At 67.4% G+C, this 57302-nt stretch carries 51 protein-coding genes (1 of these 51 cut by a window edge); 25 read left to right on the forward strand and 26 right to left on the reverse strand.

Annotated elements, in window-relative coordinates:
- Positions 1-156: 156 nt before the first annotated feature.
- Entirely contained in the window at positions 157-1815 is a 1659-nt protein-coding gene (locus VARPA_RS03510) for a pectate lyase (RefSeq protein ID WP_268741632.1), read from the reverse strand.
- A 488-nt stretch (positions 1816-2303) separates the two neighbouring features.
- A complete protein-coding gene (locus VARPA_RS03515) occupies positions 2304-3086 on the reverse strand; it encodes an IclR family transcriptional regulator (RefSeq protein ID WP_013539167.1) in 783 nt (260 codons plus the stop codon).
- A 142-nt stretch (positions 3087-3228) separates the two neighbouring features.
- On the opposite strand from VARPA_RS03515, the gene VARPA_RS03520 reads away from it, so the two are divergent.
- The 9 genes from VARPA_RS03520 to VARPA_RS03555 all read left to right on the forward strand — a co-directional run bounded on the left by VARPA_RS03520 (position 3229) and on the right by VARPA_RS03555 (position 11939).
- Entirely contained in the window at positions 3229-4239 is a 1011-nt protein-coding gene (locus VARPA_RS03520) for a TRAP transporter substrate-binding protein (protein WP_013539168.1), read from the forward strand.
- 168 nt (positions 4240-4407) lie between these two features.
- The gene (locus tag VARPA_RS03525) at positions 4408-5469 is read left to right on the forward strand and encodes a ThuA domain-containing protein (protein WP_013539169.1); all 1062 of its coding nucleotides are present in this window, start codon (positions 4408-4410) and stop codon (positions 5467-5469) included.
- A gap of 33 nt (positions 5470-5502) precedes the next feature.
- The gene (locus VARPA_RS03530) at positions 5503-7728 is read left to right on the forward strand and encodes a PQQ-binding-like beta-propeller repeat protein (protein ID WP_013539170.1); all 2226 of its coding nucleotides are present in this window, start codon (positions 5503-5505) and stop codon (positions 7726-7728) included.
- Positions 7729-7767: 39 nt separating this feature from the next.
- On the forward strand, positions 7768-7842 hold the full coding sequence (gene pqqA, locus VARPA_RS31930; protein WP_013539171.1) for a pyrroloquinoline quinone precursor peptide PqqA: 75 nt from the start codon (positions 7768-7770) through the stop codon (positions 7840-7842).
- 52 nt (positions 7843-7894) lie between these two features.
- On the forward strand, positions 7895-8821 hold the full coding sequence (pqqB, locus tag VARPA_RS03535) for a pyrroloquinoline quinone biosynthesis protein PqqB (RefSeq protein ID WP_013539172.1): 927 nt from the start codon (positions 7895-7897) through the stop codon (positions 8819-8821).
- A 4-nt stretch (positions 8822-8825) separates the two neighbouring features.
- The gene (pqqC, locus tag VARPA_RS03540; RefSeq protein WP_013539173.1) at positions 8826-9569 is read left to right on the forward strand and encodes a pyrroloquinoline-quinone synthase PqqC; all 744 of its coding nucleotides are present in this window, start codon (positions 8826-8828) and stop codon (positions 9567-9569) included.
- Complete coding sequence (gene pqqD / locus VARPA_RS03545; protein ID WP_013539174.1) at positions 9566-9838, forward strand: pyrroloquinoline quinone biosynthesis peptide chaperone PqqD; 273 nt, start codon at positions 9566-9568, stop codon at positions 9836-9838. Before pqqC ends, pqqD begins: the two co-directional genes overlap by 4 nt.
- Positions 9816-10997, forward strand: a complete 1182-nt coding sequence (pqqE, locus tag VARPA_RS03550; RefSeq protein ID WP_013539175.1) for a pyrroloquinoline quinone biosynthesis protein PqqE — start codon at positions 9816-9818, stop codon at positions 10995-10997. The genes pqqD and pqqE overlap by 23 nt, the downstream gene beginning before the upstream one ends.
- A gap of 12 nt (positions 10998-11009) precedes the next feature.
- Entirely contained in the window at positions 11010-11939 is a 930-nt protein-coding gene (locus tag VARPA_RS03555; protein ID WP_013539176.1) for an alpha/beta fold hydrolase, read from the forward strand.
- Here the strand turns inward: VARPA_RS03555 and VARPA_RS03560 are convergent.
- Genes VARPA_RS03560 through VARPA_RS03580 form a run of 5 tightly spaced genes read right to left on the reverse strand, consistent with a single transcriptional unit; the run spans position 11920 to position 16670 of the window.
- On the reverse strand, positions 11920-13347 hold the full coding sequence (locus VARPA_RS03560) for an ELWxxDGT repeat protein (protein ID WP_013539177.1): 1428 nt from the start codon (positions 13345-13347) through the stop codon (positions 11920-11922). The two genes, VARPA_RS03555 and VARPA_RS03560, sit on opposite strands and share 20 nt — an antisense overlap.
- Before the next feature lies 1 nt (position 13348).
- Positions 13349-14629, reverse strand: coding sequence for a TRAP transporter large permease (locus VARPA_RS03565; RefSeq protein WP_013539178.1), 1281 nt, complete (start codon positions 14627-14629; stop codon positions 13349-13351).
- Positions 14626-15189 carry a TRAP transporter small permease gene (locus VARPA_RS03570; protein ID WP_013539179.1) on the reverse strand — a complete coding sequence of 188 codons (564 nt, stop codon included), beginning with the start codon at positions 15187-15189 and terminating at the stop codon, positions 14626-14628. Before VARPA_RS03570 ends, VARPA_RS03565 begins: the two co-directional genes overlap by 4 nt.
- A complete protein-coding gene (locus tag VARPA_RS03575; RefSeq protein ID WP_013539180.1) occupies positions 15186-15641 on the reverse strand; it encodes a type II 3-dehydroquinate dehydratase in 456 nt (151 codons plus the stop codon). Before VARPA_RS03575 ends, VARPA_RS03570 begins: the two co-directional genes overlap by 4 nt.
- A 30-nt stretch (positions 15642-15671) precedes the next feature.
- Positions 15672-16670 carry a TRAP transporter substrate-binding protein gene (locus tag VARPA_RS03580; RefSeq protein ID WP_013539181.1) on the reverse strand — a complete coding sequence of 333 codons (999 nt, stop codon included), beginning with the start codon at positions 16668-16670 and terminating at the stop codon, positions 15672-15674.
- Positions 16671-16820: 150 nt separating this feature from the next.
- On the opposite strand from VARPA_RS03580, the gene VARPA_RS03585 reads away from it, so the two are divergent.
- Positions 16821-17603, forward strand: coding sequence for an IclR family transcriptional regulator (locus VARPA_RS03585; RefSeq protein ID WP_013539182.1), 783 nt, complete (start codon positions 16821-16823; stop codon positions 17601-17603).
- A 27-nt stretch (positions 17604-17630) separates the two neighbouring features.
- A complete protein-coding gene (locus VARPA_RS03590; RefSeq protein WP_013539183.1) occupies positions 17631-18650 on the forward strand; it encodes a TRAP transporter substrate-binding protein in 1020 nt (339 codons plus the stop codon).
- Between the two features lie 6 nt (positions 18651-18656).
- Here VARPA_RS03590 and VARPA_RS03595 read toward each other — a convergent pair whose 3' ends face one another.
- The gene (locus tag VARPA_RS03595) at positions 18657-19454 is read right to left on the reverse strand and encodes a fumarylacetoacetate hydrolase family protein (RefSeq protein WP_013539184.1); all 798 of its coding nucleotides are present in this window, start codon (positions 19452-19454) and stop codon (positions 18657-18659) included.
- 150 nt (positions 19455-19604) lie between these two features.
- On the opposite strand from VARPA_RS03595, the gene VARPA_RS03600 reads away from it, so the two are divergent.
- Positions 19605-20561, forward strand: coding sequence for a helix-turn-helix transcriptional regulator (locus VARPA_RS03600; RefSeq protein ID WP_013539185.1), 957 nt, complete (start codon positions 19605-19607; stop codon positions 20559-20561).
- Here the strand turns inward: VARPA_RS03600 and VARPA_RS03605 are convergent.
- On the reverse strand, positions 20542-20973 hold the full coding sequence (locus VARPA_RS03605) for a hypothetical protein (RefSeq protein ID WP_013539186.1): 432 nt from the start codon (positions 20971-20973) through the stop codon (positions 20542-20544). The genes VARPA_RS03600 and VARPA_RS03605 overlap by 20 nt on opposite strands.
- Before the next feature lie 203 nt (positions 20974-21176).
- Complete coding sequence (locus tag VARPA_RS03610) at positions 21177-21380, reverse strand: hypothetical protein (protein ID WP_013539187.1); 204 nt, start codon at positions 21378-21380, stop codon at positions 21177-21179.
- A gap of 224 nt (positions 21381-21604) precedes the next feature.
- Here VARPA_RS03610 and VARPA_RS03615 point away from each other — a divergent pair, with 224 nt between their 5' ends.
- Positions 21605-22189 carry a thioredoxin family protein gene (locus VARPA_RS03615; RefSeq protein ID WP_013539188.1) on the forward strand — a complete coding sequence of 195 codons (585 nt, stop codon included), beginning with the start codon at positions 21605-21607 and terminating at the stop codon, positions 22187-22189.
- A gap of 155 nt (positions 22190-22344) precedes the next feature.
- Here VARPA_RS03615 and VARPA_RS03620 read toward each other — a convergent pair whose 3' ends face one another.
- On the reverse strand, positions 22345-23088 hold the full coding sequence (locus VARPA_RS03620; protein ID WP_013539189.1) for a response regulator: 744 nt from the start codon (positions 23086-23088) through the stop codon (positions 22345-22347).
- A gap of 271 nt (positions 23089-23359) precedes the next feature.
- Here VARPA_RS03620 and VARPA_RS03625 point away from each other — a divergent pair, with 271 nt between their 5' ends.
- The 3 genes from VARPA_RS03625 to VARPA_RS03635 all read left to right on the forward strand — a co-directional run bounded on the left by VARPA_RS03625 (position 23360) and on the right by VARPA_RS03635 (position 27206).
- The gene (locus tag VARPA_RS03625; protein WP_013539190.1) at positions 23360-23776 is read left to right on the forward strand and encodes an organic hydroperoxide resistance protein; all 417 of its coding nucleotides are present in this window, start codon (positions 23360-23362) and stop codon (positions 23774-23776) included.
- 121 nt (positions 23777-23897) lie between these two features.
- Complete coding sequence (locus tag VARPA_RS03630) at positions 23898-25262, forward strand: ATP-binding protein (RefSeq protein WP_041942761.1); 1365 nt, start codon at positions 23898-23900, stop codon at positions 25260-25262.
- A 138-nt stretch (positions 25263-25400) separates the two neighbouring features.
- The gene (locus VARPA_RS03635; RefSeq protein WP_041943251.1) at positions 25401-27206 is read left to right on the forward strand and encodes a cytochrome c biogenesis protein DipZ; all 1806 of its coding nucleotides are present in this window, start codon (positions 25401-25403) and stop codon (positions 27204-27206) included.
- Positions 27207-27486: 280 nt separating this feature from the next.
- Here VARPA_RS03635 and VARPA_RS03640 read toward each other — a convergent pair whose 3' ends face one another.
- Positions 27487-28935 (reverse strand): HD domain-containing phosphohydrolase, encoded by a 1449-nt coding sequence (locus tag VARPA_RS03640; protein WP_013539193.1) that lies wholly within the window; start codon positions 28933-28935, stop codon positions 27487-27489.
- Between the two features lie 60 nt (positions 28936-28995).
- Positions 28996-29760, reverse strand: a complete 765-nt coding sequence (locus VARPA_RS03645) for an alpha/beta fold hydrolase (protein WP_013539194.1) — start codon at positions 29758-29760, stop codon at positions 28996-28998.
- Between the two features lie 501 nt (positions 29761-30261).
- Between VARPA_RS03645 and VARPA_RS03650 the strand changes: the two genes are divergently transcribed.
- The 5 genes from VARPA_RS03650 (at position 30262) to VARPA_RS03670 (ending at position 37023) form a co-directional block, all read left to right on the forward strand.
- The gene (locus tag VARPA_RS03650) at positions 30262-31605 is read left to right on the forward strand and encodes a dicarboxylate/amino acid:cation symporter (protein ID WP_013539195.1); all 1344 of its coding nucleotides are present in this window, start codon (positions 30262-30264) and stop codon (positions 31603-31605) included.
- A 62-nt stretch (positions 31606-31667) separates the two neighbouring features.
- A complete protein-coding gene (locus VARPA_RS03655; protein WP_013539196.1) occupies positions 31668-32852 on the forward strand; it encodes an acetyl-CoA C-acetyltransferase in 1185 nt (394 codons plus the stop codon).
- A 37-nt stretch (positions 32853-32889) separates the two neighbouring features.
- On the forward strand, positions 32890-33639 hold the full coding sequence (phbB, locus tag VARPA_RS03660) for an acetoacetyl-CoA reductase (protein WP_013539197.1): 750 nt from the start codon (positions 32890-32892) through the stop codon (positions 33637-33639).
- A gap of 190 nt (positions 33640-33829) precedes the next feature.
- Positions 33830-35665 carry an ATP-binding protein gene (locus tag VARPA_RS03665; protein ID WP_041942763.1) on the forward strand — a complete coding sequence of 612 codons (1836 nt, stop codon included), beginning with the start codon at positions 33830-33832 and terminating at the stop codon, positions 35663-35665.
- The gene (locus VARPA_RS03670; RefSeq protein ID WP_013539199.1) at positions 35662-37023 is read left to right on the forward strand and encodes a sigma-54-dependent transcriptional regulator; all 1362 of its coding nucleotides are present in this window, start codon (positions 35662-35664) and stop codon (positions 37021-37023) included. Before VARPA_RS03665 ends, VARPA_RS03670 begins: the two co-directional genes overlap by 4 nt.
- A gap of 24 nt (positions 37024-37047) precedes the next feature.
- On the opposite strand, the gene nadE is transcribed toward VARPA_RS03670, so the two are convergent.
- The 4 genes from nadE to VARPA_RS03690 are packed head-to-tail and all read right to left on the reverse strand — an operon-like array spanning position 37048 to position 41678.
- Positions 37048-37893 carry an ammonia-dependent NAD(+) synthetase gene (nadE, locus tag VARPA_RS03675; protein ID WP_013539200.1) on the reverse strand — a complete coding sequence of 282 codons (846 nt, stop codon included), beginning with the start codon at positions 37891-37893 and terminating at the stop codon, positions 37048-37050.
- A gap of 37 nt (positions 37894-37930) precedes the next feature.
- Positions 37931-39100 carry a phospholipase A gene (locus VARPA_RS03680; protein WP_013539201.1) on the reverse strand — a complete coding sequence of 390 codons (1170 nt, stop codon included), beginning with the start codon at positions 39098-39100 and terminating at the stop codon, positions 37931-37933.
- A complete protein-coding gene (locus tag VARPA_RS03685) occupies positions 39097-39567 on the reverse strand; it encodes a hypothetical protein (RefSeq protein WP_013539202.1) in 471 nt (156 codons plus the stop codon). Before VARPA_RS03685 ends, VARPA_RS03680 begins: the two co-directional genes overlap by 4 nt.
- Positions 39564-41678 (reverse strand): ATP-dependent helicase, encoded by a 2115-nt coding sequence (locus tag VARPA_RS03690; RefSeq protein ID WP_013539203.1) that lies wholly within the window; start codon positions 41676-41678, stop codon positions 39564-39566. The genes VARPA_RS03685 and VARPA_RS03690 overlap by 4 nt, the downstream gene beginning before the upstream one ends.
- A 180-nt stretch (positions 41679-41858) precedes the next feature.
- On the opposite strand from VARPA_RS03690, the gene VARPA_RS03695 reads away from it, so the two are divergent.
- Positions 41859-42887, forward strand: coding sequence for an AEC family transporter (locus VARPA_RS03695; protein ID WP_041942764.1), 1029 nt, complete (start codon positions 41859-41861; stop codon positions 42885-42887).
- 9 nt (positions 42888-42896) lie between these two features.
- Here VARPA_RS03695 and VARPA_RS03700 read toward each other — a convergent pair whose 3' ends face one another.
- Positions 42897-43541 carry a hypothetical protein gene (locus tag VARPA_RS03700; protein ID WP_013539205.1) on the reverse strand — a complete coding sequence of 215 codons (645 nt, stop codon included), beginning with the start codon at positions 43539-43541 and terminating at the stop codon, positions 42897-42899.
- 319 nt (positions 43542-43860) lie between these two features.
- Between VARPA_RS03700 and VARPA_RS03705 the strand changes: the two genes are divergently transcribed.
- Positions 43861-44073: a hypothetical protein gene (locus tag VARPA_RS03705; protein ID WP_013539206.1), complete on the forward strand. Its 213-nt coding sequence runs from the start codon at positions 43861-43863 to the stop codon at positions 44071-44073.
- A 42-nt stretch (positions 44074-44115) separates the two neighbouring features.
- Here VARPA_RS03705 and VARPA_RS03710 read toward each other — a convergent pair whose 3' ends face one another.
- From VARPA_RS03710 to VARPA_RS03740, 7 genes are all read right to left on the reverse strand, one after another.
- Positions 44116-45009, reverse strand: a complete 894-nt coding sequence (locus VARPA_RS03710; RefSeq protein WP_013539207.1) for a hypothetical protein — start codon at positions 45007-45009, stop codon at positions 44116-44118.
- A 50-nt stretch (positions 45010-45059) separates the two neighbouring features.
- Positions 45060-47141, reverse strand: a complete 2082-nt coding sequence (gene priA / locus VARPA_RS03715; protein ID WP_013539208.1) for a replication restart helicase PriA — start codon at positions 47139-47141, stop codon at positions 45060-45062.
- Positions 47142-47645: 504 nt separating this feature from the next.
- Positions 47646-48755 carry a uroporphyrinogen decarboxylase gene (gene hemE, locus VARPA_RS03720; protein ID WP_013539209.1) on the reverse strand — a complete coding sequence of 370 codons (1110 nt, stop codon included), beginning with the start codon at positions 48753-48755 and terminating at the stop codon, positions 47646-47648.
- Positions 48756-48809: 54 nt separating this feature from the next.
- Positions 48810-50153, reverse strand: a complete 1344-nt coding sequence (locus tag VARPA_RS03725; protein WP_013539210.1) for an MFS transporter — start codon at positions 50151-50153, stop codon at positions 48810-48812.
- Positions 50154-50274: 121 nt separating this feature from the next.
- Positions 50275-50967 (reverse strand): redoxin domain-containing protein, encoded by a 693-nt coding sequence (locus tag VARPA_RS03730; RefSeq protein ID WP_234974934.1) that lies wholly within the window; start codon positions 50965-50967, stop codon positions 50275-50277.
- A 94-nt stretch (positions 50968-51061) separates the two neighbouring features.
- On the reverse strand, positions 51062-53287 hold the full coding sequence (locus tag VARPA_RS03735; RefSeq protein ID WP_013539212.1) for a protein-disulfide reductase DsbD family protein: 2226 nt from the start codon (positions 53285-53287) through the stop codon (positions 51062-51064).
- A 43-nt stretch (positions 53288-53330) separates the two neighbouring features.
- On the reverse strand, positions 53331-54089 hold the full coding sequence (locus VARPA_RS03740) for an alanyl-tRNA editing protein (protein WP_013539213.1): 759 nt from the start codon (positions 54087-54089) through the stop codon (positions 53331-53333).
- Between the two features lie 130 nt (positions 54090-54219).
- Here VARPA_RS03740 and VARPA_RS03745 point away from each other — a divergent pair, with 130 nt between their 5' ends.
- On the forward strand, positions 54220-55596 hold the full coding sequence (locus tag VARPA_RS03745; RefSeq protein WP_013539214.1) for a PQQ-dependent sugar dehydrogenase: 1377 nt from the start codon (positions 54220-54222) through the stop codon (positions 55594-55596).
- A gap of 13 nt (positions 55597-55609) precedes the next feature.
- Here the strand turns inward: VARPA_RS03745 and VARPA_RS03750 are convergent, their stop codons facing one another.
- On the reverse strand, positions 55610-56164 hold the full coding sequence (locus VARPA_RS03750) for a GNAT family N-acetyltransferase (RefSeq protein ID WP_013539215.1): 555 nt from the start codon (positions 56162-56164) through the stop codon (positions 55610-55612).
- Between the two features lie 113 nt (positions 56165-56277).
- Between VARPA_RS03750 and VARPA_RS03755 the strand changes: the two genes are divergently transcribed.
- Positions 56278-57302 carry the 5' portion of a chloride channel protein gene (locus VARPA_RS03755; RefSeq protein WP_013539216.1) on the forward strand. It continues 721 nt past the right edge of the window, so the window shows 1025 of its 1746 coding nt (coding positions 1-1025); its start codon is at positions 56278-56280; its stop codon lies off the right edge, out of view.

The raw sequence follows: 57302 nt of genomic DNA on the forward strand, positions 1-57302 counted from the left end.
GTGCGCCCTTGCTGCGGTCAGTTAGCGCCGACGCGGGCCGTAAGCCAAGACTGAAAACGCGCTCGCGCGATCCTCGGTTTTTTGGGCTCGCGGGCTTGCTGCTGACCTTCAACCCGTATGGGCGCCGGTACTGAAAACCAGCGCCGCGGCCGGCCTTCAGGCCACCGGTGAAATGAACGAGATCAGCCGCCCCATGCGGGCGATGAAATTCGCCGTCGTGATGAACTGCGGCTTGTCGCGCTTCACATACGGCGCGATCTCCGGCGGCGCATCGGCCGGGTAGGGCGAGGTGTCGTAGATGTCGCCGACGTGGCGGCTGCGATAGGCCGTGCCGGTATACGGCGCCGTGGGGCCGTCGCCGCGGTACGGGTTCACGATCTCGGGCACGGGCGCGGTCCAGTAGTTGCCGTTCACCAGCGCGGCCACGATCGTCTGCGCTTCGGATTCAGGCACTGCGGGCGTCTTCAGCACCGCACCCTCGAACAGGTCGGGAAAGTCCACTTCACGCACCGCGGCGAAGTACTTCGGCAGTGCGCGGGGCGCAGTGGCCTTCAGCGGCGACTTCGCGACCATCGCATCGATCTGCGGCTGCGTCATCGCATTCAATTCGTCGAGGCGCTTTTGCAGCGCGGCGGGGTCCACCGAACGGCCCGACGAATAGTGGCTGATGGTGTTGGTGATGTCCTTGTCGAAGAAGTAGGCGCCGTTGTGGATGTTGGAGCCGTAGCGGTGCACGAAGAGCGGCTCGTTCGTGTCGAGTTCGATGAAGGTGGCCACGTTGCGTCCGGCGAGCAGCGGATTGAGCGTCGCGACGTTGGCGGGCAACTGGATCGAGGGCGACTTCAGCCAGTCGATCGCCTTCTGCAACTGCGACAGGTACTTCTTGTCGCCGGTCAGCGTGAAGTAGCCCAGGAGCTGCTGGATGTTGGTCTGCGTGGTGTGCGTGGCCAGGGAGCGGGGCTCGTACGAGCGCGCGCCGCCGGGTTCGCCGGCGGCACGGCCGCCCGTCGTGCGGGACAGGTGCTGCAGGCTCCAGCCCGACTGCTGCGCCAGCGCCGGCGAGGTCCACTGCATCCGCTGCATGCAATCCATCGCCCGCGTGATGTTGGCCACGAGGTCGGTGCGGCCCAGCGTCATCACGCACATCGTGAGGAACTTGATGTTCTCGCCCATCACGTCGTCGTTGAAGGTCACGTGCAGCGTGTAGTCGCCGTCTTCCATGCCCGCGCGTGCGCCCGCCGGCAGTTGCGCCGGGTTGGGCAGCGGCATGGATGCGACTGCGTTGGGGTTGTGCGGAAAGCGCTGCGGCCATCCGCCGTCGGCCACGCCGAACTGGGAGCCGAACTGCGCGTCGGTGATGAATCGGATGGCGTTGTCGGTCGCGGCCCGATAGACGGGATCGTTCTTCTCCAGGTACATGCGCAGCATCAGCTGCGAGGCCACGGCGGTAGTGGCGTCGTCGAAGGTCGCATTGCCGTAGTAGTGCTGGAACTCCTCGAGGCGCCAGCCGTTCTTGCCCACCGTCTCGTACCAGTCCTGCAGCGACGCCTCGCCGTTGAAGTCATGGATGTAGTTCCAGCCGCCCGAGCTGTGCTGGGCAGCGGCGACGGCCTTGGCCGTGCGATCGGCTGCTTGATAGAAGCGCTCGTCGCCGGTCGCGTGGTAGGCGTCCAGGTAGATGTGGCCGATGGAGGAGGTTCCCGGCGGCTGCAGCCAGAGCATGGTGCGCTTGGCCTCCATTTCCCCGAAGGTCTGCGTGAGATCGGGCGAGTACGACCACACGTAGCCGCCACGGTAGGAGACGACTTCGTCCATGTAGCTCGCTGCGCGCTTGAGTGCCGCCGCGGCCGTGGCCTGCGGTGTGGGCGCCGGGGCGGGCGCGGGTGGCGGCGGCGGAACGGGGAATGGAAAGACGGGGCCGTTTCCACCTCCGCCTCCGCCACATGCCGCCAATGCGACGGGAGTCAGGACCGAAATTGCGAATTGCCTGCGTTTCATGGATTGCCCTCTTTGGGTTGAATGTCCCGGCGCTACCGGGTCTGCAGTCATCAGTTGTCGTACAACACTGTTGTCTTTGCTGCAGCGGGCGGATTATTGAGTCAGCTCTCGGTCAGGGTCAACGGTGGGAATGCGGACGATGTCGTCGGAACCAGCAAGAGTAGTCACATAGTTGTAGGACAACGTATGAGATAGGCTGAACGGCGCAGGCGTGTATCGAAAACGCCGCGCATGGCTGATGTCTCAGCCGCGGCCATGGGACCGCTCCCGGATCTGGTTGACTTGGCGGGCGGACGCGTTGCGCGTCAGGCCCGCTTCTTGAAGTGCATCGAGGCGCCGCTTGCGCGGGCCAGTTCTTCCGCGGACTCGAGGAGCAGGGGCCCCAGCGCCAGCATGCGTTCCTCGGTGAGGCGCACCAGAGGCCCTGCGATCGTGATCACGCCGACCACCGCGCCGTTGCCGCTACGCACCGGCGCGGCCATGGCTGTCATCGCGGGGGCGAACACCTCGCTGATCATCGAGAAGCCGCGCTTGCGCGCCGCGCGCAGAAAGGCCAGCAGCGCCTTGACCGTGGTCGGCGCTTTCGGGCCGAAGTCCTCGGGCTGTCCGAAGCCTTGCCTCGCGACCAGCTGGAGCGCCTGCTCGTCCGTCATCGTCGAGAGCCACGCATGGCCGGCCGAGCTGGACGAGAGGTTGACCGAGAGGCCCATGTCCGGGTCGTAGCGCAGGCCGCGCGTGGCGCCCTGCGCCTTGGCCACGAAGGTCAGTTCGTCGCCGTCGACCACCGCGAGCCGCACCAGCTCGCCCGAACTGGCCGCGAGCCTGTCGAGCAGCGGCTGGGCGATGTCGACGATGCCGCTGTTGCTGAGGAAGCTCAGGCCGAGCGACACGAGCTTGATCGTGAGCATGTAGTCGCCATGGCTCTGGTCCTGCCGCACATAGCCGCAACGCACCAGTTCGCTCAGCAGGCGATGGGTGGCGCTCAAGGGCATTTCCAGTTCGGCGGAGAGCGCCGACAGGGCGCGGCCTTCGGGGTGGCCGGCCAGGTGTTCAAGCACCTTGAAGCTGCGTTCGAGTATGGCGGTCATGCGGGCAACTCTAGCATTTTGCCAAGTGTTTTCACTAGTAGAAAGATTTTCCACTTGACGATTAAGATCGCGCCGCCAGAGGTCGAGGCGCCAGTGGATCGCCCCGACACGCATCCCTTACATCGAAGCTGGAGATCCAATCTTGAGAACGCTTTACCGCTCGCTGGCCACCGCAGGCCTCGCCCTCGCACTGGTCGTTCCCGCTCTCGCGCAGGCGCAGCAGGATCGCGTGATCCGCTTCGGCCATCTGAACAACGCCGACCATCCCGTGAGCTTCGGCGTCAAGCGATTCGCCGAACTGCTCTCGGCCAAGAGCGGCGGCAAGATGAAGGTCCAGGAGTTCCCCGCCTCCCAACTGGGCAACGAGATGCAGCAGCAGTCGGCCCTGCAGGGCGGCGTGCAGCAGATGTCGGCACCGGCCACCACTTCGCTCGCAGGCATCGTCAAGGAGTTCGGGCTTGTCGACTTTCCCTTCTCGGTGAACTCCTTCGCGCAAGCCGATGCATTGCTCGATGGGCCGCTCGGCCAAGCCCTCATCGCCAAGCTGCCCGAGAAAGGCCTCGTCGCTCTCGGCTACTGGGACTTGGGCTTTCGCAACGTCACCAACAGCAAGCGCCCCATCACCAAGCCCGAAGACCTCGAAGGCCTGAAGATCCGCGTGATCCCCAACCCGGTGTTTCTTGAAACCTTCAAAGCCTTCAAGGCCAACCCGGTGCCGATGCCCTTTGCGGAGCTGTATGGCGCGCTCGAAGCGAAGGCGGTGGACGGTCAAGAGAACCCCTATGCCGTGATCCTCTCGAACAAGTTCTACGAAGTGCAGAAGTTCGTCAGCGCCACGAACCATGTCTACGCGGCCAACATCGTGCTGGTGAGCAAGAAATTCTGGGACTCGCTCACGCCGGCCGAGCAGAAGATGATGAACGACGCGGCCAATGAAGCGCGCGGTTATCAACGGCAAGTCAGCCGCGCCGCTGCGCAGAAGGCCGTCGGCGACCTTCAGGCCAAGGGCGCCCAGTTCAACGAACTCACCCCCGCCGAGCAGGCCCGCATGCGCACTGTCGCCAAGCCCGTCATCGACAAGTTCGCCGCTCAGTACGACCCCGCCATCGTCAAGATCTACAACGACGAGCTCGCACGCATCCGCAAGGAATGACCGCCCCGCACTTCGCGCTCGCCGCGAACGACGCCTCGGGCTGAACGCCGCTCCGGTCCGCCGGCAACCCTCATCACCGCTGCTCCTGCCGGCCGCCGCCGAGCAGCCAATCCGTCTCGGGAAAAACATCCCCGTGCGGCCCGCTTTCGACCAAAAAAGGAGACTCCCTTGAAATATTCCAGATCATTTCTCTTCGGACTTGCATCGACCGCGGCGCTCGCGCTGGCGGTGACCGCCTGCGGTGGCGGCAGCGACGGCGGTCCGTCGTTCGCGGGCTTTCCGATCCAGCCGGTGGCGCCGGCCGCGCCCAACCAGCCGACGACGCCGACCGACGAAGTGCCGGTGCCGCCGACCGACCCCGTGGCCGAGGCGGACGACAGCTTCGACCCCTACTACAACGTGTGCCGCGGCACCAATCCCAAGTGCTACAACGACTGGGGCGCATTCGCCACCACGCCCGATCGCGTGCTGGTGTACTCGCGCACCGCAGGCCCGCGCCATGCCGTGCTCGGCACGCCGATGGGCACAGGCCTGAACCCGACGATGAACCCGGACAACATCATGCAGGCCGGCCTGGTGCGCATGCTGTCAGCCGAAGGCATCACCGTCGACTGGACGGAAGACGTCGCGGTGCTCGGCAGCCGCATCAACAACTACAAGGCGATCATCTTCGCGAGCTCGAACCGCGACACCTTGTGGAACGGCGCGGTCACGACGAGCCAGGACGCGGCGCGTACCGCACTGCGCAACTACATGCGCCGCGGCGGCGGCTTCGTCGGCCTGCACAACGCCTTCGGCGCCGAATACAACTGGCCGTACTACGAAGGCCTGCTGGGCAACGCGAACTTCTACAACCACGGACCGAACCGCGCGGGCGACGTCGAGATCGTCTCGGACGATCCGTCGACCAAGGACGTGCCCAAGCGCTTCTCCTTCCAGGACGAGTGGTACAACCTCGCGCCTTTCCCGACGAAGGTGAAGTTCCTCGCCAAGGTCGACACGTCCACGCTGAAGCCGCTCACCTCGGCGCCGCACCCCGGCCACGCGGACTTCCATCCGGTCGCCTGGTGCCAGTACTACGACGGCGGCCGCGCATGGCTCACCACCCTCGGCCACAACGCGCACTCGTTCACCGCCGACCTCTCGGGCGTCGGCGCCATCGAGTTCCAGAAGCTGGTCGTGCAGGGCGTCAAGTCGGCGATGGGCCTCACGCCCTTCTGCACCGAGTAACGGCATTCCAACCTTCACCGCGTAGAGGCATCCATGAAACCAAAGTCATTGGTCACGCTGCTCATTTCCTGCGGCGTGCTCGCATCGCCACTGCTGATCACCGCATGCGGCGGCTCATCGGGCGGGGGCACGCCCGCCTTCCCGGTGGTGCCCGCACCGCCCGCGCCGCCGCCTCCCGGCCCCGGCGCACCACCGCCGCCACCGCCCGCACCCGCCACGCCCTCGGCGAACCTGTCGGACTGCTGCACCGCGGGCGACAAGGACTTCCCCAAGGTCGGCGGCAACCTCGGCAACCAGAACTACTCCAGCCTTGCGAAGATCGACAAGGCCCAGGTCGCCAAGCTCGGCGGCGCATGGGTCAACCAGATCGAAGGCGGCATGGCCACCGGCAACAACCAGAGCACGACGGTGGTGGTCGACGGCGTCATCTACATCGAGTCGGCGCTCGGCAACGTGATCGCGGTCGATGGCAAGACCGGCCTCACGAAATGGAAGTGGACGACGCCCTACGGCTCGATCACCCGCCGCGGCGTGGCGGTCGCGAAGGACCTGGGCCTGGTCTTCACCGTGGCCAGCGGCAACCGCCTCGTGGCGTTGCGCACCGACACCGGCGCCATCGCCTGGATCAAGCAGTACCCGAGCAGCGCCACCGACCCCGACTACCAGGGCGCGCTGCAGAAGGTGGCGCTGGTCTATCACGACAAGCGCCTCTTCCTCGGCACGAACGACGGCAGCCGCGGCGCCGCGTTCTCGGCCGATGCGCTCACCGGCAAGGTGCTGACTTCGTTCTGGGGCGTGCCGCGCGCCGGTGAGATCGGCTATGACACCTGGGGCGGCGCGGCCGAGTCCGACCGCGCGGGCGCCACGCCGTGGATCCATCCCGCGGTGGACCCGGAGCTCGGCCTCATCTACTGGACCTTCGGCAACGTGCGCGGCGGCTCGTCGCAGAACGGATCCGCGCGCCCGGGCCTGAACCTGTTCGCCAATTCCATCGTCGCGCTCGACCTGAAGACCGGCGAATACAAGTGGCACTTCCAGTCGGTGCACCACGACATCTGGGACATGGACAACGTGATGTCGCCCGTGCTCGCGGACGTGAAGATCGACGGCAAGGACCGCAAGGTCGTCATCTACGGCAGCAAGACCGGCATGTACTACATCCTCGATCGCAAGGACGGCAGCGCGCCGCTGGGCATCGACGAAGTGCCGGTGAAGCAGGACGCCCGCCAGGCGAGCTGGCCCACGCAGCCGCTGCCGCGCCAGGGCGCATGGACCGAGACCTGCATCGTCGATCAGCCGCTGGGCACCGCCATCCCCGGCGACCCGAACCGCGCCGTGCCCAACTACGTGAAGGGTTGCCTCTACGACGCGCACTGGGACGTGCCGATCCTCTCCATCCCGGGACACGGCGGCGGCGCGAACTGGAACCACCAGGCCTTCAGCCAGCGCACCGGTCTCGTCTACACGGGCATGGGCTACGTGTCGGCCGCGCACTCGCTCACCGAGTCGAGCAACGGCCTGCGCCCGCCGGGCACCTACATGACGGGCGCGGTGGTGGCGGTCGATCCGAGCACCAACCTCGTGAAGTGGAAGAAGCAGATGCCGTACTCGCTCGCGCACGGCAACGGCATCCTGGCCACCGCCTCGAACCTGCTCTTCATCGGCCAGCCCGACGGCAACCTGCTCGCGATGGACGCCAACGACGGCAGCGAGCTGTGGCGCTTCCAGACCGGCGCTGCCATCAGCGCGAGCCCGATCGCCTACGAGATCGACGGCGAGCAGTACGTCGCGGTGTACTCGGGCGGCACGGGCATTCCGTACGGCGACTCGGCACCGCGCGGCGATCGCTTGTGGGCCTTCAAGGTCGGCGGCACGGTGATGCCACCCGCGACGCCAACGCCGCCCGTCGTGCGCCGGCCAGTGTCCGGATCGGCGGTGGAGGGCGCTGCGCTGCCGACGCCCAACACCGTGTTCCTCGCGCGTGTGCAAACGCCGGCGAACGAGCCCGGTGCCACGGAGTCGACCGCGGTGAATGCGATGACGCCGACCTTCATGCGCGTGCCGGCGAACACCACGGTGACCTTCACCAATCCGGCCGCGAATGCCAACACGCACTGCGCGACGCAGTTCTTCGAAGGACGGTTCAACTTCCGCCTGGCACCGGGCCAATCGGCGACCCACACCTTCGATGCGCCCGGCGAGTACTTCTACAACGACTGCCATAGCCCGCGTCCTACGGGCAAGATCGTCGTATATTGATACGGTCCCTCAATTCCCCAACCCTGAAGGAGCAATGCGATGAAATGGTGCAAACCTGAGTTCGAAGAAATGCGTTTCGGCTTCGAGATCACGATGTACATCTCCGCTCGCTGAGAGCGGACCACAACGGCACCGGCTTCCACCGGTGCCGTTTTTTTTGGCGCGTATGAAGATATTGGTTCTAGGTTCGGGGGCGGGCGGTGGCTTCCCGCAATGGAATTGCAACTGCCGCCTGTGCGCGGGCCAGCGAACCGGCGAGGTGCGGGCAAGCCCTCGCACCCAAAGCTCCATCGCGGTGTCCGCCAATGGCGACGACTGGGTGCTGCTCAATGCATCGCCCGACATCGGCGCGCAGCTGCGCGCGTCGAAGGCGCTACACCCGCGGCCACGCCACGGCGTGCGCCACTCGCCGATCCAGGCGGTGGTGCTTATGGACTCGCAGATCGATCATGTCGCAGGCCTTCTGAGCCTGCGCGAAGGACAGCGGCTGCAGCTCTACTGCACGCCCGAGTCGTACGAAGACCTCACCGGCAGCCTTCCGCTCCTGAAGGCGCTCGACAAATACTGCGGCGTCACCTGGCACCCGATGCCGCTCGAGCCCGGCGGCGGCGCCCGGCACGAGATTGCCGGCCTGCGCCTGCAAGCGGTGCCCGTGCCCGGCAAGGCGCCGCCGTATTCGCCGCGCCGCCAGACCGAGGCGCGCAGCGACAACGCGGCCGTGCTCATCGAAGACCCGGCCACCGGCAAGCGCGTGCTCTACGCACCGGGCCTCGCACAGGTCGGCGATGCCGAGCGCAAGAGCCTCGACGCCTGCGACTGCGTCCTCGTCGACGGCACCTTCTGGACCGAAGACGAAATGCTCACCGCGGGCCTGGGCACCAAGCGCGCGGCCGACATGGGCCACCTGCCGCAGTGCGATGGACCGCACGGCCCCGGCATGCTGAAGGCACTCGATGCCTGCGCTGCAAAACGCAAGGTGCTCATCCACATCAACAACAGCAATCCCATCCTCGACGAAGACAGCGCGGAGCGCGCGGAACTCACGCGCCGCGGCATCGAGGTCGCGTTCGACGGCATGGAACTGGAGATCTGACCCAGTGACGCAACAACAGCAGCAACAGGACGCGTGGTCCCCGCAGGTCTTCGAAGCGAACCTGCGCGCCATGGAGTCGCGCTACCACAGCCATCACCCGTTCAACCGCCGGCTCAACGCGGGCGAACTGCAGCCGTTCCAGGTGCGCGGCTGGGTGGCGAACCGCTTCTATTACCAGTGCCGCATTCCGGTGAAGGACGCGGCCATCCTCTCCAACTGCGACGACCGCGCGACGCGCCGGCGCTGGGTGGTGCGCATGCTCGACCACGACGGGCATGACGGCCACGAAGGCGCCAACGCGGGCGGCATCGAGATCTGGACGCGCCTGGGCATCGCCACCGGCCTCCAGCGCGAGACGCTCGAATCGCACGCGCTGGTGCTGCCCGGCGTGCGCTTCGCGGTCGATGCCTACGTCAACTTCGCGCGCACCGCGCCGTGGCAGGAGGCGGTGATCTCCTCGCTCACCGAGATGTTCGCGCCGCGCATCCACAAGGACCGGCTCGCGGGCTGGCCCACGCACTATCCGTGGATCGACACCTCGGGCCTCGACTACTTCCGCAGCCGCATCCCGCTGGCCGACCGCGACGTCGAGCACGGCCTGGAGGTCGCGATGCAGTGGTGCATCACGCGCGAGCGGCAGGAGCGTGCGCTGCAGATCCTGGGCTTCAAGCTCGACATCCTCTGGGCCATGCTCGACGCCATCGAGCGCGCCTATCCCGACGATCTTGCGAAAGAGCAGCAGCCATGACCACGCAATGGACCGACAGCGCACAGCCGTCGATCGGCACGATGTACCGGCTGCAATGGGAGGACGCGCAGCAATGCCATGTGCTGCTGTTCCCCGAGGGGATGATCAAGTTGAACGGGCCGGCCGCGGAAATCCTCAAGCGTTGCGACGGAAAAACTTCCGTGGCCGCGCTCGTCGCTGACCTGGAGACCACCTTCGGCGAAGCCGACCTGCGGGCCGACGTGATCGAGTTCCTGGAGCAGGCCCATGGACGCCACTGGATCCGCTGACACCCGCACCCAGCACGGCAGCGCTGTGGCGGCAAAGCCGCCGCTCTGGCTGCTCGCCGAGCTGACCTATCGCTGCCCGCTGCATTGCGCGTTCTGCTCGAACCCTGTGGACTACACCCGCTACGACAGCGAGCTCACGACAGACGAATGGATTCGCGTGTTCCGCGAAGCGCGCGCGATGGGTGCGGTGCAGCTGGGCTTCTCGGGCGGCGAGCCGCTGGTACGCGACGACCTCGCGGAGCTCGTCGCGGCGGCGCACGACCTGGGCTTCTATACCAACCTCATCACTTCGGGCGTGGGCCTCACGCCGCCGCGCGCGGAGGCATTGAAGAAGGCGGGGCTCGACCACATCCAGCTCTCGTTCCAGGACTCGAGTCGCGAGCTCAACGACTTTCTCAGTTCGACCAAGACCTTCGATCTCAAGCAGCGCGTGGCCAGCACGATCAAGGACCTCGGCTACCCGATGGTGCTGAACTGCGTGATGCACCGCTATAACCTGCCGCACGTGGGCCGCATCATCGAGATGGCCGAGTCGATGGAGGCGGACTTCCTCGAACTGGCAAACGTGCAGTACTACGGCTGGGCATGGCGCAACCGCGAGATGCTGATGCCCACGCGTGCGGCGCTGGCCACCGCCGAGGCGGTGGTCGATGAGCACCGGCCGCGGCTGGACGGCCGCATGAAGATCCTCTGGGTCGTGCCCGATTACGCCGAGGGCAAGCCCAAGCCCTGCATGGCCGGCTGGGCCAGCGTGTTCCTGGTGGTCGCGCCCGATGGCGTGGCCTTGCCGTGCCACAGCGCGCGCATGCTGCCGGGGCTCGACTTCCCGAGCGTGCGCGAGCACTCCATCCGCGAGATCTGGCAGGAGAGCCCGGCGTTCGGCGCCTACCGCGGCACCGGCTGGATGAGCAGCACCTGCCAGAGCTGCGAGGACAAGGAGAAGGACCACGGCGGCTGCCGCTGCCAGGCGTTTTTGCTCACCGGCGATGCGGCCGCGACGGACCCGGTGTGCCCGAAGAGTCCGCAGCATGCGGAGGTCGAGGCGATGGTCGCTGCGGCCTCGGACCCGCGCGATGCCGGCACGCCGATCCGCTTCGTGCCGGGCGCGCGGCGAGCGGGTGAACTCGTCTTCCGCACCGACGCCAATGCGCGCGGCTGAGCTGGCTCGCGCATGACGATCGTCCATCGCCTGCCGTTGAGCGGCGGGCATGTCATGCATGTCGAGGAGCATGGCAATCCGGAGGGACTGCCCGCACTGGTGCTCCACGGCGGGCCCGGCTCCGGCAGTTCGCCGCTTCTGCGCAGCGGCTTCGATCCCGCGCGGTACCGCATCGTCTGCCCCGACCAACGCGGCGCGGGCCGGAGCACGCCCACGGGTTCGATCGCGCACAACACGCTTGCCGATCTGCTCGACGACCTGCGGCTGCTTCGCGAACATCTGCATGTCGACCGATGGCTGGTGGTCGGAGGATCGTGGGGCGCAACGCTGGCGCTCCTTCACGCGCTGGACCAGCCTTCGGCCATTGCCGGGCTCCTGCTGCGCAACGTGTTCCTCGCGCGCACTTCAGACATCCACGATTTCTTCGCCGAGGCGGCGCGGCACGGTGGTCCCGAATGGCGCGTGCTGTGGAACGAGGCGCGGCGACGGCAATGCCTGGTCGCGACGGTGCTCGCGGACATCTTCGCGCACGGAACCTGGGAGGCGCAGCGGCGCGCGACGCTGTGCTGGTTCGCGTGGGAGCAGCGGCTGTCGGGCGGCACCGCCGCAACGCCAGGCGACGCCGTGTTGCAGCGGCTGGTGCCGCGCTATCGCGTGCTGAGCCACTACCTGCACCACGGGTGCTGGATCCGCGCGCCCACGCTGCTCGCGCGATGCGCCGCGCTGCCCGTGGTCCCCACGCTCATCGTGCACGGAACGCGCGATGCCATGTGCCCGCCGCAAGGCGCGCAGGCGCTCGCTCGCGTCTTGCACGGGCGGGTCATCCTGCAATGGGCGCAAGGCGCGGGGCACGACCCCACGCATCCCGCGCTTGCTGCCGCGATGAAGCAGGCGCTCTGCAACTACGCGAACACGCAGACCTTCAGCGCAACCTTTCCTTGAGCGGATCGCCGACCAGCGCCACACGGCCGTCCTTGCGGCGCGTCCACAGCCGCTCGTTGCCATGGCCGTCGTCGGCGACGAAGAGCACTGCATCGCCGAGCGCGCGAAAGCCCAGCGGCAGCGCGTTGCGCGCACCGGCGGCTACATCGGCGACCGCGCGCGTGCCGGCCGTGGTGCCGTCGCTGGTCCACGGCTCGACACCCGTCGTGCCGCCGCCGTTCGCGGAGAACCACAGCGTCGAGCCGATCACCGCGAAGCGCGCGGGCGATCCGCTCTCGGCGCCCGGTGCGATGTCCTTCACGAGCACGGTGCCCTTGGCGGTGCCATCGCTGCGCCACAGCTCCGCGCCGGAGGCACCGTCGGTCGCCGCGAAGTAGACGCGTCCGCCCATCGCTGCGAACGGGCTCGAGATCGAACCGCCTGTACCCGCGCGGATGTCTTTCACCAGCGTCGTGCCGGCTTCGGTGCCGTCGCTCTTCCAGAGCTCGGTGCCGTGCGCGCCGTCGTCGGCCGCGAAGTACAGCGTGCGGCCGATCGCGACCAGGTGCGAAGGCCGCGAAGGCGACGTTCCCGGCCGGATGTCCTTCACCATGCGCGTGCCGCTTTCGCTGCCGTCGCTCTTCCACAGCTCGATGCCGTGCTCGCCATCGTGCGCGGTGAAGTAGATGTCGTCGCCGACGGCGGTCAGCGCCTGGATGCCGGCATCCTCGGCGCCCGGACGAACGTCCTTCACCAGCCGCGTGCTCTCGGGCGCGCCTTCGGTCACCCAGAGTTCGTGGCCGTGCTCGCGGGTGGTCGCGGTGAAGAAGAGGCGCTTGCCCGCCACGGTGAGCTGCCGCGTCACCGCACGCGGACCCGCATCGATCGCCGACACGCGCGTCGTCGTCTCTGCAGTGCCCGATGTCTTCCACACCTGGAACCCCGTCTTGCCGTCGTCCGCCACGAAGTACAGCGCATCGCGAAACACGGTCAGCTCGCTCGGCATCGCGCCTTCCTCGCCGGGCCGCAGGTCGATCACGCGCGTGGTGCCCGCGGCCGTGCCGTCGGTGCGCCAGAGTTCGAGGCCGCTCGCGCCATCGGTGGCGGTGGTGTAGACGTGGCCCTTGAACACCGTCTGCCCCGCAGGGAAAGAGCCGCGGAAGCCCGGACGGATGTCTTTCAGCATGCGCGTGCCCGCGCTGGTGCCGTCCGTGATCCACAGTTCCTGGCCCGACGCGATGTGGAAGGCGCTGAAGAGCATCTTCCCTTGGAGCGATGCCAGCCCCGTGGGCGAGACGAAGGCCAGCGCCTGGCGCTGCTCGGGCAGCACCTCGCGCTCGGGGTCCTGCGCAACGGCGGGCAGTTGCACCGACAGCGCGAGGGCTGCCAGCCACGCGGGCCGCATGGCGGAGAGAAAGGCGCCGCGCATCTCAGCCCCCGAACCACCGCGCCGGCACGATCACCAGCTGCGGAAACGCCACCATCACGAACAGGATCGCGAACTCCGCGATCATGAACGGCACCACGCCGCGCGTGACATCGTCCATCGATATCTTCCCGACGCCCGCCACCACGTTGAGCACCGTGCCCACCGGCGGCGTGACCAGTCCGATCGAGTTGTTGATGATGAAGAGCACGCCGAAGTACACCGGGTCGATGCCCGCCGCCTTCACCACCGGCATGAGCACCGGCGTGAGGATCAGGATGGTCGGCGTCATGTCCATCGCGGTGCCCACGACCATCACGATCACCATGATCGCGATCATCAGCAGGATCTGGTTGCCCATGAAGGGCTCCAGCAGGCCGACGATCTTCGATGGCAGGTCGGCCACCGTAATGAGCCAGGCGCTCACCATCGCCGCGGCGATCAGGAACATCACGATCGCGCTGGTCTTGGCCGCGCTCACGAAGATGCCGTAGAGGTCGCGCCAGGTGATCTCGCGGTAGATGACTGTCGAGACGAAGAGCGCATACACCGCGGCCACGACCGCGGCCTCGGTCGGCGTGAACACGCCCATGCGCAGGCCCACGAGGATGATGATCGGCAGCATCAGCGCCCAGATCGCCTTGCGGAAGGTGGCGAAGATCTCGGCCGACGACTTGCGCGGCGGCGGCACGATCTTCTCGCGCCGCACGAGCCAGGCCCAGGTGAGCCATAGCGCCGCGCCGATCAGGAGGCCCGGCACGATGGCCGCGAGGAACAGCTTCGAGATCGACACGTTGGCGGCCACGCCGAAGATCACCAAGCCGATGCTCGGCGGAATCACCGGCCCGATCACGCCCGTGGCCGCGATGAGGCCGGCCGCGCGCGGCTTGTCGTGGCCGGCCTTCACCATCATCGGCAGCAGCAATGCGGTGAGCGCGGCGGCGTCGGCCACGGCCGAGCCCGAGAGCGCCGAGAGCAGGCAGCCGGCCATGATGGTCACGTAGCCGAGCCCGCCCTTCACATGCCCGACCACCGCGAGCGCGAAGTCGACGATGCGCTTCGACAAGCCGCCCACGTTCATGATCTCGCCGGCCAGCATGAAGAAGGGCACGGCCAGCAGCGGAAAGCTGTCCGCGCCGCCGATCACGTTCTGCGCGAGGATCTGCGCATCGAACAGGTCCAGGTGCCACATGAGCGCCACGCCGCTCGCGAGCAGCGAGAAGGCGATGGGAATGCCCATCGCCATGGCCAGGAGGAGGGAGCCGACAAAGACGAGGATGGTCATTTGCGCGCTCCCGGCGTCTCGTTCTGCGAACCCAGGATCTGCTGGAGCTGCACGGCTTCTTCCGACTCCTGCACCATCACCAGTTCGCTCTCGGCAATGCGGCCGGTGAGAAGGCGCAGCAGGTCGAGCGCAAGGATGAAGCCGGCCAGCACCGAGAACACCACGCCCGACGCATACACGATGGCCATCGACGCGCCGGTGACCGGCGCCGTCACGTCCCAGTTGATGCGCGCCTGCGCCATGCTGCCCTGGAACAGCAGCCACACGATGTAGAGCATCACGACGTGGCCGACGGCCAGGCAGATCTTCTTGCCGATGGGTGGCAGCTTCTGCACCACCATGTCCACGCCCAGGTGGCCGTGCTCCTTCAGCGCGACCACCGCGCCGAGGAAGGTCATCCAGATGAAGAGCCAGCGCGAGACTTCCTCGGACACCGTGATGCCCGAGTTGAAGCCGTAGCGCAGCACCACGTTGCCGAACACGAGCACCACCATGACCGCGAGCGCGGCCGCGATCAGCGCCTCGATGCCGGTGCAGCACCGGTCGATCCAGCGACTCATGGCGCGGCCGCGGCCAAGGCTGTTCTTTGCATCTCCACCAGCGCGCGCAGCGCGGCCAGGTACGACAGCGGCCCGAGCCCCTGCACCGTGCCCTTGACCGCCGGCGAGATGATCGAGTGCGCACGCCACGCCTCGCGCGCGGCGATGTTGGACATGTGAACCTCGATGGTCGGGAACGGCATGGCCTTGATCGCGTCGTGCAGCGGCACGCCGTGCTGGGTGAGGCCCGCGGGGTTGACCAGCGCGCCTTGCGCATCGTCGATGTGCGTGTGCAGGAAATCGATCAGGTCGCCTTCGTGGTTCGACTGGATCGTCTCCAGCGTCACGCCGAGTTCGCCTGCGAGCGACTGCAGTTGCGCGTTGATTTCGGCGAGCGTGGTCTTGCCGTAGATGTGAGGTTCGCGGCGGCCGAACAGGTTGAGGTTGGGGCCGTGGAGGACGAGGATCTTCATGGGGAGCTTCGGTGAGAGGGCTTTTTTTGCTTACTTGCGGATGCGTGCGAGTTCGTCGTTGTAGAGCTTGACGATGGCGGGGTCGTACTGTGCGGCGAACTTGTCGATGACCGGCTTGGCGACAGTGCGCATGCGCGCTTGCTCGGCAGCTGAGAGTTCGTTGAACTGCGCGCCCTTGGCCTGCAGGTCGCCCACGGCCTTCTGCGCTGCGGCGCGGCTCACTTGCCGTTGATAACCACGCGCTTCATTGGCCGCGTCGTTCATCATCTTCTGCTCAGCGGGGGTGAGCGAGTCCCAGAACTTCTTGCTCACCAGCACGATGTTGGCGGCGTAGACGTGGTTCGTGGCGCTCACGAACTTCTGCACTTCGTAGAACTTGTTCGAGAGGATCACGGCATACGGGTTCTCTTGACCGTCCACCGCCTTCGCTTCGAGCGCGCCATACAGCTCTGCAAAGGGCATCGGCACCGGGTTGGCCTTGAAGGCCTTGAAGGTCTCCAGGAACACCGGGTTCGGAATCACGCGGATCTTCAGGCCTTCGAGGTCTTCGGGCTTGGTGATAGGGCGCTTGCTGTTGGTGACGTTGCGAAAGCCCAGGTCCCAATAGCCGAGGGCAACAAGGCCCTTCTCGGGCAGCTTGGCGATGAGGGCTTGTCCGAGAGGCCCATCGAGCAACGCATCGGCTTGCGCGAAGGAATTCACCGAGAAGGGGAAGTCCACAAGCCCGAACTCCTTGACGATGCCCGCAAGCGAAGTGGTGGCCGGGGCCGACATCTGCTGCACGCCGCCCTGCAGGGCAGATTGCTGCTGCATCTCGTTGCCCAGTTGGGAGGCGGGGAATTCCTGGACCTTCATCTTGCCGCCGCTCTTGGCCGAGAGCAGCTCGGCGAATCGCTTGACGCCGAAGCTCACGGGGTGATCGGCATTGTTGAGGTGGCCGAAGCGGATCACGCGATCCTGCTGCGCCCACGACGGAGCGGCAAGGCCGACGCAGAAGCTGGCAATGGCAAGCGTACGAAGAAGTTTCACAAGAGGTCCTCAGGGAAGATGGAAAAACCGATTGGGCGCGATTATGGATTTTCTTGGAAAGCGTTTCCACTATGGAAATCCCTTCCCTGTCTGTTACGCTCCGCCGGGCAAGATCACCGTCGTCTGTGAAATGAAATTCGAAAGAGCGATATGAGCGGGATACTGGAACGCAGCTTCAAGGTGCTGGAATACCTGGCCGAACATCCGGAGGGCTGCGCGCTCTCTGCCCTGGCAAGCGAATTGGAGATACCGCTGAGCGCGTCGCACCGCCTGCTCACGGAACTCATTCGCTGCGGCTATGTGCGGCAGGACCCGCGCGATGGCCACTACCTGCTGACCATCAAGCTGGTCTCGATCAGCCTGTCGTTCCTGAGCCGCTCCGGCATCGTCGACATCGCGCAGCCCCTGCTTGACCAGTTGGCCTCGGCCTCGGGCGAACTGGTGCGGCTGGCCGTGGTCGATGGCGACGACCTCACTTTCGTGGCCAAGGCGCAGGGCGCCACACGCGGCCTTCGCTACGACCCGGACATGGGCCTGTCGGTCAACCTCTCGTGCAGCGCGGCCGGCCACGCATGGCTCTCGACGATGAGCGAGGACGCCGCCACCGTGCTCGTCGCGAAGAAGGGACTGGGCACGCCGCAGGACTACGGCCCCAAGGCGCCCACCTCCATCAAGGGCGTGATGGCCTTCGTGAAGGCTGCGCATCAGCGCGGCTTCAGCATGATCAATGAAGTGTTCGCGCCGGGCATGACAGCCATGGCCGCGCCGGTGCGCGGCGCCGACGGCACGGCCATCGGCGTCGTCACCATCGCGGGGCCGCTGAGCCGCCTGACGCCGCAACGGATGGAAGCGCTCGGACCCGCGCTTCTTCAGACCGCCGAAGACGTTGCGCGTGCCAGCGGCGCATCGGCGTTGTTCAAGAAAAGAGCCTAAGTCGGCTTACATAAAAGGAGACAAGCCATGAAGAGAGATTCGATTCGCAAGCTCGCGATGCTGGCTACCATTGCGGCCGCCGCCGCATTCGCCACCGGCAGCGCGTTCGCGCAGATCAAGGAGCGCACGCTCAAGTTCGCGTTCCAGAACCAGACCGGCCATCCGCAGGCGCAGGGCGCGCAGAAGTTCGCCGACATCGTCGCGGCCAAGTCCGGCGGCAAGATCACGGTGAAGCTGTTCGCGGGTGGCTCGCTCGGCGGCGACCTGCAGACGGTGTCCGCATTGCAGGGCGGCACGGTTGAGATCACCGTGCTCAACGCCGGCATCCTCTCCGCGCAGGTGAAGGAGTTCGCGGCCTACGACTTCCCGTTTCTCTTCAACAGCGGCAAGGAAGCCGATGCCGTCACCGACGGTCCCTTCGGCCAGAAGCTGATGGCCAGGCTCGAAGAGAAGGGCCTGCACGGCCTGGGTTACTGGGACCTGGGCTTTCGCAACCTCACCAACAGCAAGCGGCCGATCGTGAAGGCGGACGACATCGCGGGGCTGAAGGTCCGCGTCATCCAGTCGCCGATCTACATCGACCTCTTCAGCGCGCTCGGTGCCAACGCCACGCCGCTGCCGTTCCCCGAGCTCTACCCGGCGCTCGACCAGAAGGCGGTCGACGGGCAGGAGAACCCGAACACGACGATCCTGTCGTCCAAGTTCGCAGAGGTGCAGAAGTACATCACCCAGACGCGCCACATCTACAACCCGCAGGCGCTCCTCGTCAGCAAGAAGACCTGGGACGGCATGAGCGCCGAAGAGAAGAAGATCATTTCCGACGCCGCCGCCGAGGCCACCGTGTTCCAGCGCCAGGCTTCGCGCGGCGCGGCCGACAGTGCGCTCGATGCGCTCAGGAAGGCCGGCATGACCGTCTCCGAACTGCCGCCCGAAGAAATGGCCAAGCTGCGCGCCAAGGTGAAGCCCGTCATCGACAAGTACTCGGCCTCGGTGGGCGAGGCCACCGTCAAGGAGCTGATGGCCGAGATCGACAAGGCGCGCAAGTAAATCGGATCAGACGATCCGCACCGACAGGTTGGGCAACCCGTCGATGTGGATTTCGATCAGATCGCCGCGCACCACCGGCCCCACGTTCTCGGGCGTGCCCGAATAGATGATGTCGCCGGGCATCAGCTCGAAGGCCTGCGACAGCCGGCTGATCTGCTCGGCGACCGACCAGATCATGTACTTGAGCGTGGCGTGCTGCTTCGTTTCGCCATTCACCTTGAGCCAGATCGCGCCATCGGCGAAATGACCGACCTTCGCCACCGGATGGATCGGCCCGATGGGTGCCGAGTGGTCGAAGCTCTTGCCGATTTCCCACGGCTTCTTCTGGTCGCCCATTTCGCGCTGCAAGTCGCGGCGCGTCATGTCCAGGCCCAGCGAGTAGCCGTACACGTGGTCGAGCGCGCTCGCCGCCGGAATGTTCTTGCCGCCCTTGGCGAGCGCAACGACCAGCTCCACCTCGTAGTGGTAGTTCTTGGTGAGCGTGGGGTAGGGGTGGTCGGCCACCTTGCCCGGCATCACGACCTGGATCGCGTCGGCCGGCTTTTGAAAGAAGAAGGGCGGCTCGCGCGTCGGGTCCGAGCCCATCTCGCGCGCATGGGCGGCGTAGTTGCGGCCGATGCAATAGATGCGGCGCACCGGGTACACCTGTTCGCTGCCGACGATGGGCACCGTCGATACCGCGACATCGAAAGGCGTGGGCGCCGTGCGCCCGGCACCGGCGGGCAAGGCGCAACCGGCAATGGCGCCCGTGGCCATGGCGGCGGAACCGGCCAGGAGGCCGCGGCGTGATGAGGTGTTGGACATGGTCTGTGTCTCCTTCGGGTTATGTCTGAAAGCGCGTCGTCGATTCTGGGATGACGCACGGCCGCCGCGCCGCACGCATCTACGCAAAAACAGGACACAAGCAACACGCGCACCGGAGCCGTTGCCCACGCCTCTCGCTACCATCGCGCCATGCCGGCTCCCCACCAGTCCAGCACCTCCAGCTCCCGCCTCTACGGCATGCAGGAGCGCGCGAACCATCTCGACTTCGACATCCGCTTCGAAGGCGCGCGCGACGTGCTCGCAAGGCCGCACCGGCACGAGTACTTCCAGATCCAGGTGAGCATCGAAGGCGGCGAGCAGCAGCTCATCGGCGGCGCGGTGCGGCCGTTCCGCGCGGGGCACCTGAGCTTCGTGCTGCCGTATCGCGTGCACGTGGTGCCGCATCCCGTCGGTGCCCGCTACGCCATCGTGAACTTCGACCAGGGCTTTCTCTGGCCCGAACTTGCCGTCGAGCCGCTCGATCTCGAAGAGGTGTCCGTCGCGCGGCATCCCGAACTCGCGCCGTTCCTCTTTCAGGAGTACGTCGACTTCACTTTCGACGAAGCGGATTTCGCGCGCATCCTGCGCTGGCTCGATGAACTCTCCGCTCTGAACCGCGCGCGGGGGTTCGCCACTGCGGGCGCGATCCGCGGCATCCTGCTGCAGCTCATCGCGCTGGCCTGCCAGCGGCACGAGGGAACATTGTTGGAGCAGGCCGCACGCCACAGCGGCCGCAGTTCGCGGCGCGATGCGCTGCAGCGTGTGATGCGCTACGTGCGCGAACACCTGAGCGAAGAGATGTCGCTCAACGAAGCGGCGGCTGCGGCGATGCTGTCGCCCAACTACCTCGCGCATCTGCTCAAGAAGCAGACCGACCGCACCTTCACCGAGCTCGTCACCGAGCGGCGGCTGGAGCGCGCAAAGGAATTGCTGCTGACCTCCAGCGTCCGCATCGGCGACATCGCGCAGCAATGCGGCTTCAGCGATGCCGACTATTTCAGCCGGCGCTTTCGCCAGCAGATCGGCGTCACGCCAAGGCAGTTCCGCCAAGGCGCGAGCGCGCCGGCTGCTGCTGCTGCTGCCGTTGTTACTTCTTCATCGCCTTGATGTCGGCCTTGCCCTTGCTCTCTTCGGCCTTGGCCTGCTTCACGCAGGCGGACTTGGCGTCGCCCTTCTGGTCGTCGCACTTTTCCTTGGCGATGTCGTAGGCGGCTTCGACCTTGGCCTCGGCCACCTTGCGTGCGTTGCTGTCGCTGGGCCGCACCTTCTGGTCGAGCTCGGCCTTGGCGATCTTTTCCTTGCCCTTGGCTTCCTCGACGCAGACGTCCTTCGCGTTGTCCTTCATGGCATCGCAGGCGGCCTTGTCGGCCTTGTAGTCGGCGGCGATCTTGTCGCGACCGGCCTTGAGCTCCGCCACGGCGGGGTCCATCGTTGCCGCCGGAGGCGGGGTTGTTTGCGCATGGGCCGCAAGTGCCATGAAGCACGACGCGGTCGCGCATATCCGCAGGAACTTTTGCATGGTCATCTCCTTGACGCCGGTGTTGGTTGTTGCATCGGTTCCGGCGCCTGAAAACATCCTAGGAAGCGGCGGCGGGCAGGTGGTAGGACGCCTCGCGAACCAGCCGTAAGCACATGCTGACGCGACGGCCGGCGTGTGCGCACGCATGCACCTTCTCCGGCAAGAGATGGCGATGGAGATGAAGGTGGCGACCGCGCTGCGCCTCAGTGCGCGCTGGCGGCGATGTTGCGTATTTCGCTGTGCAGGGCACGCTGCCCCGAAGCCAGCGCGGCCTCGTAGCTATCGGCCGCATCGAAGGCGCTGCGAAGCACGGTCGGGTTCGCGCCGTTCGCATCGGTTTCCAGCAGCCGCCAGACGAACGAGCCGGGCACCGGCTCCTCGATGATGAGTTCGATCGGATGTGTCATGGCCCGACGATGTTCCCTTGGAAATCGGGTGTCTGTAGGCCAAGTCTGAATTTTCCAGAGGTCTCGCAAGGGGGCGAAAGCCGCCGCGTGTGAAACGTAGTGTGTTCGTTTTCAAGGCCGACACAGAGGCATACGCAATGTGTGTCCGAGGCGCGAGGTGCGGCGAACAATCCGCTCGTTCTTTCCCCAACCCCCTCCACTTCCTTGTTCAGAACAACATCATCATGAGCATTCGATCCAATGTAGTTCTCGCCGTTGCGGCGGTCGCGGCCTCGGTCGCCGTTCTCACTTTTGCCGCGCCGCCCCCGGGTGGCGACGTTCCCGCGGGCGCCGCGCAGCAGGCGCCCGAATTCCAGAACATCGACAAGTGGCTCAACTCCGAGCCGCTGAAGCTGCAGGACCTGCGCGGCAAGGTCGTGCTCGTCGACTTCTGGACCTACACCTGCATCAACTGCCTCAACCACCTGCCGTACGTCAAGGACTGGAACGCGAAGTACAAGGACAAGGGCCTCGTCGTCGTGGGCGTGCACACGCCCGAGTTCGCCTACGAGAAGTCGACCAAGAACGTGCAGGACGCGATCAAGCGCCTGCAGATCCAGCACGCCGTGGCGCAGGACAACAGCTACGGCACCTGGAAGGCCTTCAACAACCAGTACTGGCCCGCGGTCTACCTGATCGACAAGCAGGGAAAGATCGTCTATTCGCACTTCGGCGAAGGCAGCTACGGCACGACGGAGAAAAAGATCCAGGCGCTGCTGGCCGAGCCGTCGCCGGTGGCTGGTGGTGCTGCTGCTGCCACCGGAGGCTGAGATGAAGAAGCTCTGGTTCGCGCTCCTCTTCTTCGCGGGCGGCTTCGCACACGAAGTGCGGAACCCGGTGAGTTGCCAATGCATCACGGCCCGCGAGTCGGCGGGCCCTCGGAAACGCGCCCATTCATGAAAGGGCGCAGGGCGAGGGGCGGCGCTCAGTCGTCCCGCGCTTCGACCGCCGAGGCGAAGACATAGCCTTCGCTGCGCACCGTCTTGATGTAGCGCGGCTCGCGCGCATCGTCGCGCAGCCGCTGGCGCAGGCGGCTCACCAGCAGATCGATCGAGCGCTCGAAGAGCTCCGCCTCGCGGCCCTGCGTGAGGCTGAGCAACTGGTCGCGGCTCAGCACCTTCTGCGGATGGTCGAGAAACACGCGCAGCAGGCGGTACTCGGCGCCGCTCAGCGCCACCATCGTGCCGCTGTCGTCCAGCAGGTGGCGCGCCACCGTGTCCACATGCCAGTCGCCGAAGGCCAGCTTCTGCGACGGCTCCACTGCGCCCATGTTCGGCGGCAGCATGCGCGTGCGCCGCATCACCGAGCGGATGCGCGCGAGCAGCTCGCGCGCCGAGAAAGGCTTGGCCAGGTAATCGTCGGCGCCCATCTCCAGGCCCAGGATGCGGTCGGCCTCTTCGCTGCGCGCGGTGAGCATCAGGATCGGCGTGGCCTTGTACTTGCCGGTGCGCAGGTCCCGGCACAGCGTGAGCCCGTCTTCGCCCGGCAGCATCAGGTCCAGGATGATGAGGTCGAAAGGCCCCGACTCCTCCAGCGCCGCGCGCATGTGCCGGCCGGTGGGCACCGCCACCACGCGCAGACCGTTCTTGACCAGGTAGGTCGTGAGCAGTTCGCGGATTTCCCGGTCGTCGTCGACGATGAGGATGTGGTCGGAGGTCTTTGGGGTCATGGCTGTGGGTGAGGTGTGAAGTGCGCCGCAGCCGGAATGTATCCCGCAGGGGCTTCGCTGCAAGCGGGTTTGTATTCGCAAGTATCTGGCGGCGCGGGCGCGACAGTTTGTTTCGCGTCGCACCAGGCCTCGGGCCGCCACTGCTTGCTTCGGTGAAACGTAGTGTGTGGATTTCCAGCGCGGATACAGAGGCATACGCAAGGTGATCCCAGGGGGCGGGGACGGCCCAACAATCCGGTCCGTTCCCAACAAACCCTTCCAAGGAAACACCATGACCTCCACCGAAAAGATCCTCTACACCGGCAAGACCCACACCACCGGCGGCCGTGACGGCGCATCGACCAGCAGCGACGGCCGCCTGGACGTCAAGCTCTCTTCCCCCGGCGGCCCGGGCACCGGCACCAACCCCGAGCAGCTCTTCGCCGCCGGCTGGTCCGCCTGCTTCATCGGCGCCATGGGCCTGGCGGCCGGCAAGCTCAAGATCAAGCTGCCCGCCGACTTGGCCGTGGACACCGAGGTCGACCTGGCCAACACCGATGGCGCCTACTTCCTCAAGGCCCGCCTGAACGTCAGCGTGCCCGGCATCGAGCGCGAGGTCGTCCAGTCGCTGGTGGATGCGGCGCACCAGACGTGCCCGTACTCCAAGGCCACGCGCGGGAACATCGACGTCGCGATCAACGTGGTCTGACGCCGAGACCTGACGCATGACAGGGCCGAACGGGTAATGTTCCATGTCGCTTCTTGCTGCTGAACACACTGCGATACATGCGATGGGCTTTCGGGCGAGGCCCGGGTCTATAAACGAGCCCATGTCCACCCCACCCGCCAGCCCCGCCGTCGTGAATCCTCCTGCAAGCACCGCCGGTGGCTTGCGCCGGCTGGTGCCGCGGTCGCTCTTCTCCCGCGTGACGCTGATCATCGTGGTGGGCCTGGCGATCGCCCAGTTGCTCACCTTCGCCGCCATCCGCTACGAGCGCGACATGGCGATGCGCGAGCTGATGATGATCGGCATCGAGCGCGACATCGCCAGCTCGGTCGCCATCCTCGACCGCCTGCCCGCCGCCGAACGCCCCGCCTGGCTCGAGAAGCTGGAGCGGCGCAACTACCGCTTCGTGCTGGGCGGCATGGCCGAAGGCGTGGCGCCCCAGTCGCTGCTGTCGCAGCAGTTCGCCACCGCCATCGTCGAGGCGATGCGGCCGTTCGAGATCGTCAAGGTCGGGCAGGTGGCCCGTCCGCCCGAGGGCCTGCAGATCCAGGTGCGGCTGCACGATGGCTCTTCTGTCGTGGTGCACGCCATGCGCGTGGGCATGCCGGTGTCGAGCTGGGTGATGTGGGTGCTCGTGATCCAGTTGCTGGTGCTGGCCGTCTGCGCCTGGTTCGCGGTGCGGCTGGTCACGCGGCCGCTGGCCGAGCTGGCCGCCGCGGCCGACGACCTGGGCCCCGACCTCAAGGCACAGAAGCTCGCGGAAGAAGGCCCCACCGAAGTGGCGCACGCCGCGCGCGCCTTCAATGCGATGCAGCAGCGCATCGGCGGCTACATGTCCGAACGCGTGGAGATCCTGGCCGCCATCTCGCACGACCTGCAGACACCGATCACGCGGATGCGGCTTCGCACCGAGATGATGGACGACGAGCACGACCGCACCAAGTTTCGCCAGGACCTGGACGCGATGAATTCGCTGGTGCGCGAAGGCGTGACCTATGCGCGCACCCTGCACGGTGCCACCGAGCCGCCGCTGCGCATGGATGCCGACGCGCTGCTCGAAAGCATGCTGGCCGACTACGAGGACGCCGGCAAGACGGTGCACCTCGAAGGCAAGGCGGGCACGCCGATCGTCGGCCGCCCGAACGCGATGCGCCGTATCGTCATGAACCTGATCGACAACGCGCTGATCTTCGGCAGCGATGTGCGGGTGCGCGTGCAACCCGGTGATGGGCAACTGGCCATCGCCGTCGTCGACAACGGCCCCGGCATTCCACCCGACGAACTCGATGCGGTGCTCAAGCCCTTCTACCGCGTCGAGAGCTCGCGCAATCGCAGCACCGGCGGCACCGGCCTCGGCCTTGCCATCGCGCACCAGTTGGCGATGGCGATGGGCGCCGAACTCAAGCTGCAGAACCGCCCCGAAGGCGGACTGGAGGCACGCCTGACCATGCCCACGCGAATCGCCTAGAGGAAAGCGGGCCGCGCACGCCGCAGCCGTTTCCTCTTCACCTGTTTCCTGCAACCCGCGGCTCGTGCGTCGAGACCGAGAAGACCCCGCACGCCCCGAGGGCGCGCACCGACCGCTACAAACGAGACCCGAACCATGCTGCTGCTCCTTCTCATTGCCTACCTGGGCGGGGTGCTCACCATCCTGAGCCCCTGCATCCTGCCGGTGCTGCCCTTCGTGTTCGCACGCGCCGACCGCCCGTTCCGCTCGCATGGCCTGCCGATGCTGCTGGGCATGGCGGTGGCCTTCGCCGCCATCGCCACGTTGGCGGCAGTGGGTGGCGGCTGGGTGGTCACGGTCAACGAATACGGGCGCTACGCGGCGATCGCAATGCTCGCGCTCTTCGGCGTGACGCTGCTGTTCCCGAGCGTGGCCGACCGTATGAGCCGGCCGCTGGTCGCGCTGGGCATTCGCCTGGCGCAAGCGCAACCCGACGGTCCGAATGCCAAGGCCTCGGTGTTCTCGCCGCTGCTGCTGGGCGTCGGCACGGGTCTGCTCTGGGCTCCGTGCGCGGGTCCGATCCTCGGGCTCATCCTGACGGGCGCTGCGCTCAACGGCGCAAGCGTCGGCACCACCGTGCTGCTGTTCGCGTACGCCGCCGGCGCGTGCACCTCGCTGGCTGCGGCGCTGCTGTTCGGCGGACGCTTGTTCGCAGTCATGAAGCGGTCGCTGCACACCGGCGAGTGGGTGCGTCGCGTGGCCGGCGTTGCCGTGCTGGTGGGCGTTGGCGCGATCGCGCTGGGGCTCGACACCGGCGTGCTCAGCCAGCTCTCGGTGGGCACCACCTCGGCACTCGAGAAAGCGCTCGTGGAGAAGATCGACATGCCGAAGCCGCAACCGCAATCCACGCCCTTGGTCGAATCTTCCCCGCAGCAACAAGACACCGGCCTCGTGAAGACAGCCGCCGTGCTCCCCGAACCGGCACCCGTGCACAAGCTCGGCATAGAGGGGCAGTTCCCTTCGCTTGCCGGTGCGACCGAATGGATCAACTCGCCACCGCTGACCCCCGAGTCCCTGCGCGGGAAAGTCGTGCTGGTCGACTTCTGGACCTACTCGTGCATCAACTGCCTGCGCACGCTGCCCTACGTTCGTGCCTGGGCCGAGAAGTACAAGGACGCGGGGCTCGTCGTCCTCGGCGTGCACTCGCCGGAGTTCGCGTTCGAGAAGCGATCGGCCAACGTGCGCAAGGCGACGAAGGACCTCGGCATCGAGTTCCCGGTGGCGCTGGACAACGACTTCAAGATCTGGCGCGGCTTCGACAACCAGGCCTGGCCCGCGTTCTATTTCATCGATGCAGAGGGCCGCATCCGCCATCACCAGTTCGGCGAGAACCGCTACGACAAGGCCGAGCAGATCCTCCAGCAGTTGCTCGCCGAAGCGGGGCAACGCAACCTGCCGGCTGGCGTGGTCGCACCGAAGGGCGAGGGCACGCAGGCCGCGCCGGGCGACGAACTCGCGATGTCGGGCGAGACCTATGTGGGCGCCGAGCGTGCGCAAGGCTTCGCATCGCCCGGTGGTCTGGTGAACGGCCGTGCGCATGTCTATCAAAGCCCTGCGATGCTGCGCACGAACCAGTGGGCACTGGCGGGCGAGTGGACCGTGGAGTCCGAGCGCGCCGTGTCGAACCAGCCGAACGGCCGCATTGCCTACCGCTTCCAGGCGCGTGATCTGCACCTTGTGCTCGGCCCCATGGCGGATGGCAAGCCGGTGCGCTTCCGCGTTCTCATCGACGGCAAGGCGCCGCTCGCGGACCACGGCGCGGACACCGACGCGCAAGGCTACGGGACCATCGAGGCGCAGAAGCTCTACCAGCTCGTTCGCCAGACGAAGAGCGGGAAGGACCGGTTGTTCGAGATCGAATTCCTCGACGGCGGGGCGCAGGCTTACGCGTTCACGTTCGGCTGAAGGAAGTCATTCAGGGCGGCGATCGCGCCGACGGGGTACCTTGCTCCGCGAATGTCCCCCGGCCTGCGGCCTCCTCCTTGATTTCGCTGCGCAAGGCACCCCATCGGCACGTTCGTTTTCAGAGCCGTCGTTGATCAGCGATACACCCGCGGCGCGCGCGAGTGCGCAGGGCATCGGGTGCTCCCCGCAGCGAAATCAAGGAGGAGGGCGAAGCCCGGGGGACATTCGCGGAGGGGAGTACCCGGTGGCCTGTGCACCCACCCCGAACAGCAGCTTGCGTTCAGAGCAACCCGAGCGTCAACGCCTTCAAGGTAGCCGCAGCCCGCGTCGTGCATTCGAGCTTGCGAAAAATGTTCTCCAGATGCGCCCGCACGGTGCTCGGGCTGATGCCCAACACGCGCGCCGCTTCCTTGTTGCTGTCACCCAGGCTGATGCGCCCCAGCACTTCGATCTCGCGACTGGAGAGAAGGGCGGCCGCTTCGTTCGATGGCGCGATGGCAGTTTCGGTCTGTGGGTGCCCCGTCAGTACAGCAACAGCCGCCGCATCGAGCCGCCCAAGTTCCGCCTCGCGTTTCAGCGCCGCGATCGCATCGGCTTCATCGAGCGCAGCCTGCCCCGGACGGCTGGTGCGCAACAACACCCAATGCGCCGCCACCGCCAACACACGGCCCGCCACATCGATGGCCGGCCCCTTGATACCGCGGAAAAAACCCGAGCCGTCGAGGCGCTCGTCCACGAACGAGGCGATCTCCGCTTCGGTTCGCAGCGTGCCGATGCGGCGCGCCGCGCGGTCCGTCCAGTAGGGCACGAGGCGCAGGCGTTCCTTGTCGGCTTCACTCTGCACACCCGGCGAATCCCATACCGCGTTCGGCACCGACGCGCGGCCGATGCCGTGGATGAGGGCCGCGCGCCGCACCTGCCCCTGCTCGACATCGCCCAGCCCCACGCCGGCAGCACACGCGAATGCGGCATCGGCCACGCGGCGCGAGAAGCCGGTCATCCATGGCAGCTTGAGGTCGATCACGTCGGCGATCAGTTCGAGCGATGTGGTCGTCTCGCGCAGTGCATTGGAGGGCGACTGCATGTCGGCCGCCGCACCTTGCTCCAGCGCATGCAGCCAGTCGACTGCGTGCTGTTGCACCGCATCGACCACGAAGGCCGGATAGCGCGCATCGGCGCGGTCGGCGATGTAGCGCAAGGCATTGCTCAGGCCATGCACGCGCGAGAAGATTTCAAGGTCGCCCGCGACCGAGACGATGAACACCTCTTCGGGAATCTGCGAGGCGCGCAGCCCGTGCGGCTTGCCCTGCCCGTCGAAGGTCTCGAACATGTGGCGCAGCGTGCGCTCGACCCCCGGCGGCATGCCCAGCGTGCGTGCGATGTCGCCGGACACCTCGCAATGGATCTCCGCCATCGGACCGACGGAGGCCGCGAGCTCGGCCGCGGCGCTCGCCGATGCGTTCGAGAGCATCGCGCGGCGCCCGCCGACGTCGTCGCCCATCAGGTCGGAGAACTCGGGCGCATTCGCGGTGCAGCCGGACCATCGCAAGAGCGACGCGCAGGCCGCATGGCCTTGCACCGTGGCATCGCGGCCGAGGGCGGCGGCGAGTTGCGAGGCGATCCACGCGGTGCGCGCGGAATGGTCGATGGGTTGCCCCATGCTCAGGTCGCCGACGAATGCAAGGGCCTTGATGGCGTCGAAGACCGGGATATGGGGCGCAGGCTGCACGGGAGAAATCGAAGAAAAAAGTAAGAAAACGCGCCGGCCTGGGCCAGCGCGCCGGGCACCTTACTTGGATTGGTTCACGGCGTCCAGAATCACCTGCGCCACCTTGGCCGGCTGCGATTGCTGCGGCACGTGGCTGCTGTTCACCGTGGTGACGGTCGCGCCGATCTTCTTGGCCATGTCGCGTTGCAGCGCGGGCTGGATCATGTGGTCCGAATTCGCGACCAGGAACCACGAGGGCTTGGTCTTCCAGGCGGCCACCGTCAGCTTCTGCTCGAACGACTTGCCCTGGATCGGCCCCTGCGTCGCGGTCATCACCGAGGTGGCGGCGGCGGGAAGGTCCTGTGCGAAGTGCTTGGACATGCCTTCCTTCGTGAGCGACAGGAAGCCGCTCGCATCGGCCTTGATGTGCGCGAAGCCGGGCGCGGCCGGGTAGTCCTTGCCGAGCTCGGCCGAGGTCTGGCCCGCATCGGGTGCGAAGGCCGCGATGTAGACCAGCGACGACACCTTGTCGTTCGCGCCGGCCTCGGTGATGACCGAGCCGCCCCACGAGTGGCCGACCAGCACGACCTTGCCGGGCTGCGCATCGATGGCGCGCTTGGCAGCGGCCACGTCGTCGTCGAGCGAAGTGAGCGGGTTCTGCACCGCCACCACGTTCACGCCCTTGGCCTGCAGCAGCGGAATGACCTTGGCCCAGTCGGAGCCGTCGGCGAATGCACCGTGGACGATGACCACGCTGGGCTTGTCGGCGGCGATGGCGCCGGTGGCGAAGGAGAGGCCGATGGCGAGGGCGGCGGCGGCGAGCTTGAAGCGTTGAGCGGTTTTCATGAGGGTCCTGAAGAGAAGGTTGGAAGCAGTGGTGAAGGGGAGCCCGTACTGTCGTCGCGCGGGGTTTTGAACGCCATTGGACGAATGTCCTACTGGCGCCGGCCGGGCCCTTGTCACTCAGGGTTTGCCCTTGGTTCCGGGTCCGGTGGTTCGGACGGACATCCGGCTGCGTATCCGGATTCTCGGCAGGCCGAAGGGTCAAGGGCGGCGCCGATCCTCATGAAATCAACGGCTTAGCGCGCTTCGGACGGCGGCTTGCGCATGGCATATCGATTGCTGGGTTCACGGGAGCGGCCGCGCGACCCGATGAGGTGCCGGCCATGACACAGGAGACAAACCCACAGCCCCAGGCGACCTTGAGCCTGCGGCGACCGTCAGGCGGACCGATGCGTTCGTGCTGCCGGGCCGCACTGCGGCAGCCAGCGTTTGCATCCCCCGTCGATCGTTCTGCAGGTGCCCGGCCGCGTGCCGCCGGTGCCAGAAATTTTCTAGGAGATACCCGTGGACTCTCAGGCCGCACCCAAGCCCTTTTACAAATCCCTCTACTTCCAGGTCATCACGGCCATCGTGCTCGGGGTGCTGCTGGGCCACTTCTGGCCCGACACCGGCGCCTCGATGAAACCGCTGGGCGACGGCTTCATCAAGCTCATCAAGATGATCATCGCGCCGATCATCTTCTGCACGGTGGTGGTCGGCATCGCCGGCATGGAAGACATGAAGAAGGTCGGCAAGACCGGGGGCCTCGCGCTCCTGTACTTCGAGATCGTGAGCTCCATCGCGCTGGTGGTCGGACTGGTGATCATCAACATCGTGCGGCCCGGCGCCGGCATGAATGTCGACGTGAGCCAGCTGGATGCCAAGAGCGTCGCGGCCTACACCGGCCCCGGCAAGATGCAGAGCACCACGGACTTCCTGCTCAACGTGATTCCCAACACGGTGGTCGATGCCTTCGCCAAGGGCGAGATCCTGCAGGTGCTGCTGATCGCGGTGATGTTCGGCTTTGCGCTGCACAAGTTCGGCGGCCGCGGCACGCTGGTGTTCGACGTGATCGAGAAGGGCTCGCATGTGCTCTTCGTGATCGTGGGCTACATCATGAAGGTCGCGCCCATCGGCGCCTTCGGCGCGATGGCCTTCACCATCGGGAAGTACGGCGTGAGCTCGCTGCTGCAGCTCGGCCAGCTCATGGCGACCTTCTACCTGACCTGCCTCTTGTTCATCTTCGTGGTGCTGGGGGGAATCGCGCGATTCCACGGCTTCAGCATCTGGAAGTTCATCAAGTACATAAAGGAAGAACTGCTGATCGTGCTGGGCACCTCATCGAGCGAATCGGTGCTGCCGCGCATGATGGCCAAGCTGGAGAACCTGGGCGCCAAGAAGTCGGTGGTCGGGCTGGTGGTGCCCACGGGCTATTCGTTCAACCTGGACGGAACTTCGATCTACCTGACGATGGCGGCGGTGTTCATCGCGCAGGCGACCAACACCGACATGACGCTCACGCAGCAGCTCACGCTGCTCGCGGTGTTGCTGCTCACCTCGAAGGGCGCGGCGGGCGTCACCGGCAGCGGCTTCATCGTGCTGGCGGCCACGCTCTCGGCCGTGGGCCATGTGCCGGTGGCAGGGCTCGCGCTCATTCTGGGCATCGACCGCTTCATGTCGGAAGCGCGCGCGCTGACCAACCTGATCGGCAACGGTGTCGCGACCGTGGTCGTCGCCAAATGGACCGACGACCTGGACACGGTGCGCATGAACCGCATCCTGAACCAGGAGAGCACCGCCGAGGCCGAGGAGCCCGAGCAGGTGCTCGACGCGACCGAGGTGCACATGCCCGCCGGCCCGGCGCGCTGAACCGCAACGAAGTCGCTTCACTTCCTCTCTCGCTCTCGCATCAACCCCCAAAGGAGACTCTCATGTCAGACGAAATCGTGATCGTGGCCGCGCAACGCACGGCGGTCGGCAAGTTCGGCGGCGCGCTCGCCGGCACAGCCGCCCCCGACCTGGGCGCGCATGTGGTGAAGGGGCTGCTCGAGAAGGCCGGCGTGCCGGGCGATGCCGTGTCGGAAGTCATCATGGGCCAGGTGCTCGCGGCTGGCGCGGGGCAGAACCCGGCGCGGCAGACGGTCATCAAGGCCGGGCTGCCCATCGGCGTGCCGGGCCTCACCATCAACAAGGTCTGCGGCTCGGGCCTGAAGGCCGTGATGCTCGCGGCACAGGCCGTGAAGTGCGGCGATGCCGAGATCGTGTTGGCCGGCGGGCAAGAGAACATGAGCGCCGCGCCGCATGTGCTCCCCAACTCGCGCAACGGCCAGCGCATGGGCGACTGGAAGCTGGTCGACACGATGATCGTGGACGGCCTCTGGGACGTCTACAACCAGTACCACATGGGCACCACGGCCGAGAACGTGGCCAGGAAGTACGGCATCACGCGCGAGATGCAGGACGCGCTCGCGCTCGCCTCGCAGCAGAAGGCCGCGGCTGCGCAGGATGCGGGCCGCTTCAATGACGAGATCCTTCCGTTCAGCATCGCGCAGAAGAAGGGCGACCCGATCGTCTTCTCGACTGACGAGTTCGTGAACCGCAAGACCAACGCCGATGCGCTCGCCGGCTTGCGCCCCGCGTTCGACAAGGCAGGCTCGGTGACCGCGGGCAATGCCTCGGGCCTGAACGACGGCGCCGCCGCGGTGCTGGTGATGTCGGCCTCGCGCGCCGCCGCGCTGGGCCTCGAGCCGCTCGCCGTGATCCGCGCCTATGCGAGCGCGGGCCTCGATCCGTCGCTCATGGGCATGGGCCCGGTGCCCGCTTCGCAGCTCGCGCTCAAGAAGGCGGGCTGGAAGGCGCAAGACCTCGACCTGATGGAAATCAACGAAGCCTTCGCGGCGCAGGCCTGCGCGGTGAACCAGCAGATGGAATGGGACACCAGCCGCATCAACGTGAACGGCGGCGCCATCGCCATCGGTCACCCGATCGGCGCCTCGGGCTGCCGCGTGCTGGTGACGCTGCTGCACGAGATGCGCCGCCGCGGCGCGAACAAGGGCTTGGCCTCGCTGTGCATCGGCGGCGGCATGGGCGTCGCTCTGGCCGTCGAACGCGCCTGATCCGATTTTTTTCATCACACGACGAAGGAGCAAGCCAATGAGCAACAAACAACAAGTGGTCCTGGTCACCGGCGGCATGGGCGGCCTGGGCGAGACGATCTCCACCAAGATGGTCGATGCGGGCTACAAGCTCGCGGTGACCTATTCGCCGGGCAACAAGTCGCACGCCGAGTGGGTGGCGCAGATGGCGTCGCGCGGCTACCAGATCCTGGCCGTGCCCTGCGACGTGGCCGACTACGACTCGTGCGCGGAGGCGGTGCGCCAGGTGCAGGAGGCGCTGGGCCCGGTCGACGTGCTGGTCAACAACGCCGGCATCACGCGCGACATGACCTTCAAGAAGATGGACCAGATCAACTGGAACGCCGTGCTGCGCACCAACCTCGACAGCCTGTTCAACATGAGCAAGCAGGTGGCCGACGGCATGGTGGAGCGGGGCTGGGGCCGCATCATCAACGTGTCGTCGGTGAACGGCTCCAAGGGCGCGTTCGGCCAGACCAACTACTCGGCCGCCAAGGCCGGCGTGCACGGCTTCACCAAGGCCTTGGCGCTCGAGGTGGCCAAGAAGGGCGTGACGGTGAACACCATTTCGCCCGGCTACATCGGCACCAAGATGGTCACGGCCATTCCGAAGGAAGTGCTCGACAGCAAGATCCTGCCGCACATCCCCGTCGGCCGTCTCGGCAAGCCCGAGGAAGTGGCGGGCCTCATCATTTACCTGGCTTCGGAAGAAGCCGCCTTCGTGACGGGCGCGAACATCGCCATCAACGGCGGCCAGCACATGCAGTGAGCGCACGGCCATGATTTTGAGAGCGGCATCGATCAAGCCGCACTGATCCACAAGTTCGCCTGCGCGCCGGCCGCGCGATGGGTCTGAGCGCATGCCGAGCCTGGACGAAATGTTGCAGGAAACGTCGCAGGATATGCCCCACCGGGCTGCCACTGATGCGGCCTTCACGGCCTTGTGCAATAACGGGCGCATGACTTCACGGGAGCCGGCACGGCGCTTCGATTTGCCTTCTCACACTCCCAGACGCTGGCGCGGCCTGCCCCGCTGGCTCGGCGCCTTGGCGCTGGTGGCCGTGGCCGCCTTCGCCGGCCACCATGTCGCGATGCAGACCGGCCTCGCGCGCCTGCGCGATGCGGCCGACCACCGGCTGGACATGCTCGCCACGGGCCTGGACGCCGACCTGGCCCGCTTCGAGTATTTGCCCGCGCTGCTGGAGATGACGCCCATCGTCCCGGCGCTGCTCGGGACGCCTTCGGATGGCGCGCTGCGCGAGGCGGTCAACCGCTACCTGAACGGCGTCAATGCCGCGGCGGGCGCCGAGATGCTCTATGTGCTGGACGCCGGCGGCATCTCGCTCGCGGCCTCCGACTGGGACCGGCCCGGCACCACCGTCGGCCAGGACTTTTCGTTCCGCCCCTACGTGATCGATGCGCTCGGGCAGGGCCGGGGCCGCTTCTACGGCGTGGGCATCACCAGCCGCAAGCCCGGCTACTACCTGTCGTACGCGCTGCGGCGCGACCAGCCCACGCGCGGCGTGGTGGCCGTCAAGGTCAACCTGGAGGAGGCCGAGCGCGCCTGGCGCAAGCTCCCGGGCGACGTGGTGCTGATCGACCAGCGCGGCGTGGTGATCCTCGCCACCCGCGAAGACATCAAGTTCCGCCCGATGCTCCCGCTGGACGGCCTGCAGCGCGCCGAGGTGCAGCGCTCGCGGCCGTACGGCGAAGCCGCGCTGCAGCCATTGCAATGGGCGCAGAAGGAAGCATTGGCGCGCGACGTGCAGGTGATCACGCTCGACGGCGTGGACCAGCTCGCCTCCACGCGCAAGCTGCGCGGCGCGCCATGGCAACTGGTGGTGCTCGACGACCTGGCGCCGGTGCGGGTGGGCGCGCGCAACGCGGCTATCACCGCGAGCCTGGCGATGGCGGTGCTGCTGCTGATCGCCGTCACGCTGTGGCAGCGCCGCCGCGCCGTGCGACAGAAGCTCGCCAACCAGGCCGCGCTGCAGACCGCGCACGACACCCTCGAGTCGACCGTGGTGGCGCGCACCGCGCAGTTGCGCGCCGCACAGGGCGAGCTGCTGCACGCCGGCAAGATGGCGGCGCTCGGCCAGATGTCGACGGGCGTGGTGCACGAACTGAACCAGCCGCTCACCGCGATGCGCACGCTCTCGGAGAGCGCCGGCATCCTGCTCGACAAGAACCGCCTGGACGACGTGCGCGGCAACCTGCAGCGCATCCGCGGCATGGTCGATCGCCTCGCGCGGCTGACCTCTCAGCTCAAGACCTTCGCGCACAAGAGCGAGCTGCCACTGGCCGCGGTGCCGATGGCGCGTGCCATTGCCGATGCGCAGGTCATCGTGGCCGAGGCCACGAAGAAGAACGCCGTTGCCATCGAGGTCGACGTGCAGCCCGCGAGCCTGAGCGCGATGGCCGAGGAGGCCGCGCTCGGCAGCGTGCTCGTCAACCTGATGCGCAACGCCATCGACGCCATGCAGGACGCGCCGTCGCGCACGCTGCGCATCGAGGCGCGGCCGCGGGAGGGCCGGGTGATCTTGCGCGTGAGCGACACCGGGCCGGGCATTCCGCAGGACATCCTGCCGCGCCTCTTCGAGCCCTTCGTCACCAGCAAGCCGGCGGGCACGGGGCTCGGGCTCGGCCTCGTGATCTCGGCACAATTGGTGCGCGCCATGGACGGCACGCTGCGCGCGGCCAACCAGCCCGAAGGCGGCGCCTGTTTCGTCGTCGACCTGCCTGCCGCCGTGCAGAACATCCTTATTCCCACCCCCACAGGAGTGATCAACAAGTGAGCGAAGCCCCTGCCATCCGGGTGATGCTGGTCGAGGACGACGAAGACGTCCGCCTCAGCACGACCCAGGTGCTGACCCTGGCCGGTTTCGAGGTCGAAGCCTTCAACAGCGCCGAGCGCGCGCGCAGCCACATCAGCTTCGGCGTGCCGGCCATCGTGGTCTGCGACGTGCGCCTGCCGGGCCTGAGCGGCACCGAGTGGCTGCCCCAGTTGCATGCCGCCGATGCCGAGCTGCCCGTGATCCTGGTCACCGGCCACGGCCACATCGCAATGGCGGTGCAGGCGATGCGCGAAGGCGCCTACGACTTCATCGAGAAGCCCTTCAGCTCCGAGCGGCTGGTGGCGATCGTGCGCCACGCCATCGAGCGCCGGCAGCTCTCGCTGCAAGTGCGTGCGCTGCGCGATGCGCTGGAGAACTGGAACGGCATCCAGTCGGTGCTGATCGGCCGCTCGGCGCAGATGCAACTGGTGCGCCGCACCGTGATGACGCTGGCCGAGACCTCGGCCGACGTGCTCATCTACGGCGAGACCGGCACCGGCAAGGAACTCATCGCGCGCTGCCTGCACGACCACAGCGAGCGCCGGCGCCAGCACTTCGTGCCGCTCAACTGCGGCGGCCTGCCCGAGGCGCTGGCCGAGAGCGAGCTCTTCGGCCACGAGGCCGGCGCCTTCACCAGCGCCAACCGCGTGCGCGTGGGCAAGTTCGAATACGCCAACGGCGGCACGCTTTTTCTCGACGAGATCGAGAGCATGCCGATGCCGGTGCAGATCAAGCTCCTGCGCGCGCTGCAGGAGCGCAGCATCGAGCGCATCGGCTCCAACAAGGCGATTCCTTTCGACTGCCGCGTGGTGGCCGCGAGCAAGGACGACCTGAAGGAAATGAGCGACCGCCAGAAGTTCAGGGCCGACCTGTACTACCGCCTGGGCGTCGCCTTCATCGAGCTGCCGCCACTGCGGGAGCGCCGCGAAGACATTCCGCTGCTGTTCGAGCACTTCACGCTGCTGGCCGCGAGCCGCTACGAGCGCGCGGCGCCGCTGCTCACCAGCGCCCAACTGGCCGACCTGATGGCCTACGCCTGGCCGGGCAATGTGCGCGAACTGCGCAACGTGGCCGACCGCTTCGTGCTGGGACTGCCTGGCGAGCGCCTCACGCAGGCGCGTGGAACGGGTGAAGGCTTGCCTGCACTGCCGCGCGCGCTGCCGCAGCAGGTCGAGGCCTTCGAGCGCGCGGTGATCGTCGAGGCGCTGCGCAAGCACCAGGGCGACCAGCCGGCCACGGCCACCGCACTGGCGATTGCGCGCCAGACGCTGCACGACAAGCTGCGCAAGCTGGGGATCGCGGCGGAGGAGTTCAAGTAGCCGCTGTTCAGGGCGGCGCGGCGATCACGCCGACGGCGGCTCCACCGGCAACGCACGCTTGTGCGCGCTCTTGCGGTGCGTCGACAGGATGATCGCGCGCGCCGCGGCCGACACCGGCTTGCCTTCGAGGAAGTCGTCGATCTCTTCGTAGGTGACGCCGAAGGCGTCTTCGTCGGGCTTGCCCGGCACCAGCGATTCGAGGTCGGCGGTCGGGACCTTGTGGACCAGTTCGTCGGGCGCTCCGAGCAGCGCCGCCACGGCACGCACGCGGCGCTTGTTGAGGCCGGTGAGCGGTGTGATGTCGGCCGCGCCGTCGCCGAACTTGGTGAAGAAACCCATCAGCGCCTCGGCCGCATGGTCGGTGCCGATGACGATGCCGTCGTGCGCGCCGGCCACCGCGAACTGGGCAATCATGCGCTGGCGCGCCTTGATGTTGCCCAGCACGAAGTCCTCGTGCGCCGCATCGCGGAACTTGAGTTCGCCCGCCTTCAGCGCGGCGAGCATGCCGTCGGCCGCGGGGCGGATGTCGACGGTGATCGTGCGGTCGGGCTTCATCACCGTGAGCGATCGCTGGGCTTCCGCTTCGTCCTTCTGCACGCCGTAGGGCAGGCGCATCGCGATGAAGCTGGCGTCGTAGCCTTCGGCGCGCAGCTTCTCGACGGCGCGCTGCGCGAGGCAGCCGGCGGTCAGCGAATCGACGCCGCCGCTGATGCCGAGCACCAGCGTTTTCAGGCCGGTCTGCTTCAGGTAGCCGGCGAGGAAATCGACGCGCCGCGCGAGTTCGGCGGCGGCATCGAACACGGGAGCCACATGCAGCGCCGCGATGATCTCGCGCTGCGTGGCATCGACGGGGGAAAGATCGGCGCTCATGGTTTCTGCCTGCGTGTGTGGAGGGTGATGAAGATGATCAGAAATCAACCAGGCTGAGACCGATGCTCAGAACGGTTCGCTTGCGGTTGTAGTCCACCAGCGTATCGCCGTAGCCATGGAAGAGCTGCGTGTGGAAGCGCAGGTTGCTCTTGGTCGGATCGCCGATGGCCTTGAGCCACTCGAGCCGCACCGAGCCGCGGCCGCTGTCGCGCAGGTTGTTGCGCACCGTGAGGCCGAGCGTGTTGTCGCGGTCGAGGTTCCAGCGGCCGGTGATTTCGGCGCGGCCGATGTAGTCGGAGATGTCGGGGTTGTCGTCCTTCGCGGCGCTCTCGGACATGCGCTTCCAGATGCGCCCGGTGATCTGGAACCGGTCGTCCAGTTCCGCGCCGCCCATCAGGTAGACGCGGTTCCAGCTGCGCGACAACGGCAGGGTCTGGCCGTTCGACTGGTGCACCAGCCCCACGCCCGTGTAGCGCCAGCGCCAGCCGCCCGGCAGCTTGAAGTCGGTCGGGTAGACATACATCAGCTCGGGTTCGTGGTCGGTGGTGCGGAACGGCCGCGAGATGTCGCCGTTGAACAGTTGCCAGGTCGACTGCTGCGAGTAGGCGAACCACAGCGAATCCTTCTTGACCGGGTCGTTCTGCGTGAGCAGGCCCTGCGCGAGCTTGGTGCGCACCGACAGGCCGATGCGCATCTCGTTGGCCTGGTAGGCGACGGCTTCGCCGGTGTGGCCGGCCGAGGGCGAGGTCGGCACTTGCGGCTTGTTGGTGGCGGCCGAGGCCGACACGTTGAGCGGCCGGTAGCCGCGGAAGCCGAAGGTGCCGCAATCGGTGGCGTTCTCCAGTTCCCAGAAACGCGAGAGCGCCGAGTATTGGCGGTCGCGACAGCCTTCGCTGGTGGCGACCGAGATCACGCGGGTGGCGGGCATCGAGCCGTCCACGGGCGGCGCGGGCTGCGTGCTGGCCAGCACCGGCGGCGCGACCGGTACCGACACCGAAGGCAGCGTCTGCTGCTGCGCCCAGCGGTCGAAACAGGCGAGGCGGGCGTCGTTGTTGTTGCCGAGCGCCGTGCACTGCTGCCATGTGAGTTGCGCATCGGCCAGCGGGCTTGCGGGCTTGTCGAGGGCCTGCGCGTAGGCGGCCGTGCCGCCCAGGCAGGCAGCGAACGTCATGGACGTTGCGAAAAGTGCATGTGTGCGGGTAGTCATTGTTTTCCTTCCATGGCGCCCGTTTTGGTCAGCACGAACGGGTGCGTGCTGTCGTTTGCGGCATTGCGCCAGGTTCCCCTGAATTCGCGGCCGCAGGAGCGCGGCTGCAAGGTGCCGGCCCAGTTGCCGCTGATGGCGCGGCCGTCCAGCGATTCGTCGATGGAGAGGGCGCCCTCGTCGTCGACGTCGCCCGCGAGTTGCGCCACCGAAGGCTTGGCGCCGCCATCGGCGTTGCGCGTGATCGTGCCGCGCACGCCGGCGTAGTCGGGATGCTTGCCCAGTTGCACGACGGACACGGCGGGCAGGCCGTCGAAACGCGCTTCCCAGCGGCCGTAGAGCGAGGTCAGCGGCAGGTCGCGCGCGTCGGCGGGGCAATTGGGATCTTTGGGATCGACCGCTGCGCAGCCGGTGAGGGCAAGCGCGGCAAGCGCGGCAAACGCGGCGAAGGCAGCGAGCAGCGCTCTCATGGCACCGCCGCGGCGGCCGCCTTCGCAGCCGCGCTGTCCTGTGCCTTGCGTGCGAACTCGGCGCGCAGCGCCTTGAGCTTCTCGCGCGGGTCTTCCTTCGTGGTGGTCTTGTCGAGGCCCATCTCGGCGATGAAGCGGCTCGGCTGGCAGGGCACCATGTCGCGGCCCTGCTTCCTCTTCTTGGTCCAGCTCACGGCCAAGGTGCGCTGCGCGCGGGTGATGCCCACGTACATCAGGCGGCGCTCTTCCTGCAGGCGCTGCGTCGTCTCGTCGCTCACCACCTTCTGGCGGCCGTTGTCGTCGTCGAGCTTGAAGGGCAGCATGCCCTCGGTCACGCCGATCAGCACCACGTGCGGCCACTCCAGGCCCTTGGAGGCGTGCAGCGTGGAGAGCGTGACCACGTTCTGGTCCTGCTCGCGCTCGCTGATGGTCGAGAGCAGCGAGATGGTCTGCGCCACCTCGAGCAGGCTCTTGCGTTCGGTTTCGCCGCTGTCGTCGTTGTCGTTGGCACCCGAGGCGTCGTCCAGCGAGCCGCCGGCGCGCTGCGACATCCAGTCGACGAACTCCAGCACGTTGTTCCAGCGTGTGGCGGCGGCCGCTTCGCTCTCTTCGCCTTCGTAGAGATGGCGCTCGTAGTCGATCTCCTTGAGCCAGTCGAGCATGAAGGTGCGGGAAGCCTCGGCGCCCATGGTGCGGCGCGCGCGGTATTCCAGGTCGTTGATGTAGCGGCCGAACTCGTGCACGCCATCGAGCGTGCGCTTGGGGATCACGCTGGGCAGCGACGGGCTGAACAGCGCCGCGAACAGGCTCAGCTTGTACTGGCTCGCGAAGGTGCCCAGGCTCGCGAGCGTGGTGTGGCCGATGCCGCGCTTGGGCGTGGTGATGGCGCGCAGGAACGCGGGGTCGTCGTCGTTGTTGACCCACAGGCGAAACCAGCCGCACAGGTCCTTGATTTCGGCACGGTCGAAGAAGCTCTGGCCGCCCGACACCTTGTAGGGAATCTGCGCGCGGCGCAGCGCCTGCTCCAGGATCCGCGCCTGGTGGTTGGCGCGGTAGAGGATGGCGAAGTCGCGAAACTCCTTGTGCTGCGCCCCTTGCGTGACGGCATCGCCCGCGCGCAGGCTCACGATGCGCGCCACCGCGCGTTCGGCCTCGTGCAGCTCGGTGTCGGCATCGACCACGCGCACCGGCTCGCCTTCGCCCAGCTCGGAGAACAGCGTCTTGGGAAACAGCTTGGGGTTGGGGCCGATCACGTTGTTGGCCGCACGCAGGATGGCGCTGGTGGAACGGTAGTTCTGCTCCAGCTTGATGACCTTGAGCGTCGGGTAGTCGATCGGCAGCTTCTTCAGGTTGTCCAGCGTGGCGCCGCGCCAGCCGTAGATCGACTGGTCGTCGTCGCCCACGGCGGTGAAGCGGGCGCGGTCGCCGGCCAGGGCTTTGAGCACCTCGTACTGCGTGGCGTTGGTGTCCTGGTATTCGTCCACCAGGATGTGGCCGAGCGCGGCCTGCCACTTGGCGCGCACCTCGGGAAAGTCGTGCAGGAGCCTGAGCGGCATGCCGATCAGGTCGTCGAAGTCGACGCTCTGGTAGGCCTGCAGCCGCTCCTCGTAATGGCGCATGACCTCGGCCGTGATGCGCTCGTTGTCGTCCACCGCCGCGGCCGCGGCCTGCTGGGCGTCGAGGCCCATGTTCTTCCACTTGCTGATGGTCCACTGCCAGATGCGGGCGGTGGCGATGTCGGTGGTGCCGCCGGCGTCCTTCAATATCTTGGTCACGTCGTCGCTGTCCAGGATGCTGAAGGCGGGCTTCAGGCCCAGCACCGCGCCGTCTTCCCGCATCATGCGCACGCCCAGCGCGTGGAAGGTGCAGACGATCACCTTGCGCGCGTCCCGGCCGATCAGGTCCTTGGCGCGTTCGCGCATTTCGGCGGCCGCCTTGTTCGTGAAGGTGATGGCCGCGATGCGCTTGGGTTCGAGGCCGGCCTGGATCAGCCGGCCGATCTTGTGCGTGATGACCCGCGTCTTGCCCGAGCCCGCGCCTGCCAGCACGAGGCAGGGACCGTGCATGTAGTTGACCGCTTCTTGTTGCGCGAGATTGAGACCGTGGGACATGTGCAGAGGGAGAACCGGGGAACGCCGTGGGGAACGGCAGGCGCAAAGCGGGCAATGATACGGGGCCGGCCCCACCGGACGTTGTAGGCGGCGCACGCAGGGCGCATGCAGGAAAAGGGCCAGGAAGGGCCAGGAAGGGCCAGGAAGGCTAGGAATGGCCCGGGCAACGACAATCGCGCGGTGCTGCCTGTATTTCTTGTAACTTTCCCTTTCTTCGCGCTGATCGCGGCCGGCTATGCCGCCGCCCGCGCCCGCCTCCTGCCGCTGGAGGCGATTCCCGGCCTCAACACCTTCGTGCTGTATTTCGCGCTGCCCTGCATGCTGCTGCGCTTCGGTGCCGGCACGCCGATCGCGCAGCTGCTCGACGGCAGCGTGGCACTGATCTGGGGCGCGAGCGCGCTGGCCGTGGTGGCGGGCGTGGTCATGTTCACCCGCAATGCGCGCATCGGCTGGAACGACGCGGCCTTCGGCGCACTGGTGGCGGCCTTTCCGAACACCGGCTTCATGGGTGTGCCGCTCTTGGTGGCGATCCTCGGCGCGCAGGCGGCCGGGCCGATGATCATCACGATCGCGTTCGACCTGGTCGTGACCTCGTCGCTGTGCATTGCGCTGTCGCGGCTCGACGGCGCCGGCGAGGCCGGCAGTGGGGGGCGGCACGGCGCCTCGCAGGCGGCGCGCAAGGCGCTGCGCGGCATCCTGGTCAATCCGATGCCGTGGTCGATCCTGCTGGGCGTGCTCTTGTCGGCCGCGCGCTGGCAGTTGCCGGGTCCTATCGACCGCACCATCGCCATGCTCGCGGATGCGGCCTCGCCGGTGGCGCTCTTCACCATCGGCGCGGTGCTGGCGCGCTCCGCATTGCTGGCACGTGAGCACGTGGCGAGCGCCGCGGTGGCCGAGGCCATGGGAACGGGAAGCGCCGCCATGCCCAAGGCACCGTTGGCCGATGTGCTGCCGGTGGTGGCGGTGAAGCTGCTGCTGCATCCGGTGCTGGTGTGGGCGCTGGGCGCGGGCGCCATCGCGCTGGGGCTGCCGCTCTCGCACGCGGCGTTGGTGGTGATCGTGCTGGTCGCTGCGCTGCCGAGTGCGAGCAATGTGTCGATGCTGGCCGAGCGCTTCGGTGCGGACAACGGCCGCATCGCACGCATCATCCTGTGGACGACGGTGGCGGCGTTCTTCAGTTTTCCGCTGGCGGTCGGGCTGCTGCGCTGAGGCGACGGGCTACGGCGTGAGCACGCCGAGCTTGTACGGATCGGCATCCGAGATGCGCTCGCACTTCGAGAAATCGCGGCCCTGCGTGCCGTCGCAGTAGTAGGCGTTGTAGATGCGGCCGAAGAGGGTGGGGCTCGCGGTGAAGAGGATGCCGTGATCCGGCTGCCAGTTGTCTCTCTCGTCTTTCGTGGGCGGGACACTGGCCTCCACCGGTTTCGCCGTCGCCGTGCCCGCCGTGCTGGCGGTTGGGGGCGTGAAGTCGGCCAGTGTCTTGTGGGCTTCCTCGCCGCGCCAGCGCACGGCCAGCTCGGCCGCCGTGGGGCGCGCGGCCACCGGCAGCAGGATGCCGTTGACCTGGAAGCCATAACCGAATCGATGCGTCTTGCCCGCAAGGAACGCGTACGCGCAGGCGGCCATGCACTGGCCGCGGATCTCGGTGTCGACGCCGCTCGCGCGAATGGCATCGGCAAAGGCGCCCGCCGCATCGGCGGTGCCGCCGGAGAGGTCTTCGAACACCACGGTGCGCACGGTGCCGCTCGCGAGGTGATCGGTGAAGGTCTTGATCGCGCTGCCGTCGAGCATGCCCGACACCACCAGTTCGCGGCCTTGCAATTCGATGTCCGCGGCGGTGGCGGCAACCGGTGTGCCGACCATGCCGGCAACGGCGGCGATGCACGCAAGCGAGAGGACCCAACCAGGAAGAAACGACGGTTTCACGGCGACCTTTGCGTGTGAGCGAGCGAGCTTGCTTGGAACCCGGGGCCCCGCGTCGGTTCGCGGGTTTACTGCGCGTTTACAGCTTGAACAGCCTCATGGCATCGCGTCAACACCTTTTGCAGATTATTTCTGGGTAATCACAGGGCAGGCCGTAAGTCGTAGGCATCGATATGCCTTCAGTTGAATGCTTGAGTTTGCAGATGCGCTGCTAAAGTGGTTCCAGGTCAAAGATGTGAAGACGTGAATAGGGCGCGTGATGGCAATACTGGTTCGCATCCTGCTGTGGGTGGCATGGCTCGCCGGCGTGGGCTGGGTGTGGCACGTCGGTCTGCTGGGCACGGCGGCGTCGATCGCGCTGGCCGCGTTGAGCCTCGTGGTGTTCGCATGGCCGGGCAGCATTGCGCGGCGCCGGCATCACCGCGAGCTGCGCTATGTCGACATGGGCAAGGAGCCCACCGGCCACCACTGATCACTGAGTTCTTGGAATGAACGCGACGTTGTCGGCGTCCTTTCAGGACGCGGTCGGCTGCTGCATGCGCTGGAACTCGTGGCGCTTCATCGTCAAGTAGTCGCTCTTCTCGATCTCGTGAAGCTGCTTGGCGTACTGCTCCGTCGCATCGAACCACGCCCCAAGGCGCTGCTCGAGCTGGCCCGCGGCGGGCGCATCGAGATAACTGTCGATCGCGAGGTAGTAGCGCATGGTGTTGCGCTCCACCACGCCGCGCACGCCGCCGATGTAGCCGCCCTGTCCCGCGGGCGTGAAGCCGACTTTGTCGCTGCCGAGCGTGGCGAGGTAGCCCTTCATCGCGAGCCGCGCCGCCGTGCCGTAGGCATACGCGTAGCGCAGGTGGATCGCCGTCTTGCCGCCATCGGCCGGCGTCGCTTCGAACACGATGCTGTAGTCGCGTGTGGAAAGCGGGCCGGTGTCCGCGCTCAGGCGCACGTTGAGGTAGTTCGCATCCGCCTTGCCGGGCGTGTAGGCGAAGGCGATGGTCTGCGCATCCGACAGCGGCTGGTCGAACTTGCGGCCGATGGCCACCGCGAGCGTGGCGCCGCCGCCCTTCACCGCGCAGTGCTTGGTGTTGAGGTGGAGCATCAGCACTTGGCACCACGCGGCCGGCTCGCGCAGCGTGCCGCTCACACGCGCGAAGGGATGGTCCACCAGCGCATAGACGTCGCCGCTCAATCGATCGGCTGCTTCGCTCGATTCGAGCGCGAGCGGCCGGCGGAAGGCATTGCGTTCCAGTTGCGGCGCGAGCGCCTGCAGCTTCGCGCGCAGCGCGGCGGCGGCTCCGGTATCAGCGGACGGCTGCTGCGCCAGGGCCGGCGCCGATGCGGCCATCAGCGCGATGGCGACGATCGAGAGGCCGGTCCGGCGCGCCACGGAAGCGAGGATGTTGTTCATGCCGGTTCACCTTGGCGCCGCCCGCCGCTGCGCCGTGCAGGACAACCGGCTCAGATGCTGTGCGGATCGACGTCGACCAGCCAGCGGATCACGCCCTTGCCCTCGGGCGTGCGGCGCAACTCGTGCAGCAGCGGCTGCCAGCTCGCCAGCAGGCGCTGCAGCGCGGCGCGCGAGGGGCTTTCGATGAGCATCTGCGCGCGCTCCACATTGGCCACGCGCTGGATCGAAAGCGGCACCGCGGGGTAGCGCGTGACGATGTCGGCGCCCGGCAGCGCCTCGGCCGCATCGGCCGCGATGTTCAGGAAGGCCTGCGCCACCGACTGCTCGCGCGCATCGGCGCGCAGCAGCGCCTGGAACGCGAAGGGCGGCATCGCGGCGGCCTGGCGCTCGTCGAGTTGCTGCTTGGCGAAGGCGGCGTAGTCGTGCTTGCGCAGCGCCATGAAAAGCGGGTGCTGCGAGTGGAAGGTCTGGATCCACATCTCGGCCGTCGCGCCCTGCGCCGCGAGGTAGGCGGCGTCGCGCCCGGCGCGGCCGGCCGACTGCATCAAGAGGCTGAACAGCCGCTCGGGCGCGCGGAAGTCGCTGGAGAACAGCGCGCCATCGGGGTTCACCGCGGCCACCAGCGTGATGCGCCGGAAGTCGTGGCCCTTGGCGATCATCTGCGTGCCGACCAGCACGTCGACTTCGCCCGCGTGCACGGCAGCAAGTTGCGATTCGAGCGCGCCCTGCTTCTTGGTGCTGTCGGCGTCGATGCGCGCGATGCGCACCGCGCTGCCGTCGGGCCGCTTCACCGTAGCGAACAGTTCGGCCAGGTGCTCTTCGAGCCGTTCGGTGCCGCGGCCCACGGGCGCGATGTCGGGGTTGCCGCAGGCCGGGCAGGCGCGCGGCACGCGCTCGGTGAAGCCGCAGTGGTGGCAGCGCAGCGTGCGGTCGATCTTGTGGAACACGCGGTAGGCGCTGCAGTGCGGGCATTCGCTCTTCCAGCCGCAATCGCCGCAGGCCAGCACCGGCGCGTAGCCGCGGCGGTTCAGGAAAATCATGCTCTGCTCGCCGCGCGCGATGCGCTGGCCGATGGCGTCGAGCAGCGCGCCCGAGAGCACGGTTTTCGGCGGCTGCAGGTTCATGTCGACCAGCCGCACCGCGGGCAACTCGCCGGCGCCGATGCGCGATGGCATTTCGAGACGCACATAGCGCCCGCCCGGATCGTCGCCTTCGGCGGGGCGGCTCTGGTGCCAGCTTTCGAGCGAGGGCGTGGCCGAGCCGAGGATCACCTTCGCGCCCTCGCGCTGGCCGCGCCACACGGCAAGGTCGCGCGCGGAATAACGGGCGCCTTCCTGCTGCTTGTAGCTCGGGTCGTGTTCTTCGTCGACCACGATGAGCTTCAGCCCCGGAATCGACGCGAACACCGCCATGCGCGTGCCCAGCACGATGCGGGCGGCGCCGCTGTGCGCCGCGAGCCAGCTCGCCAGCCGCTGCGGATTCGTCATGCCGCTGTGCAGCGACACGACGGCCTCGTCGCCGAAACGGGCCTTGAAGCGCGCTTCGAGCTGCGGCGTGAGGTTGATCTCGGGCACCATCACCAGCGCCTGCGCCTCGGGGTCGCGCGCGAGCAGGTCGGCCACGCAGCGCAGGTAGACCTCGGTCTTGCCGCTGCCGGTGCTGCCGACCAGAAGGAAGGTGCCGCTCTCCGCCTCGATGCGGGCCAGCGCCGCCGTCTGTTCCGGGCTCAACGCAATCAGGTTGGCGGCTTCGGCCGTCTGGGCGACTGGGCCGGTCGTCGTCTTGCGCTTGAGGCGGCGCGCGAGCTGGGTCGTCGTCAGGTCGCGCAGTTGCGGCGGCAGGGCGGCCAGGGCGATCTCGCCGATCGAGCGCTGGTAGTAGCGCGCGGCAAAGGCCACGAGGTCGCGCCAGGCCTCGCCGAGCGGCGCCAGCGCGTCGAGCGCGGCGCCCACGGGCTTGAGGGCCATGTCGGGCTCGGCCCCCGTTCCTGCCAGCGAGATGGGCTCGTTCCAGACCACGCCCAGCACCTCGCGCCGGCCCAGCGGCACCCGCACCAGCGTGCCCGGCACGAGCGGCGCGGCACCGGCGTAGCTCAGCAGGTCGCCGAGCGCGGCGTGCGCCGGCGTCTGCACCGCGATATCGAGACGCCACGCCAGACCCGCCGGCGCGCTGTCAGGCGGCGGCGGAGCGGAGTTACCCGCGGTCGGGGCGTCCGTTTCGGGGGTGGAGCTGGCTGTGGAGATGGGGGGACCTTGTTGGCGACGGTTGTTAATGCGACTTTGAGCAAATCCACTTAAGTCGTTGATTTTTCAGTGCTTTGCCCGCCATCCAGAGTTTCTGTGGATAACTTTGTTGACAACAAGGCTCGACACGCTGGCGGGCCTTGAAAATCAAGGCTCTCGCTGGATTGCCCCAAAAAAAAGCAAAGTTCAAATCCTATGTAAATCAACAACTTACGCGTGCTATTGGTTTGGGAGCAAAGAAGGCGGTGCCTCAGATGATCTTGCGCAGTGCAACACGCGTTTTGTGCATAAGTCTGGCCCCCTAGACCGTTTTTGGGCTTGACAAACGGATTCGGAGCGGTTTTCCTGGGGGCCATCCCGCGCGTTCGCGTGACCTGCCCCGGCGTGACAGTTTCAACCGCGCAGGGCGCACGACTGCGTGTGAACCGCTTCGACCAGCGCCGCCACGTGGTCGGGCGGCGTGAACTGGCTGATGCCGTGGCCCAGGTTGAAGATGTGCGTCGGCCCTGGCGCGTTGCGGTCTGCGTGCGGCTTGCCGAAAGCCCGCAGCACCTTGGCCACCTCGGCCTCGATCTGCGCGGGCGGCGCGAACAGCACGTTCGGGTCGATGTTGCCCTGCAGCGCCTTGGCCTTGCCATCTGAGCCTTCGGCGATCTGGAGGCGCGCGGTGGCGAGGTTCACGGTCCAGTCCACGCCGAGCACTTCGCAGTCGAGCGCACGCATGGCGTCGAGCCAGAGGCCGCCGCCCTTGGTGAACACGATGCGCGGCACGGGCTGGCCATCGGCGCCGGTGCGCTTCAAGGCCGCGAGCACGCGTGCGGTGTAGGCGAGGCTGAATTCCTGGAAGGCGCCGTCGGCCAGCACGCCGCCCCAGCTGTCGAAGATCATCACGGCCTGCGCGCCGGCGTCGATCTGCGCATTGAGGTAGGTGGCCACCGAATCGGCGTTGACCGCGAGCACGCGGTGCATCAGGTCGGGGCGGCCGTAGAGCATGCTTTTCACGAGCCGGTAGTCGCTGGAGCCCGCGCCTTCGACCATGTAGCAGGCCAGCGTCCACGGGCTGCCCGAAAAGCCGATCAGCGGCACCCGGCCGTCGAGCGCCTTGCGGATCGAGGCCACGGCGCTGAACACATAGCGCAGCTTTTCCATGTCGGGCACTTCGAGCGCGGCGACGCCCGCTTCGTCGCGCACCGGGCGGGCAAAGCGCGGGCCTTCGCCGGCCTCGAACGACAGTCCCAGGCCCATGGCGTCGGGCACGGTGAGGATGTCGGAGAAAAGAATGGCGGCGTCCAGCGGATAGCGCGCGAGCGGCTGCAGTGTGACTTCGGTGGCGTAGTCGGTGTTGGTCGCCAGCCCCATGAAGCTGCCGGCCTTGGCGCGCGTGGCGACGTACTCCGGGAGGTAGCGACCGGCCTGGCGCATGAGCCAGACGGGCGTGTGATCGGTGGCCTGGCGCCAGCAGGCTCGCAGGAAAGTGTCGTTTTGCAATGGGGCGAAAGGCATTTCCCAATTGTCGCAGGGGCCCGCGCCCGCGGACGGGACCCCGTTCACACCTTCTCAGACCACCGGCACGCGCCGCGCATCGGCGGGGCTCACGTTGCGCCGGTAGAGCACGAGTGTGGCGATCAGCCCGCAGATGGCGGCGGTCGTCATCCACAGGCCCGGCGCGCCCTTGTCGCCGGTCATCTCGATGAGCCCGGTCGCAATCGCCGGCGTGAACCCGCCGAACAGCGCCGTCGCCAGGCTGTAGGCCAGCGAAAAGCCCGCTGTGCGCACGTTCACCGGCATCACCTCGGTGAGCGCCACCACCATCGCGCCGTTGTAGCTCGCATAGAGGAACGAGAGCCACAGCTCCACTTCGAGCATGCGCGCGAAACTCGGCGCGCCGACCAGCCACTTGAGCGACGGGTACGCGGTGAGGATGGTCAGCACGGTGAACAAAATCAGCAGCGGCTTGCGCCCCACGCGGTCCGACAGCGCGCCCATGATCGGCAGCCAGATGAAGTTCGAAATCGCCACGCACAGGGTGACGATGAGCGCATCGGTCGTGCTCAGGTGCAGCACCGACTTGCCGAAGGTCGGCGTGTAGACCGTGATCAGGTAGAACGACACGGTGGTCATCGACACCAGCATCATCCCGGCGACCACGAGGCCCCAGTTGGCGACCATCGACTGGAAGATTTCGCGCGCATCGGGGCGGTGCTTGCGCGCCATGAACTCCTCGGTTTCCTGCAGCGAGCGGCGAATGATGAACAGCACCGGCACGATCAGGCAGCCGACGAAGAAGGGCACGCGCCAGTAGAAGTCGCCGATCTCCTGCGAGGTGAAGGTCACGTTGAGCCAGTAGCCGAGCGCCGCCGCCACCACGATGGCGACCTGCTGGCTCGCCGACTGCCAACTCACGTAGAAGCCCTTGCGGCCCGGCGTGGCCATCTCCGAGAGGTACACCGACACGCCGCCCAGCTCCACGCCCGCCGAAAAGCCCTGCAGCAGCCGGCCGATGAGCACCAGCAGCGGCGCGATGACGCCGATGGTCGCATAGGCCGGCACGCAGGCGATGAGCAGCGTGCCGAGCGCCATCAACGCGAGCGTGACGATGAGGCCCTTGCGGCGGCCGACGCGGTCGACATACGCGCCCAGGAAAATCGCGCCCAGCGGACGCATCAGGAAGCCCGCGCCGAAGGTCATGAAGGTGAGCATCAGCGAGGCAAACTCGTTGCCCGCGGGGAAGAACGCCTTCGAGATCTGCGTGGCGTAGAAGCCGAACAAAAAGAAGTCGAACATCTCCATGAAGTTGCCGCCGGTCACGCGCAGGACGGTGGCGAATTTCGAGGAAGAAGCCGTGGTGGAAGAAGGGCGGGCGGCCGCGCCTTGTTGCGCAGCGAAGGGCGCAGGATTCATCTTGTTGTCCCCTTGGGCGATGTGTGTTCGCCAAGAGTAGGCCGGGCTCCCCGACCGCTACCTGACGCCGCGGGTCAGGTAGCTGTCACTCGAAGAGTGACGGTGTGCGCTTGTGCGCGCGTCAGGCTTTGTACTTGATCGAGCAGCCGTAGGGCCGCGTCGTGCTCGCAGAGATCGGCTTGCCGCCGAAGGCTTCGCCCAGTGCCTGGTTCACGTAGTTGGTGGCGGTCTTGATGTCGTCCGCGCGCGCCGAGGCGATGCTGTCGATGCCGCCCGCATACACCAGCGTGCCCTTCGGGTCGATGATGAAGATGTGCGGCGTGGTGCGCGCGCCGTAGACCTGGCCGATGACGCCGTCTTCGTCCATCAGCACCGCGGTGGGCGCGGCCGATTGCGACTTCATCCAGGCATCGAGCGCGTCGGCCTTCAGGTAGTCGCTCGCGGCGCGTTCGGTGGAGTTGATGGCCAGCCACACCACGCCCTTGTCGGTGGCGGCCTTCTGCGTGGCGGGCATGTTGCCGCTGCCGTAGTGCTTGCGCACGAAGGGGCAGCCGGGGTTGGTCCATTCGAGCACGACGAACTTGCCGGCGAAGTCCGAGAGCTTGTGCTTGGCGCCGGTGGTGTCGACGGCGACGAAGTCGGGCGCCTTCTGGCCCACGGCCGGTGCGGCGAAGGCGTTGGTGCCCATCAGGAAGGCACCGCCGAGCGCGACTGCGGCGGCGACGACGGCACGGCGGGAGGCTCGGCTCAGGGCGGCGCGGGCATGGCGCGCGGCACGAAGGGAACGCGAGTCGGAGGTTGGCGAAAAAGACATGGCCAGCGTGAGCTCCATTAGAAAATTCCAAACGACAACTGCAGCTTAGAACCGTTTCTTCAAGTGCATGTGACAACCCATGTCACGCAGGTGGTCAAAGCGCGGCAAGTGCGGCGCGGACCTCGTCTTTACCCAAAATTTCGGTCAGCACGACAGGGGCCTTGCCCGGCGCCTGCAGCACATAGACCGGCACGCCGCTGCGGCCGAGCGCGGTGAGCGCGGCGGTGATGGCGGGGTCGCGGCGGGTCCAGTCGGCACGCAGCATCGCGACCTTCTTGGCATCGAAATCGGCCAGCACCTCGGCATCGGCCAGCGTGCGCTTCTTGTTGTACTGGCAGGTCACGCACCAGGCGGCGGTGAAGTCGATGAACACCGGCTGCCCGGCGCCCGAGAGCTCGCTCACGCGCTCGGCTGACCAGGGCTGCCAGCGCTGCTCGGCGGTGCCGGCCGCGGCCAGTTTGGCAGGCTCGACGACTTGCAGGATGTTGCGGCCGATGGCGCCGGTCAGCACCGCGGTGAAGGCGACCAGCACGGTGGCGATCACCAGCCGCGTGCGGCCGCGGAGCGTGAACGCCCAGACGATGGCGGCCAGGCACACCAGGAGCGCGAGCAGCGTGCCCGCGCCGTCGATGCCGCTTTGCTGGCCGAGGATCCAGACCAGCCAGGCCACGGTGGCGAACATCGGAAAGGCGAGCAGGCGGCGCAGCGTGCCCATCCACGGACCCGGCTTGGGCAGCAGGTAGGCGATGGCGGGCACGAAGCCGGCCACGAGGTAGGGCAGGGCGAGGCCGAGGCCCAGCGCCGCGAACAGCAGCAGCGCCTGCGCGGCCGGCAGCCCGATCGCGAAGCCGAGCGATACGCCCATGAAAGGCGCGGTGCAGGGCGAGGCGATCACCACGGCGAGCACGCCCGAGAGGAAGTCGTTGGCCAGCGGATGCTTGGCCTGCGCGCTGCAGACCGAGGACGGTGCCGCGCGGCCGAACTCGAACACGCCCACGAGGTTGAGGCCGATCAGCGTGAAGAGCCCCGCCAGCACCGCCACCACGCCCGGCGACTGCAGCTGGAAGCCCCAACCGAGTTGCGCACCCGCCGCGCGTAGCGCGAGCATCGCGCCGCCGAGCGCGAGGAACGACAGCATCACGCCGCCCGTGTACGCGAGGCCCGCCTTGCGGTGCGCACTGGCGTTGCCCGCCTGCCGCGCGAAGCCCAGCACCTTGATCGCAAGGATCGGGAACACGCAGGGCATCAGGTTCAGCAACAGGCCGCCGAGCAGCGCGCCCAGCAAGGCCATCACGAAGGTGCCGGTGGGTTGGGCGGGCAGTTCGGCGGGCGATGCCGATGCGGCCGCGTTGGCGGCATTGGCGGTGAGTGCGGTCTGCAGTGCGGGCGACACCTCGGCGCGCACCGGCGTGGCGACGGCGGGCCAGGTGCCCGCGACCGGTGCTTCCGCGCGCCACGCGATCGGCTGGCCCGGCTGGCGATCGGCCTCGGCGAGCGCGACCACCACCGGCATCACCGTGGGGCTCGCGCTGCGCTGGTCGGCCAGCGGCATCGTCGCGGTCCAGGTGTCGCCTTGCCAGCTTTGCGTCCAGTCCTTGCCGGAGACGGCCGCGGTGCGGATCACCTCGGGGGTCTCGGGGAAGAAGGCCAGCGTCTTGCCCTGCACGGCGGCCGGCAGGCCTTCGAGCTTCACTTGCAGGTTGTTGCCATTGACCTCGATGCCGCCCGGTTTGGCCAGCGGCTGGGGCTGGGCGGCCTGTGCGGCGTCGAACTCGGCCTTGTGCAGCGCGGTCGAGCCCTGCAGCGGCAGAGAGAGGGTGAACTCGCCCTCTTCGGGGATGCACTCCTTGCGGCAGACCAGCCAGGAGGCCTTGAGCTTCACGTCCATCGCGGGCGTGCCGCCTGCGAGCGCCATCGGCGGCTTGTAGAGCGTCGACACCTCCAGCGGCACCGGCAGCAGCACGGTGTTCTCGTAGCCGTAGTTGGCGAGGTTGCCGACCGGAATCTTCTCAGGCACCGGCCAGGCGATCTCGCCGGTGGAGACGCCGGCGGGCAGCGTCCAGGTCAGCTCGGTGGGAAGGCCCGAATCACCGGCGTTCTTCCAGTAGGTGTGCCACTCGGGCTGGTGCGTGATCTGCAGGCCGACCCAGGCCTGTGCGCCGGGCGCCACGCCATCGGGCGCATGCGCGACCAGTTCGGCGCGCACGTGGGGGGTGGTGACGACGGCCCCGGTCTTGGAAGCCAGTTGCGCCGCCGCCGGCATGCTGGCTGCGGAGATTGCTATCAGAAGCGTAGCGAAATGGATGCGCGAGAGGATCATGCCGTCAGTCGGAGCAATTGGGCAGGGCTAAGTTCCGGGGGCGTCAGGCTGCCGCGGCCGCCCAGCCCAGCACCACGCGCCGGCTGTTGGCGCTCTTCTTCTCGATCTTGGTGACGACCACGGTCCCGATCTCGGCGGTGTTCGCAACATGCGTGCCGCCGCAGGGCTGGAAGTCGATCTGCGTTTCACCCTCGCCGCCGATGCGGATGGTGCGCACCGTGCCCGTGCCGCGCGGCGGCTGCACGCTCATGCTCTTGACCAGCGCCGGGTTGGCATCGAGCTCCTCGTCGCTGATGGCGCCCACGGTCAGCGGGTGCGCCGCCTCGACCAGCCGGGCGAGGCCGGCGGTGAGCGCTTCCTTGTCGAGCGGATCGGTCATGTGGAAATCGATGCGCGCGTAGTCGGGCGTGATCGAGCAGCCGTTCACCGGCACCGGCACCAAGTGGCACAGCAGGTGGGAGGCGGTGTGGAAGCGCATCAGCCGGTGCCGGCGCTCCCAATCGAGGCGGGCGGTGACGGTGTCGCCGGGCTTCAGCGCGGCCAGCAGCTCGGCTTGATCCGGGGCCGGCACGTGGACGAATTCGTTGGTCGGCTGGCCTTCTTCGTTCTTGGCCTTGCGGGTGTCGGCGATGGCGACTTCGCGGCCGTCGGCCAAGGCCAGCACGCCGGCGTCTCCCGCCTGCCCGCCGCCCAGCGGATAGAACACCGTGCGGTCCAGCACGATGCCGGCTTCGTCGATGCGCAGGATGCGGGCTTCGCAGGTGCGCAGGTAGGCGTCGGCACGGAACAGGTCGTCGGTCATCCGGCGATGGTAGCGGCGATGCGCGATTGGGGTGCGCCCACGCCAGAAAGCGCCCACGACCGACAGCCCCGGGGTGGGCGGCCCATGGATGATCCGCCCGGTATGCGGCCTCCGCCGCGAAGGATCACGCATGAAAGCTCCGCAGCAAGCACCCACCCGCATCGTCCGCGCATCGCAGATATCCGCCCTGGCCGTCGTCACTGCCCTGCTGGTGGCCGGCTGCGGCGAGGCCGCCAAGCTGGCGCCCGAGGTCACGACCGGCCCCCGCCCGCAGTTGACCGAGCCGAACAAGACGCTGATTCCCACCGTGAACGTCGCGACCGCCATCGGCTGGACCGACGCCGCCGCGCCCACCCCGGCCGAAGGCCTGCGCGTGACGGCATTGGCCCGCGGCCTGGACCACCCGCGCTGGGTCTACACCCTGCCCAACGGCGACGTGCTGGTGGCCGAGAGCAACAAGCCGCCCAAGCCCGGCGGCAGCAGCGACGGCGGCAGCGGCCCGGTCGCCAAGATCCGCAACTGGGTCATGGGCAAGGTCATGGCCCGCGCCGGTGCCGGCGTGCCCAGCCCGAATCGCATCACCTTGCTGCGCGATGCCGACGGCGACGGCGTGGCCGAGGTCAAGCAGGTCTTCATGACCAACCTGATGTCGCCCTACGGCATGGCGCTGGTGGGCAACGAGCTCTTCATCGCGAATGCGGACGCGCTCGTGAAGGTGCCCTACACCGAAGGCGAGACATCGGTGAAGGCCAACCCGACGCTGGTGACGCAACTGCCCGCGGGCATCAACCACCACTGGACCAAGAACGTGATCGCCAATGCCGACGGCACCAAGCTCTACGTGACCGTCGGCTCCAACAGCAACATCGGCGAGAACGGCCTCGCCGCCGAGGAGGGCCGCGCCGCGATCTGGGAGGTCGATGCGAAGACCGGCGAGAAGCGCCTCTTCGCGAGTGGCCTGCGCAACCCCAACGGCATGGGCTGGGACCCCGACACCAACGTGCTGTGGACCGTGGTGAACGAGCGCGACGAGATCGGCAGCGACCTCGTGCCCGACTACCTCACCTCAGTAAAGGAGGGCGCGTTCTACGGCTGGCCCTGGACCTACTACGGCGGCATCGTCGATGCCCGCGTGACCCCGCAGAACCCCGAGATGGCGGCCAAGGCCATCGCACCCGACTACGCGCTCGGCTCGCACGTCGCGCCGCTCGGCATGACGTTCTCGCACGCGCGCGGCATGCCGCCGGAGTTCGCGAGCGGCGTCTTCATCGGCGAGCACGGCTCGTGGAACCGCAAGCCCAAGTCGGGCTACAAGGTGGTGTTCGTGCCCTTCATCGGCGGCAAGCCGAGCGGGCCGCCGGTGGACATCCTCACCGGCTTCCTTACGGCCGACGAGAAGGCGCAGGGCCGGCCGGTGGGCGTGGCGCTCGACAAGAGCGGCGCGCTGCTGGTGGCGGACGACGTGGGCAACGCGGTGTGGCGCGTGTCGCGGGCCAAGCCGCAGTAACCGGCGGGTTTTTTCAGCGCTGCGGCCGGGCGATCCGGTAGAGCCGGTGCCGGCGCAGGGGGTGGCCTTCGGGCACCGCCGGATGGTCGAACGCGCCGGCCACGTCTTCGTGCATGCCGACGCGTTCCATCACCGCGGCCGAGCGCAGGTTGCCGACCGCGGTGAAGGCGACGATCTCGTCGAAGCCGAGCCGCTCGAAGCCGACCTGCAACGCGCCGCGCGCGGCCTCGGTCGCGAAGCCCTGGCCCCACGCGTGGCGCGCAAGGCGCCAGCCGATCTCGACACATGGCGAAAACGGCAGCGTGGCCAGCGGTACGTTCAGCCCGGTGAAGCCGATGAATTCACCTGTGGCCTTGTGCTCGACCGCCCAGAAGCCCCAGCCGTTCTCGGCGATGCGGGTTCTGCCGCGCTCGACCATCGCATCGCTGTCGGCGCGCGTGGGCAAAGGCAGCAGGAATTCCATCACCTGGGGGTCGGCCGCCATGTCGGCGAAGGGGGCGCAATCGCTCTCGCGCCACTGGCGCAGGCGAAGGCGGGCGGTGTCGAATTCGATCAGGGGAGCGGTCATGCGGCAATTGTGAATCAGCGTAGTTTCATCATGTTGTGATGTAATTCGGGCTGCTCCGAACTCCCCTTGCGACACCGGCATCGACGCCGGACCCCGTCGCGCCACACCCCGCCATGACCCCAGCCTCCCACCCGCCGCGCGGCGATTTCGCGCTCAACGCGCGCCTGCTGCGCATCACCGCCATGGCGATCGTCATCGGCGCCATCAGCACCGTGGCCGCGCGCGTGCTGCTCGACCTGATCCGCTTCTTCACGAATCTCTTTTTCTTCCAGACCTTCTCGCTGGCCGACCGCTCGCCGGCGGAACACACGCTGGGCGCCTGGGTCATCGTGGTGCCGGTGATCGGCGGGCTCATCGTGGGCCTGGTCGCGCGCTACGGCTCCGACAAGATCCGCGGCCACGGCATCCCCGAGGCCATCGAGGCGATCCTGTTCGGCAAAAGCAAGATGTCGCCGAAGGTCGCGGTGCTCAAGCCGCTGTCCTCGGGCATCGTGATCGGAAGCGGTGGGCCGTTCGGCGCCGAGGGGCCGATCATCATGACGGGCGGCGCCATCGGCTCGCTGATCGCGCAGTACTTCCACCTCACGGCTGCCGAGCGCAAGGCGCTGCTGGTGGCGGGCGCCACCGCCGGCATGACTGCCGTGTTCGGAACGCCGGTGGCCGCCGTGCTGCTGGCGGTCGAACTGCTGCTGTTCGAGCTGCGCCCGCGCAGCTTGCTGCCGGTGGCCGTGGCCTGCGCGGTCGCGGGCTTCACGCGGCCGCTCTTGATGGACGCGGGCCCGCTGTTCCCGTTGCAGACCGCTGTGCCCGGCCCGCTCGCGATGCTCTCCTGCATCGTCGCCGGCCTTCTGTGCGGCGTGCTCTCGGCTTCGCTCTCGATCTCGCTCTACAAGGTGGAAGACCTCTTCGGCAAGCTGCCGATCCACTGGATGTGGTGGCCGGCCATCGGCGGTCTCGCGGTAGGCATCGGCGGCTACTTCGAACCGCGTGCGCTGGGCGTGGGCTACGACGTCATCGGCGACCTGCTGCACAACCACCTCGCGCTCGGCGTGGTGGCCGCGCTGCTCGCGGTGAAGGCAATCATTTGGATCATCTCGCTCGGCTCGGGCACCTCGGGCGGCGTGCTCGCACCGCTCCT

The sequence above is a fragment of the Variovorax paradoxus EPS genome, assembly GCF_000184745.1.
Taxonomy (GTDB): Bacteria; Pseudomonadota; Gammaproteobacteria; order Burkholderiales; family Burkholderiaceae_C; genus Variovorax; species Variovorax paradoxus_C.

Coding starts and splice junctions, on each gene's coding strand:
- hemE (WP_013539209.1), bottom strand. CDS start 48,755: ATGCCTTTCGCCCCATTGCAAAACGACACTTTCCTGCGAGCCTGCTGG.
- VARPA_RS03680 (WP_013539201.1), bottom strand. CDS start 39,100: ATGACTACCCGCACACATGCACTTTTCGCAACGTCCATGACGTTCGCT.
- VARPA_RS03750 (WP_013539215.1), bottom strand. CDS start 56,164: ATGACCGCTCCCCTGATCGAATTCGACACCGCCCGCCTTCGCCTGCGC.
- VARPA_RS03605 (WP_013539186.1), bottom strand. CDS start 20,973: ATGCAAAAGTTCCTGCGGATATGCGCGACCGCGTCGTGCTTCATGGCA.
- VARPA_RS03570 (WP_013539179.1), bottom strand. CDS start 15,189: ATGAGTCGCTGGATCGACCGGTGCTGCACCGGCATCGAGGCGCTGATC.
- VARPA_RS03585 (WP_013539182.1), top strand. CDS start 16,821: ATGAGCGGGATACTGGAACGCAGCTTCAAGGTGCTGGAATACCTGGCC.
- VARPA_RS03555 (WP_013539176.1), top strand. CDS start 11,010: ATGACGATCGTCCATCGCCTGCCGTTGAGCGGCGGGCATGTCATGCAT.
- VARPA_RS03560 (WP_013539177.1), bottom strand. CDS start 13,347: ATGCGCGGCGCCTTTCTCTCCGCCATGCGGCCCGCGTGGCTGGCAGCC.
- VARPA_RS03595 (WP_013539184.1), bottom strand. CDS start 19,454: ATGTCCAACACCTCATCACGCCGCGGCCTCCTGGCCGGTTCCGCCGCC.
- VARPA_RS03690 (WP_013539203.1), bottom strand. CDS start 41,678: ATGTCCCACGGTCTCAATCTCGCGCAACAAGAAGCGGTCAACTACATG.
- VARPA_RS03700 (WP_013539205.1), bottom strand. CDS start 43,541: ATGGTCGGCACACCGGTTGCCGCCACCGCCGCGGACATCGAATTGCAA.
- VARPA_RS03730 (WP_234974934.1), bottom strand. CDS start 50,967: ATGTCTTTTTCGCCAACCTCCGACTCGCGTTCCCTTCGTGCCGCGCGC.
- VARPA_RS03665 (WP_041942763.1), top strand. CDS start 33,830: ATGACTTCACGGGAGCCGGCACGGCGCTTCGATTTGCCTTCTCACACT.
- VARPA_RS03740 (WP_013539213.1), bottom strand. CDS start 54,089: ATGACCGACGACCTGTTCCGTGCCGACGCCTACCTGCGCACCTGCGAA.
- pqqE (WP_013539175.1), top strand. CDS start 9,816: ATGGACGCCACTGGATCCGCTGACACCCGCACCCAGCACGGCAGCGCT.
- VARPA_RS03745 (WP_013539214.1), top strand. CDS start 54,220: ATGAAAGCTCCGCAGCAAGCACCCACCCGCATCGTCCGCGCATCGCAG.
- VARPA_RS03510 (WP_268741632.1), bottom strand. CDS start 1,815: ATGGACGAAGTCGTCTCCTACCGTGGCGGCTACGTGTGGTCGTACTCG.
- VARPA_RS03530 (WP_013539170.1), top strand. CDS start 5,503: ATGAAACCAAAGTCATTGGTCACGCTGCTCATTTCCTGCGGCGTGCTC.
- VARPA_RS03565 (WP_013539178.1), bottom strand. CDS start 14,629: ATGACCATCCTCGTCTTTGTCGGCTCCCTCCTCCTGGCCATGGCGATG.
- VARPA_RS03685 (WP_013539202.1), bottom strand. CDS start 39,567: ATGAGAGCGCTGCTCGCTGCCTTCGCCGCGTTTGCCGCGCTTGCCGCG.
- VARPA_RS03705 (WP_013539206.1), top strand. CDS start 43,861: ATGGCAATACTGGTTCGCATCCTGCTGTGGGTGGCATGGCTCGCCGGC.
- VARPA_RS03725 (WP_013539210.1), bottom strand. CDS start 50,153: ATGAATCCTGCGCCCTTCGCTGCGCAACAAGGCGCGGCCGCCCGCCCT.
- VARPA_RS03590 (WP_013539183.1), top strand. CDS start 17,631: ATGAAGAGAGATTCGATTCGCAAGCTCGCGATGCTGGCTACCATTGCG.
- pqqB (WP_013539172.1), top strand. CDS start 7,895: ATGAAGATATTGGTTCTAGGTTCGGGGGCGGGCGGTGGCTTCCCGCAA.
- VARPA_RS03615 (WP_013539188.1), top strand. CDS start 21,605: ATGAGCATTCGATCCAATGTAGTTCTCGCCGTTGCGGCGGTCGCGGCC.
- VARPA_RS03645 (WP_013539194.1), bottom strand. CDS start 29,760: ATGAAAACCGCTCAACGCTTCAAGCTCGCCGCCGCCGCCCTCGCCATC.
- VARPA_RS03620 (WP_013539189.1), bottom strand. CDS start 23,088: ATGACCCCAAAGACCTCCGACCACATCCTCATCGTCGACGACGACCGG.
- VARPA_RS03625 (WP_013539190.1), top strand. CDS start 23,360: ATGACCTCCACCGAAAAGATCCTCTACACCGGCAAGACCCACACCACC.
- pqqD (WP_013539174.1), top strand. CDS start 9,566: ATGACCACGCAATGGACCGACAGCGCACAGCCGTCGATCGGCACGATG.
- VARPA_RS03610 (WP_013539187.1), bottom strand. CDS start 21,380: ATGACACATCCGATCGAACTCATCATCGAGGAGCCGGTGCCCGGCTCG.
- nadE (WP_013539200.1), bottom strand. CDS start 37,893: ATGAGCGCCGATCTTTCCCCCGTCGATGCCACGCAGCGCGAGATCATC.
- VARPA_RS03575 (WP_013539180.1), bottom strand. CDS start 15,641: ATGAAGATCCTCGTCCTCCACGGCCCCAACCTCAACCTGTTCGGCCGC.
- VARPA_RS03735 (WP_013539212.1), bottom strand. CDS start 53,287: ATGATCCTCTCGCGCATCCATTTCGCTACGCTTCTGATAGCAATCTCC.
- VARPA_RS03710 (WP_013539207.1), bottom strand. CDS start 45,009: ATGAACAACATCCTCGCTTCCGTGGCGCGCCGGACCGGCCTCTCGATC.
- VARPA_RS03600 (WP_013539185.1), top strand. CDS start 19,605: ATGCCGGCTCCCCACCAGTCCAGCACCTCCAGCTCCCGCCTCTACGGC.
- VARPA_RS03655 (WP_013539196.1), top strand. CDS start 31,668: ATGTCAGACGAAATCGTGATCGTGGCCGCGCAACGCACGGCGGTCGGC.
- phbB (WP_013539197.1), top strand. CDS start 32,890: ATGAGCAACAAACAACAAGTGGTCCTGGTCACCGGCGGCATGGGCGGC.
- VARPA_RS03515 (WP_013539167.1), bottom strand. CDS start 3,086: ATGACCGCCATACTCGAACGCAGCTTCAAGGTGCTTGAACACCTGGCC.
- VARPA_RS03630 (WP_041942761.1), top strand. CDS start 23,898: ATGTCCACCCCACCCGCCAGCCCCGCCGTCGTGAATCCTCCTGCAAGC.